The sequence below is a fragment of the Edaphobacter sp. FHG110511_03 genome (assembly GCF_059115365.1).
This window is the reverse complement of record NZ_JBZYWL010000014.1, coordinates 1-53,907: the sequence shown is the minus strand read 5'-3', so window position 1 is coordinate 53,907 and position 53,907 is coordinate 1. Positions and strand designations below refer to the sequence as shown.

General features: G+C 53.6%; 39 protein-coding genes and 1 pseudogene. 20 read left to right on the top strand and 20 right to left on the bottom strand.

What is annotated here, in order from left to right; genetic code table 11:
* The 8 genes from AC5S26_RS28280 to AC5S26_RS28245 form a co-directional block, all read right to left on the bottom strand.
* Positions 1-637, bottom strand: a 637-nt coding sequence (locus AC5S26_RS28280; RefSeq protein ID WP_494188299.1) for an alpha/beta hydrolase, incomplete at its 3' end; no start/stop codon positions are given.
* A 155-nt stretch (positions 638-792) separates the two neighbouring features.
* On the bottom strand, positions 793-1,023 hold the full coding sequence (locus tag AC5S26_RS28275; protein WP_494188298.1) for a hypothetical protein: 231 nt from the start codon (positions 1,021-1,023) through the stop codon (positions 793-795).
* Positions 1,024-1,534: 511 nt separating this feature from the next.
* Complete coding sequence (locus AC5S26_RS28270; RefSeq protein WP_494188297.1) at positions 1,535-1,822, bottom strand: hypothetical protein; 288 nt, start codon at positions 1,820-1,822, stop codon at positions 1,535-1,537.
* Between the two features lie 549 nt (positions 1,823-2,371).
* Positions 2,372-3,760, bottom strand: coding sequence for a PP2C family protein-serine/threonine phosphatase (locus AC5S26_RS28265; protein ID WP_494188296.1), 1,389 nt, complete (start codon positions 3,758-3,760; stop codon positions 2,372-2,374).
* A 317-nt stretch (positions 3,761-4,077) separates the two neighbouring features.
* Positions 4,078-6,414, bottom strand: coding sequence for a hypothetical protein (locus AC5S26_RS28260; RefSeq protein WP_494188295.1), 2,337 nt, complete (start codon positions 6,412-6,414; stop codon positions 4,078-4,080).
* Complete coding sequence (locus AC5S26_RS28255) at positions 6,411-6,764, bottom strand: sulfatase-like hydrolase/transferase (RefSeq protein WP_494188294.1); 354 nt, start codon at positions 6,762-6,764, stop codon at positions 6,411-6,413. The genes AC5S26_RS28260 and AC5S26_RS28255 overlap by 4 nt, the downstream gene beginning before the upstream one ends.
* A gap of 125 nt (positions 6,765-6,889) precedes the next feature.
* Positions 6,890-7,393 (bottom strand): response regulator, encoded by a 504-nt coding sequence (locus AC5S26_RS28250; RefSeq protein WP_494188293.1) that lies wholly within the window; start codon positions 7,391-7,393, stop codon positions 6,890-6,892.
* A gap of 76 nt (positions 7,394-7,469) precedes the next feature.
* Positions 7,470-8,045 carry a DUF4136 domain-containing protein gene (locus tag AC5S26_RS28245; RefSeq protein WP_494188292.1) on the bottom strand — a complete coding sequence of 192 codons (576 nt, stop codon included), beginning with the start codon at positions 8,043-8,045 and terminating at the stop codon, positions 7,470-7,472.
* A gap of 432 nt (positions 8,046-8,477) precedes the next feature.
* On the opposite strand from AC5S26_RS28245, the gene AC5S26_RS28240 reads away from it, so the two are divergent.
* From AC5S26_RS28240 to AC5S26_RS28230, 3 genes are all read left to right on the top strand, one after another.
* Positions 8,478-11,291 carry a histidine kinase gene (locus AC5S26_RS28240; protein ID WP_494188291.1) on the top strand — a complete coding sequence of 938 codons (2,814 nt, stop codon included), beginning with the start codon at positions 8,478-8,480 and terminating at the stop codon, positions 11,289-11,291.
* On the top strand, positions 11,272-11,928 hold the full coding sequence (locus tag AC5S26_RS28235) for a response regulator (protein ID WP_494188290.1): 657 nt from the start codon (positions 11,272-11,274) through the stop codon (positions 11,926-11,928). The genes AC5S26_RS28240 and AC5S26_RS28235 overlap by 20 nt, the downstream gene beginning before the upstream one ends.
* A 1,042-nt stretch (positions 11,929-12,970) precedes the next feature.
* The gene (locus AC5S26_RS28230; RefSeq protein WP_494188289.1) at positions 12,971-14,845 is read left to right on the top strand and encodes a hypothetical protein; all 1,875 of its coding nucleotides are present in this window, start codon (positions 12,971-12,973) and stop codon (positions 14,843-14,845) included.
* Positions 14,846-15,331: 486 nt separating this feature from the next.
* Here the strand turns inward: AC5S26_RS28230 and AC5S26_RS28225 are convergent, their stop codons facing one another.
* From AC5S26_RS28225 to AC5S26_RS28210, 4 genes are all read right to left on the bottom strand, one after another.
* Positions 15,332-15,889 carry a YceI family protein gene (locus AC5S26_RS28225; RefSeq protein WP_494188288.1) on the bottom strand — a complete coding sequence of 186 codons (558 nt, stop codon included), beginning with the start codon at positions 15,887-15,889 and terminating at the stop codon, positions 15,332-15,334.
* Between the two features lie 167 nt (positions 15,890-16,056).
* Positions 16,057-18,501 carry an arylsulfatase gene (locus AC5S26_RS28220; RefSeq protein WP_494188287.1) on the bottom strand — a complete coding sequence of 815 codons (2,445 nt, stop codon included), beginning with the start codon at positions 18,499-18,501 and terminating at the stop codon, positions 16,057-16,059.
* Positions 18,502-18,661: 160 nt separating this feature from the next.
* Positions 18,662-19,579, bottom strand: a complete 918-nt coding sequence (locus tag AC5S26_RS28215; RefSeq protein WP_494188286.1) for a SphA family protein — start codon at positions 19,577-19,579, stop codon at positions 18,662-18,664.
* A gap of 727 nt (positions 19,580-20,306) precedes the next feature.
* Entirely contained in the window at positions 20,307-20,567 is a 261-nt protein-coding gene (locus tag AC5S26_RS28210; RefSeq protein WP_494188285.1) for a DUF4136 domain-containing protein, read from the bottom strand.
* 879 nt (positions 20,568-21,446) lie between these two features.
* Between AC5S26_RS28210 and AC5S26_RS28205 the strand changes: the two genes are divergently transcribed.
* On the top strand, positions 21,447-22,187 hold the full coding sequence (locus AC5S26_RS28205) for a lipid-binding SYLF domain-containing protein (protein ID WP_494188284.1): 741 nt from the start codon (positions 21,447-21,449) through the stop codon (positions 22,185-22,187).
* Between the two features lie 208 nt (positions 22,188-22,395).
* On the opposite strand, the gene AC5S26_RS28200 is transcribed toward AC5S26_RS28205, so the two are convergent.
* Complete coding sequence (locus AC5S26_RS28200; RefSeq protein WP_494188283.1) at positions 22,396-24,090, bottom strand: mechanosensitive ion channel family protein; 1,695 nt, start codon at positions 24,088-24,090, stop codon at positions 22,396-22,398.
* 523 nt (positions 24,091-24,613) lie between these two features.
* On the opposite strand from AC5S26_RS28200, the pseudogene AC5S26_RS28195 reads away from it, so the two are divergent.
* Positions 24,614-24,793, top strand: a pseudogene (locus tag AC5S26_RS28195) (IS110 family transposase); the annotation flags it as partial.
* A gap of 205 nt (positions 24,794-24,998) precedes the next feature.
* Here AC5S26_RS28195 and AC5S26_RS28190 read toward each other — a convergent pair.
* Together AC5S26_RS28190 and AC5S26_RS28185 are read right to left on the bottom strand one after the other, a co-directional pair.
* Positions 24,999-25,895, bottom strand: coding sequence for a YihY/virulence factor BrkB family protein (locus tag AC5S26_RS28190; RefSeq protein ID WP_494188282.1), 897 nt, complete (start codon positions 25,893-25,895; stop codon positions 24,999-25,001).
* Positions 25,896-26,160: 265 nt separating this feature from the next.
* Positions 26,161-26,754 carry a DUF502 domain-containing protein gene (locus AC5S26_RS28185; protein ID WP_494188281.1) on the bottom strand — a complete coding sequence of 198 codons (594 nt, stop codon included), beginning with the start codon at positions 26,752-26,754 and terminating at the stop codon, positions 26,161-26,163.
* Between the two features lie 924 nt (positions 26,755-27,678).
* On the opposite strand from AC5S26_RS28185, the gene AC5S26_RS28180 reads away from it, so the two are divergent.
* From AC5S26_RS28180 to AC5S26_RS28140, 9 genes are all read left to right on the top strand, one after another.
* Complete coding sequence (locus AC5S26_RS28180) at positions 27,679-28,371, top strand: glycine zipper family protein (protein WP_494188280.1); 693 nt, start codon at positions 27,679-27,681, stop codon at positions 28,369-28,371.
* A gap of 143 nt (positions 28,372-28,514) precedes the next feature.
* A complete protein-coding gene (locus AC5S26_RS28175) occupies positions 28,515-29,018 on the top strand; it encodes a hypothetical protein (RefSeq protein WP_494188279.1) in 504 nt (167 codons plus the stop codon).
* A 1,074-nt stretch (positions 29,019-30,092) separates the two neighbouring features.
* Entirely contained in the window at positions 30,093-31,559 is a 1,467-nt protein-coding gene (locus tag AC5S26_RS28170; protein WP_494188278.1) for a porin, read from the top strand.
* 266 nt (positions 31,560-31,825) lie between these two features.
* Positions 31,826-32,398, top strand: coding sequence for a lipid-binding SYLF domain-containing protein (locus AC5S26_RS28165; RefSeq protein ID WP_494188277.1), 573 nt, complete (start codon positions 31,826-31,828; stop codon positions 32,396-32,398).
* Between the two features lie 486 nt (positions 32,399-32,884).
* Positions 32,885-34,009, top strand: a complete 1,125-nt coding sequence (locus tag AC5S26_RS28160) for an MlaE family ABC transporter permease (RefSeq protein WP_494188276.1) — start codon at positions 32,885-32,887, stop codon at positions 34,007-34,009.
* 2 nt (positions 34,010-34,011) lie between these two features.
* Entirely contained in the window at positions 34,012-34,776 is a 765-nt protein-coding gene (locus tag AC5S26_RS28155; RefSeq protein ID WP_494188275.1) for an ABC transporter ATP-binding protein, read from the top strand.
* A gap of 4 nt (positions 34,777-34,780) precedes the next feature.
* Complete coding sequence (locus tag AC5S26_RS28150; RefSeq protein ID WP_494188274.1) at positions 34,781-35,743, top strand: MlaD family protein; 963 nt, start codon at positions 34,781-34,783, stop codon at positions 35,741-35,743.
* Positions 35,744-35,895: 152 nt separating this feature from the next.
* Entirely contained in the window at positions 35,896-36,345 is a 450-nt protein-coding gene (locus tag AC5S26_RS28145) for a hypothetical protein (RefSeq protein ID WP_494188273.1), read from the top strand.
* 219 nt (positions 36,346-36,564) lie between these two features.
* Positions 36,565-37,011, top strand: coding sequence for a DUF1269 domain-containing protein (locus tag AC5S26_RS28140; RefSeq protein ID WP_494188272.1), 447 nt, complete (start codon positions 36,565-36,567; stop codon positions 37,009-37,011).
* Positions 37,012-37,035: 24 nt separating this feature from the next.
* Here AC5S26_RS28140 and AC5S26_RS28135 read toward each other — a convergent pair whose 3' ends face one another.
* Positions 37,036-38,949 (bottom strand): hypothetical protein, encoded by a 1,914-nt coding sequence (locus tag AC5S26_RS28135; protein ID WP_494188271.1) that lies wholly within the window; start codon positions 38,947-38,949, stop codon positions 37,036-37,038.
* 402 nt (positions 38,950-39,351) lie between these two features.
* Here AC5S26_RS28135 and AC5S26_RS28130 point away from each other — a divergent pair, with 402 nt between their 5' ends.
* The 6 genes from AC5S26_RS28130 (at position 39,352) to AC5S26_RS28105 (ending at position 48,278) form a co-directional block, all read left to right on the top strand.
* Entirely contained in the window at positions 39,352-41,208 is a 1,857-nt protein-coding gene (locus AC5S26_RS28130; protein WP_494188270.1) for a patatin-like phospholipase family protein, read from the top strand.
* Between the two features lie 1,089 nt (positions 41,209-42,297).
* Positions 42,298-43,404, top strand: a complete 1,107-nt coding sequence (locus AC5S26_RS28125; protein ID WP_494188269.1) for a hypothetical protein — start codon at positions 42,298-42,300, stop codon at positions 43,402-43,404.
* A gap of 674 nt (positions 43,405-44,078) precedes the next feature.
* Entirely contained in the window at positions 44,079-44,474 is a 396-nt protein-coding gene (locus AC5S26_RS28120; RefSeq protein WP_494188268.1) for a TolB family protein, read from the top strand.
* Between the two features lie 288 nt (positions 44,475-44,762).
* Positions 44,763-45,386, top strand: coding sequence for a recombinase family protein (locus tag AC5S26_RS28115; RefSeq protein ID WP_494188267.1), 624 nt, complete (start codon positions 44,763-44,765; stop codon positions 45,384-45,386).
* Positions 45,387-46,086: 700 nt separating this feature from the next.
* A complete protein-coding gene (locus AC5S26_RS28110) occupies positions 46,087-47,328 on the top strand; it encodes a retropepsin-like aspartic protease (RefSeq protein ID WP_494188266.1) in 1,242 nt (413 codons plus the stop codon).
* Positions 47,329-47,577: 249 nt separating this feature from the next.
* A protein-coding gene (locus AC5S26_RS28105; protein ID WP_494188265.1) for an IS6 family transposase occupies positions 47,578-48,278 on the top strand; the annotation gives its coding sequence in 2 pieces (ribosomal slippage) (positions 47,578-47,668 and positions 47,668-48,278; 702 coding nt in all).
* Positions 48,279-48,381: 103 nt separating this feature from the next.
* On the opposite strand, the gene AC5S26_RS28100 is transcribed toward AC5S26_RS28105, so the two are convergent.
* From AC5S26_RS28100 to AC5S26_RS28085, 4 genes are all read right to left on the bottom strand, one after another.
* Positions 48,382-48,957 carry a hypothetical protein gene (locus tag AC5S26_RS28100; RefSeq protein ID WP_494188264.1) on the bottom strand — a complete coding sequence of 192 codons (576 nt, stop codon included), beginning with the start codon at positions 48,955-48,957 and terminating at the stop codon, positions 48,382-48,384.
* Between the two features lie 698 nt (positions 48,958-49,655).
* Complete coding sequence (locus AC5S26_RS28095; protein ID WP_494188263.1) at positions 49,656-50,066, bottom strand: sigma-70 family RNA polymerase sigma factor; 411 nt, start codon at positions 50,064-50,066, stop codon at positions 49,656-49,658.
* Between the two features lie 1,030 nt (positions 50,067-51,096).
* Complete coding sequence (locus tag AC5S26_RS28090) at positions 51,097-52,731, bottom strand: GMC family oxidoreductase (protein ID WP_494188262.1); 1,635 nt, start codon at positions 52,729-52,731, stop codon at positions 51,097-51,099.
* A 66-nt stretch (positions 52,732-52,797) separates the two neighbouring features.
* Positions 52,798-53,907: AraC family transcriptional regulator (locus tag AC5S26_RS28085; protein WP_494188261.1), on the bottom strand; the 1,110-nt coding region annotated here is incomplete at its 5' end.

Sequence of the window (53,907 nt, the reverse complement as noted above, 5' to 3'; positions counted from 1 at the left end):
ATGAAGACTTAGCAGGAAACGCCCACGCCACCATCAGGGCGAACTCTTCTTTCCAAAACGCGCCGCCGTGCGACCCAGCTCGCTCTTGCATAACGACATCCGCACCTGCATGGTGGAGCGCGCCCGCCCATGTTCTAGCGTTGTCAAGGAAGAACGGTTCCTGCGTACCGGCGACAAGATACGTGCGCGGAAGTGGTGACAGCATAGTAGCGGGCGGCTTGTAGCCGCCGCCGGGAGAAGCGCAAAGTATGGCTCCGTAGACTTGCGGGTGTCGAAGCCCGAGAGCAAGAGCCAGTTCTCCGGCCGCCGATGCACCGAAGATCGCGGTATGTTCCGCAGGCAGTGCCACGCCGAGGCGCGACCTCGTCCATCGGCGTACATCTTCAACGAAGAACGTTTCATGTGCAGCGAACCGCTCGGGGTCAAAGCCCGGCGAGTAGTCATGAAGGCGCAGTCTCTCATCGGTCAGGCTATGGACACCCACGACCATGGTTGACGGCACCGCCGCTTTTTCAAGACAAAGGCCCCACTCGGCGATTCGTTGACCATCACCTGCAAACACGATGGCTTCAGGCGCCGTCAAGGGAATGTACACCGTGACCTTGCGTCCTCCATCAAACTCGAATGTGTCGGTCATGAACTCTCTCCCGAATTTGAGCAAACCAGCTCACATCAGCTGCATAGGTAACGATAAACGAGCTTCTGTTTACCAATCGATCTGACGCGCCCGTAAGTCTCGTTTTCGGCAACTTCGGAATTAGGCGGTAGTGCGTCACCTGAAAAGTGAAATAACTATTTTGCTAAACCATACGGTTCGTTGATTTCGACCCACTCGCTCGGTTTGACCTCAAACTCCCACTCGCCTTGGTGCAGAGCGTCTTCCAAACTCTCGTGCCATGTATCCGTGCCTGTTCCATCAATGATGTGGTGCATCAGGTAGTAGCCGACTGTTCCAGGATAGTGGGCGATCACGAGTTCTTTGAATGGCGCGAATGGACGCTTGCTGTTGCCGTCTACCAACATATGGTTGGTACGTCCCAGACTGAGGTGTTGGTCCCCGAGTATGACCCTACGATTGCGATGAACTGCTCCATGGCAGTCATGCTACCGTAACTGGTCTTGAACAGTCCGATTCTGAGAAGTCGCGTTTTCGGAAACTTCGCACAGTGCGACGATACCCTCCACCCGAAGTGTGGTCGCCACAACAGACGAAGCGAAAAGCAGAAGATTGCCGAAGCGTTCCATGCAACATTCTGCGGGGTCACAGTGCAACCGCGTTCACATTGTCCTCCCAATACCGAGAAGCATCAAACCTCGAATGGAAAGTTTGGCATATGTCTTCAGACAACTACGAGGCAGCTAAGCTTCCTCCCGCAGACGGCGAAAGGTTGTATACGCGGGGAGGCGTTATGCAGCCTTTTGACCTGAGCAAAAAGCGGAGCTGGGAGGTCGTCGTGAGAAGTAATCAAATGATGACGGCGACCTTCTCAGTGCTACGCCGCTGCTATGACTTCGAGTCGAAAAGAACGCTCATTTACGAGGCTTCCGGAGTGGCAGGAGGCTCGGAGGAATGATGACCTTCATTGAAATCGAAGGCACTTTTATAAACGTTCAGCACATAGTTGCAATCCGGCCCATGGAGGTTAATGGACACCCGGGTAGCGTGGTCAGCCTTGACGAAGGCAAAGGGATGAGCGATCCGCGCCCACCGCATGTGATTGCAAGCTTGATCAATAGAGATGATCAGGTCAAGTAGACGTTTATGTGCGGACGCTACTACAGACGCAATGACAAGCAGAAGATTGCCGCGTTGAAGGAGCATCGTCACGCACCCTCCGGGCGCTAGATCGCATCCAATCATTACAGGAGGGTTTGGAAATGCCCTCGGCCCCCTATAGAGACAGCCAAGCTCTCCACCGCCAGACCCCTTGTCGAGCTGCGTGGGTGCCGGGGAGGCTCCCCCAGGCTTCGACATCGCGTACGAAGGCGCAAACTGGGAGGTCGTCGTCAGGGCCAAGTCGTATAGGAAACGGCGACCTACCCCTTCGAGTGACAGCGATTTCAGCAACGTCGTGTCACCGAATTGGTGCGGCACGTTGTGGAGAAGCTGAGAGCAGGAGAGACTGTGGAGTTCCCTAACCGTTACGAGCTTGGAGAAGTGAAAGGACGGTTTGGTGGAAGTTGGAAGGATTGAAACCTAAAAGTCCGCTTTATACGACTCCCTTCTTAATAGCCCTCTTATGCGCCGTTCAACAAGCTTTTGGACGGACGTGTGAGCCTATCCCTCCTGGGAGGGATGACGGCCCGAGGCCATAACTCCCAGAATTTTTGAAGTCCTGGAAGTGGAAGCGTGGCAGAGAGCGTGTTCATCTCATGCAACTTGTCTAATGCGCTTGATCACGACCGCGGTCAGATCGTCCACCTGCTTCGTGCCGTTAGAGAAAATCTTCACCGCTTCATAGAGCTTCTCGATGATCTCATCTGGAGCAAGGTGTCGCGCCTCACGAACTGATTTGGTGAGCCTTGCCTCGCCGAACTGCTCACCCTTCGCGTCCTCCCACTCAAAAAAACCATCGGTGGCCAGGACCACCATATCGCCAGGTTCCATATCAAGGATGACAGGAGCGCTCGAGTTCAACTCCGGTAACAGGCCAAGCGGAATTGCCTGTGCCCCCAACTCTTCAAAAGTATCGCGGGCGGAATAGTACACAAATAGAGGTCCGTGTCCCGCGGAGAGCAACTCCAATCTGCCCTCTTCTCCAGAACATACCGCGGCCACGAAGGTCGCGAAGCTTCCGGCTGGAAGGTCTTCTCCGAAGTACTGGTTGATGCGTTGCATCGCATTCGCAAGATCGTCATGCGTATCGAAACTTGACCTCGCATAAGCGCGGCACACAGAAGCGAGGAGAGCAGGCCCGATACCATGTCCAGTGACGTCCGCAAGAGTGACAACCAGTCGTCCATCTTGCATCTTCTTCCAATCGAAATAATCGCCCCCCGTAGCGTCGGCGGGCAAATTCCATCCGCTGATCTCCATGCCACTAACCTCGGGTTGAGCGGTAGGCAACAGAGATTGTTGGATCGATCGGGCAATCCCAAGGTCATGTTCCACTTCTTTCAGCTGGCGTTGCATCTCAGCTTCGTGCAGCGCTGCCTGTACATGATTTCGAATTTCACGGCTCACCATGCCCGCGATAAAGCCAGCCGCCAGAAGGATCGCCGCGTAGAACAAAATGGTCGTCTGAGCAATAGAGTGCTGACTTAGATTGTCAAGACTAGGACGCCATCCCAAATAGTACGCACTCGCCAAAAAGCCAATGGTCGCTGCGATTCCAGCTATCCTGGAGACCCGAGGATCTAAACGCAGAACAGAAAGGAGGATCATTGGAAAAAGAGCAAGCACCCACGGCGTTGCGAGCGGTCTGTATTCAAAAGCAAGTTGCGAACTTGAAAAACAGGCAATGCCAAGTACTGGAAATGCAATTTCCAAAATGATCGAGAAGGTCCACAAACCTTCCGGGACATCGATCGCTACTTTCAGAGCATTTGAAACAACCGACAACATCCACAATTCATATGTCAAAACAAATAGCAGAGCGACCAAAGCCCATGGGCTTACGGGCGAACTGAAGATGAAAATACGAACCGCGGCCGCAATGACGAAAGCGACAAGAAAAGCCGTCACGCCGTAGATGCGGCGTCGCTCACTCTGAAGAAGTGCTTTGCGGAAGGCTAAGGAATCTATCTGCACGTCGCTCATTGGGATTGCCTAGGGATTAGGATTTTGGCAAACTGCTCTGCCGTGGACCATACCGCTTTGGTGAATGGGAGTAATTCCGTATACCGGCGTGTTTAGAGGCAACTCGCCGAGCTTGACGGATCGCGATGTCAAGGCACCGGCCAATGCATCCAATTTCCTCATCGTATTGAACGACGACATGCTGGACACCTCACGAAACGCAACTAGTATGTACGCTAACGACGGTTGCTGGCTGGTGCGGCTTCAGGCGCTGCAGGAACTTACCGCAAATCGGACTCTGGGTTATGTCGATGGGTCCGTTTCGTCTTTGTTCAGACTCACCTACGCCGGCTGGCGCTCGCACGGGTTGCACTGCGTGACCTTCCACTGCTGCCAGCGGAGCGTTGGTAGTCTGTGGACCGAGCTGACCCTCTTTGACGATTCTGCATTTCAGCGTTGAGACTTTGAGTGGAAGCCGTGTTGGATGATCGTGCCTGATTCATACTTTGGGTGCGTGCCTGCTGAGTGGCAGTCGCGGATGGTTGCTGCGCGGCGGAGCCGCGCTGTGCGTTGGCGTGGCCGTTGGGATTTTGCTGTTGATAGGTTTGCTTTTTTTGTTGTGCTTGCTGCTGGGCCTGCTGTCTATTCTCGGGTGTATCCACGTTGTTCCAGGAGCCCGAGCTATTGTCATATTTATGCCAGCCATCACCCGTGTTCTTGTAGACATTTCCATCCTTTCCGGCATACATATCTCCACCAGACGTCTTTCCGAGAGCCGAGTTTCCGTAGACGCTAGAGGCTCCTATAGCTTTGCCTCCCTCTGAGCCTTGCACGGACCCGACAGTGCCTCTCGCGGTGGAATAGTGTTGCGCGTAACCGGATTTATTTCCATTGGAAACGTAGGATTGTCCCCATTGCGCACTGGGACTGGAACCCTGTCGAGTCGCTGCATATGTTCCTGAGTACGGGTTATAGGCCTGTCCCGCGCTCCTGCTGCCGTATGGTGTCGCGACTGATGCACCCTGCTTGTAGGTACCGGTGTACGGATTATAAGAAGCGGCGCGTGTCGCTGAGCCGTAGGGGCCGTAAGCGGTTGCGTAACGACCGTATGAGCCATTTGCGGTGTTGTAAAAGGAGCCGTAGCCATACGCCGCTGGATGGGGGTGATATATCGGATATCCGTAAGGCGGATGGTACATGTATGGCGGATAGTAGTATCCGGTTCCATTGGCAACAACTGCACCTATCGTGAGACCGATAACGAACGCACCTAGGTATCCGGCTGTGTGACTTGATTCTACGGTTCCGCTGGCGGTGGTCGTCTGGGTCACGTAGGTCACGTTGTAAACGGGCGAACTGGGTGGGATGGTGTAAATCTCTTTTGGAATAGAGCTCGCCGTCGTCCATGGCCCATCGGGTTTTGGAGACAGGAACCACACGCCCTGAAGGCACAGATAGTACACGTCGCCTACTTTGATCACCTTATCGTCTGTGTTGGTGGCGTAGGAAAGCAAGGTCCCCTCGATGGGCGCGAACGTTGGCTTCCCGCTGTAGCTAACCTTGGCCTGCGCCGCAGCCGCCTTGGGATCAACCTCGATGACCGTGGGGATCTGTGCGATCAATACAGCGTCTTTGGCTTCGTCTGTTCCTGGGACGGAGGACAAGATGGCGCTTGCCGGGCTGGAAGCGGGGATGTTCGCAAAATCCTTGGGGAGATCCAGCGAGGCGAAGGTCCATTTGCCGTTCAGATCCTTCGTACGGAACCAACGACCGGCTGCCAAGAAGTAGAAGTCTTTGGTTGGGTTGTAGAGGAAGAAGGCGCTGTCTGTGTTGGTAGCGTAAAGCAGCTCTGTATCAGGAATTTTTGCATAGATCGGTTGTCCGTCGAAGAGGATGACTTCGGCTGGTACAGAGCTATAGAAGACATGTGGGACCGGGGCGGTGGATTGCTGCAGTGGAATTACTGTTTTCAGATCGGCCCATTGCGGATCCTTCGGAAGCTTTTCCATTTCTTTGGGCAGCTTCGTCGCAGCCGACCATGGACCCCGTAGATCGGCTGCGCTAAGCCAGCGTGGACCAGCCAGCATGTAGTACTTCGATTCCCTAGTGTCGAGAAAGACGGCCCACTGCGTATTGACGACGAATTGAAGTTTAGTGTCCTTGATGGCGGTAAGAACGGGTTCCCCATCGACCGACAAAAGTACCGCAGGGCTGTAGTCCACAAATATGGCTGGGGGATCATTCTTGAGGTTGACGGTCTCAACGGTTTGCGGTTTAGGAAGATAGGCAACGACGCGATCAAGCGAGATGTTAACAACTTGCGGAACAAACGTCCTAAACAGCTTTTCCATATTCGCAGAGGTAGTTTGATCCAGTGACGGAAAATAGGTATCCGTTACCTTGATGTCATGAATGAGGACCAGATGCTGATCGCTGTCGACGTTTGTCGTACCAGTGAAGGTAGCGGCTCCGATGACCTGCTTGCCTCCGGCCGGGGTTAGCTGAAATGCCTCGCGCCAGGTGATAATTTTGTGATCCTTCCATTCATCGATCTGCGGTTGATAGACGATTGTTGTGCCGCCAGGTTTATCAAGCTTTCGCGGCCAGCCGGGGTCTTGCGCAATAGCGCTTTCGCCTGCTACGAGGATGGTCAAAATAGTGCTGAGAATCTTCATGCTGAATCTCCTTCTCTGTCAGCCTCAAACGTGCGGGATGGGGTACAACCGGGCTCGACGAGGAACTGCGTCAGCCGCCGGCATTCTCCGGCCAGACGGTCGATACGCGGGGTGGGTATGCCACGCACTTCGCCACTCTTCCGGCAGTGTTGCTGCGTGTAGTAGTCGGTAAACATTGCGCCTTGGTGGGCGACGCGATCGATGTTCGGAGTTTCGTATCTCATCATGCCCTGGCTGTACGCACTGATATTCCAGTGGCCGATGTCATCGCCGAAGAGAACGAGGATGTTGGGTTGTGTTGTTGGGCACTTCCGGGAACCACGCCCAGAAGGATATGGAAAGGACCGCAAGCATCCGCAAAAACAAATCGAGATTTCATTTCATTCACCTTGGTCGTGCGCTGGCTGTTACGGTAGTGGTGGTTGAAGTATCCAGGGGTGCCTCTTATCGGACAACTAGGAAAACTTCTAGGCTGTCATCGGGATAAAGGTGGCGAAATAAATCGATGCCCCGCCAGCGCTTCAACAATGGCAGGAAGCAAATCTACCTGAAGCCTGGACTTGACGACGTAGCCGAGTGCACCTTCTGCCAGACAGGCGTTTACAAACTCAACCCGTTCATGGACCGTGAGGAAGACGATTTTGGCTGCCGATCCGTACTCCTTCAGTTCGTGTGCCGCCTCGATACCTGTCTGCCCGGACATAGATATATCGAGCACAATCAAATCGGGGCTCAGCGTCTTTGCTTGCTTTACGAGATCAACGCCATTAGTCACTGCGCAAACAATGTCATAGTCTCGTTCGAGAAGCTCTCGAACCCGTTCCTGTATGGGCGGATGATCGTCGGCGATGAGAATGCGAGGTCTATTCAACACATGTCCTCCTACTGCGATAACGATGTCGAGAGAACGAACGTACGCAGCAGCACTGGAGTTCCAGACGAAGACATTGCAGGAAAGGGTGTGGCCATGTGAAAACATGGCCCTCATTTTCAAGCTCGATCTGCACAGATTGCCCGACGAAGTTGCTGGCAATCAACTCGGATCGAACTATCTCCTATGATTTCTTTTTTGGTGGATAGTTCTTCAATAGCTTCGCGACCGCTTTCGCAAGGTTCTTCTGTTGTTTATCCGGCTTCGCCTTGGGATCGATTACTTTGGATACCAATCCCTCCCAAACGAGCTGTTTCTTGGCGGCGTCGTACATGTCCACATCAAGGCCGCCGATGTGAATTGTTTCGGTTTGACCCGTAGTGATGCCTGATCCTCCGTAGCCGCGCCAGCCCGGGCCATAGCCCCATCCACTGTTGTAAGACGTGTACTGCTTCTCCTGATGAATTGCTGCCTGATAGGTGATGTATAGGTTGGCTTCATCCGATTCGACTTTGGTTAGTCCTTTTTTCGCAAGCTCGCTATCTAGCGCGGCCCTGAATTGCCTATCGACGAGATCCGATAGTTTCTCTGAGCTTGGGTGATCCACCCATTTGTACGTTTTGAACTTGTCAAAGTCGGCACTCTTGTCGAAGTTATATCGGACATCCTGCGCCATCGTTGAGTGAGCAAACACCATCACCAACATGGCAGCAAAGCCGATGATGGACAACGACTTGCGCTTGATTTGTATTTTGATCATTGCATCCCTCCCGAATAGCGATTTAGCGCCCTAGAAATTGGCGATTTCGGATCGGCGGTTTCTTCCACTCCCGACTGTTTGGCTCGTACCATCAGGCCCGCAGCTCCGAAAACAGGTGTTCACTGCGACTTCATCTATAACTAGCCGTTATCCAACGCGGCCCAGTCATGAACGGATAATGCGCGCCCCCGACGCGAAAGGTCTACTAGGAATTTTCCTAGGTCTAATGAATAGAACAAGAATTGCCAAGCACGCCTCGGTGCGCTACTCTGAAGGCCCCAAAGATGCTTCTATGGTTTCGGCCAATCGCTTGAAGTGTTTCACGGGGCAATCTGGAGATTCACCCGGCCCTAGTAATTCTCAAATTGATTTTGTCTCCTCGGCCTGCGATACCGCGGTTTATGTGCGATTGCTCATGAATTGCAATCAGAGGTGAAAGAAGTGGCAAGTTTGCTTCTTGGCGACCGAAGGCACGGATTCTCCCGGCGGCAATCTTTGCTCGCAGCCATCGCAGGCCTATCGCTTTTCGGTGCGGGCATGGCGCACACACAATTGAAACCAATTAAAAGAGTGCTTGTGATCAGCGAGCTTGGGCTCTCGGCCCCCGCCATCGTGATGATGTTGCAAGAGATTAGATCATCTCTTGAAAGAGAATCCGCCTATCACGTTGAGATCTACAGCGAATATCTCGAAACATCATTGTTCCCAGAGTCAACTTTACAGCAGCACTTCCAGGATGGATATCTTCGCAAGTACAAAGATCGCAAACCAGATGTTGTCGTTGCCGTCGGGCCCACACCCATCACTTTCCTCATGAAGTTCGGTGACCAGTTTGTTCCTGATGTACCCATTGTCTTCTGCGGCAGCAGCAGAGAGCAAGCCGGTACACCTGTCCTTGGCCGTCAGTTCACCGGCGCCTGGCTGAGATTCAAGCCTGAGAAGACCCTCGACGCGGCGCTCAGACTCTTGCCAGAGACCAAACGGGTGTTCGTAGTCGGCGGCGCATCTCCATTCGATCGAGGTATTGAGGAGCTAACACGGCGCGCTTTGAAAGCTTATGAGTCCCGCGTGGAAATCGAGTACCTCACCGACATAGAAATGCCAACTCTGCTCAATTACGTTGGCCACCTTCCCAAGGAAAGCTTCGTCTTCTGGACATCTGTAATGACCGATTCGGCCGGACGGCACTTCATCAATGCAAAGGAGTCAGCACCGATGGTCGCAGCCGCATCCAATGCTCCCGTTTTCGGAATGGCGGATATGCTTGTAGGAAGTGGCATAGTTGGGGGATATGTAAGCAGCTATGCAGCCCAAGCAAGAGTCGCCGCTCAAATGATCGAAAGGATTCTCGAGGGGGCTAGGCCGGAGGTTATCCCCATCATAGACGGAACAAGTGTCTATATGTTCGACTCGAATGCTCTGCGAAGATGGGGCCTCAAAGAGAAGAGTCTTCCAGCGGGCAGCACAGTGCTTTTTCGAAAACCTACAATCTGGAACGCGTATCCGAAACAGCTGACAGCTATCGCAATCGCTCTGCTGATATTGACATGCCTCAGCATCTATCTTTTGTCCGAGCAGAGGCGTCGACGAGTAGCAGAACAATCATTGCAGGCCAATCTTTTGTTCGAGAGACTTATATCTGAGTTGACAAGTCACTTCGTGAATCTTCCGGCCGATACGATTGATACAGGAATCAAGCGGGGCTTGGAAAACCTGCGTTCCTTTTTTAAAGTCGACCGTATTAGCGTATTGGAATTCTCTGTCGATGGACGAGAATTACTCCGGACTCACACGAGTTGGGAAATGCCACGTACGCCGGCGATATATCGGTTTCAACTGGAAGATTATCCGTGGTTTACATCGGCACTTCTCCGTCGAGAGAAGCTGCTAATAGATGATCTTGAAATAGTGGCCGACCTCACGGCCTTCGAAAAAGGCTACTTTAGCTCCAGCGATATTCGCTCCATAGCGTCTGTTCCGTTAGTATCTGGTTCCACTCTTTTGGGCGCACTAGTCCTGATCATGGTGCAAGACAAGGTCGTGTGGCCGAAGACTCTTCTCGACCAATTGACTACGGTGGGTCAAATATTTGCGAACGCGTTGACTAGAAAGCAAGCAGATGACGCATTGGTGAGCAGTGAGATGTTGAAGGGAGCCATTCTCAGCGCACTGAGTAGCAACGTAACCGTTCTTAGCGAATCCGGTGAAGTGATCTTAACCAATTCTCACGGCGCAAAATCGGCTGACCCGCTTGTCCAGGACGGATGTCTACAGAGCGGAACGAACTACCTTGAGATCTGTAGGCATGCCGGCGACAACGGCGACAAAGCGGCTCGATTAGCCAGTTTAGGTATGGACTCAATTCGCGCTGGAGTGCAGGAGCGATTTGAATTCGAATGGCCTTATGACAGTTCGGCCGTTAGCAAGTGCTCCTTGATGACGGTAACGCGCTTGAGCAATCATGCGAACGGGCTCGTAGTCAGCTTCATAGACATCACTGCGCGCAAAGAAGCTGAAGAGGAGAGGCTCGAGCTGAGCGGACGACTGATCCGAGCACAAGAAGACGAACGCAGCCGACTCGCCCGGGAACTTCATGATGACTTCAATCAACGACTTGCCGTTCTTGCTATCGATCTTGAACGAACAGCGGCCGTTGTTCAAGACCGCCCTGAAGAAGCGGCCCACCGGATGCATAGCCTTTGGAAGAGGGTCAGTGAGATTGGCACCGATCTTCATTCTTTGTCGCACCGTCTTCACTCTTCTACACTCGAAAGCCTAGGTCTAGTGTTGGGCCTCAGTTCACTTTGTACAGACTTCACAGCGCAGCAAGATATTCAGGTCGATTTCGCGCACAAGGATGTTCCTAAAAACATTCCTCCGGACGTAGGATTGTGCATATTCAGGGTTGTTCAAGAGGGACTTCGCAATGTCAAAAGACATAGTGGCGCAAAACGCGCTGAAGTGCGCCTTGAAGGAACCTCTGAAGAACTTCATTTGACACTAATGGATGAAGGTTTTGGCTTCGATACCCTGGCACCGCAGCCAAAGGCAGGCCTTGGGCTCCGCAGCATGCGGGAGCGACTTCGGTTACTGGATGGACATGTTGAGATTCGCTCTCATCCTGCGCAAGGCACAATAATTGAAGTTGTGGTACCCCTCGAGATCCCCGTTGCAACTCGCGATGTTGATGTATCAGTCGACGCTCAATTGTTAGAGGTGAAACGAAATGGTATCAGCCACAGATAAACGGCCACGGTGGCCTCGTGTTCTGCTAGCGGACGATCACGTGATGGTACTCGACGGTCTTCGGTCACTTCTCGAAGACAGTTACGAAGTGGTGGGTGCGGTCACCGATGGCCGAGCTCTTGTTATTGAGGCACCAAAACTCAATCCAGATATCATCGTCGTCGATGTGAGTATGCCTTCACTGAATGGCTTGGATGCAGCACTACAACTAATGGCAATACGTCCATGCTCTAAATTCGTGTTCTTAACGATGCAGAATGATCGAAATCTCGCCGCTGCCGTTTCGAATTTGGGATCGGTAGGCTTTGTCCTTAAGCACTCCGCTGCCTCTGAGCTAAATCTCGCGTTATCGGAGGTATTAGGCGGGCGCCCTTATATTACACCTACGCTGCGACCGGAAGACTGGGCTATGCGTGAAACCCGCGCGGAGCAATATTCGAAGCAACTAACTTCTCGCCAGCGCGAAGTCTTGCAGTTGCTCGCTGAAGGTCGTGCGATGAAGGAAATCGCCGCAATGCTTGAAGTGAGTGAGAAAACTGTGTCGTTTCACAAATATCACATCATGGAGCAATTCAATCTAAAGAACAATGCGGATGTGGTGCTTTTCGCTCTCAGGGAGCGCCTCATCCCCGCGTGATGGCGTTCAGGTATTTATGAGGAGTCGGAACCGAAATAAATGCACATTCCTTCGCTCAAAACACAAGAAACAACGCGGCTCGGAAGTGTCACAGTATTTGGTCCGCACACCTGATATTGCGTGGGAATCTTATGGCGCGCTGAGCGCAGTTTCGACATAGTGCCTAGTTGTTCGGTTGTTGCCAGGGAAGGCATACTCAGAAGCGAGTGTCCGGCGTGCTGAAAACCTTTCCATGCGAATTCACACCGGAGCCTAGTTGCAGTCGCAATGATTGCAGTTGCGCGAGATTTCGTTCGTGCCGACGTCACCCAATGGGCCTCCGCTAATGCTCTTCAAAGTGACAACCCATGATGATTGATCCAGGCCAAATACGGTTTATTTGAGAAATGGCTTAGCTGACGGCACAACATACACATACGGAAACACATCAAGGTCGATGTCAGCTACGAACATCAGAACGATACGGGCGGCTGCAAATCGTCAGCGAAACGTATTGTCATTGGTTCTGAAACGTAAGTTTTAAGCCTTGCATTCATTAGAAGATTGAAGCCGATGTCGCCTATCCGGTCGGCGCATATTTCACTCGCAGACCTTCCGTGAGCAGAGCCAACAGTATCGCGATCCTTTGCACGTGTGAAATCGAGTCAGGTGCCCAACACGAATAATGAAACTCGTGAAACGGTACGGCCTGAAGACCTAGGAATTTTCCTAGTTGTTGCTGGGAAGCGGGGAAGAGAAACTGCATCATGCCCCGCCAGTTCAAAGGCGAACCTCTTTGGTGATGGACAGGTGATGAGATGCGCCCCTCTATTGATCACATGACCAGCTGCAGCTGAAGGTCTAACCGTGCTCCGAAAGCGGATCTTGACCGCGCTGTGATTTGCAAAAATTGATTGCTACTAAACCTAAGGCGGGAGGTCACTTTCCTGGATCGATTCCTAATTGTCTTGCTTTTAGTCACCTCCTGCAGCCGGGATTCATCCTCCGGCTCAGCAAAAGGGGTCAATACATGCTAGGCCAATGTGGCGTGGATGCTGAAGTTATGGCTAATCCTGAAATCCTGCGCATCTACGTGACGGCAGTGAGAATGTCTCTTGAAATTACCCGGCTTGAAAATGTGATGCCTCATATGCGAAAGGACCATGGCGACATAGCAATGAAATGGCAGACATTACATTTTCGAGCCGGAAGGCTCGTTCTCGGAGTAACGGTCTCATGTTTTCTGTGCTTCCCTTGTTTTGCCCAGGTTGCAAATGAGATACGGGGCTTCGTCAGTTTGGAAGATGATTGGCACCTTTCGGGTGGAAAAATCACTCGACCGCCACTCCTTGAGCATGAATCTGACGCCCTCCCTGAGGCACCTCAACCTGGCAAATTGGCACCAGCTGTATTCGACACTTTACGGCTTCAGAAGTCTTTTGATACAGCTGAAGAGTTCGAATCAGCTCCTACTATGAACCAGGCAGGGATACCTCTGAATGCTGCACTCGGAGTCGCCCTTCAAAGTACCCAAAAGGTCCTTTCTCGTAAGAGTTCAGAGGAACGATTTGTTGGTCGAAGCGTTGGTGACGAACCGTGGAGAAATGAACGGTTTCACTGGCGCGGCCTCTTAGCTCAATCACTATTCTTCAATGCAATTGAAAGCAGTTTCCGTATCGCATCGGATGATCAGATTCGGCACCTACTCGCACACAAGCCATTTTGGCATGATTATCTTGCGTCTATTCGGAACTTTGATATGAGCCGATGGGATGATGGCGACGAGGCTTTAGTCAATTACGTTGGACACCCAATGCAAGGAGCGGTTAGCGCCTTTATAGAAATTCAAAACGACCCTATCGGACGACAACAGGTAATCGGTCTCAACCACGATTATTGGGTGAGTCGTTTCAAGGGGTTCCTCTGGGCCACCGTATTTAGCGTGCACTCTGAGATCAGCCCTCTCGGGGAGGCGGGAATCGGAAATGAAGGGGGGTGGACGTACCCGGTCGCAAACTGCCATCGCCCGTGTTCTATTTGGAATCCTCAAACGATGCATCACACTAATAACACCGGCTGGGTAGACTTCGTCGTTACGCCTACCGTGGGCTCACTCTGGATGCTCGCTGAGGACGCGATTGACCACTACGTAAGTGATCCGCTGCAAGGCGAAAGCCGCAACGCGCTGTTTCCAAATATTGTACGTGGGGCTCTCAATCCCAGCCGCACGATGGCAAATGCGATGCGCTTCAAGAGCCCCTGGTATCGAGATATTCAGCATGGTGTGTCAACGGATCACCGCGGAATTCACATGCTTGCTTCGGATGATCGAATAGCCAATACGGAAAGCGTGCGTCGCTTCGCTTTGGCAGCACACTATCGTACACCGCCCTTCTACGGTCAGCGGAAGTCGCCGATACCAAACGGAGGCTTCGGCTTCGAGGTTGATTACCGCATCACACCTTGGATCTCGGCCAGCATTTTGATTGACAAACAACACGCGCAGTCAATCGCGAGACAGTCTGCTATTCCCAATGTCGACTCTTTCAGCGTTCCTAGATCCGCCACCGTTGTCGGCGTCGGTGTGCGTTTGACCCATGATCTACCGCACAACACCTTTTCGCTTGCGCTGAGACCAGGGATCATCACGGGGCGAATAAACGTGCCGGCGGGGAGCCCCGCCGTTCGCAGTAATGTTCGGACGGGAGAAGCTGAAAGAACTCATACTGGCGCTACAATCATGCTCTCCAACGACTACAAGATCAATCGACGACTCGCAATTCGTTCATCGTTTGGCGCCTTGATTGTTCGCTACCGCACAGCAATTAAGGATCCAGAGGGCATCGGGACCGCCCCCTACATCTCGTTTCTATCTCACGATAATGTCACCAATCACACCATATGGATGTGGCAAGGCGGACCGGTAGTTCACTTTTGAATATTGTTTGGATATTTGGGGATCTCAAATTGAGAGTCTAAAAGTTTGCCGTTATCTCTCGATCGATACGATCATTCCGAAGTAAAGTTAGCCGCAGTGAGGGAAGACATCATCGCCGGGTTTATGGCGTCACGGCAACTCCGAGACAGGGCGCGAAAGATCAGGGTGAGCATTGGGATTAGAGAACGTCTGGGGCAATACAAGCGCAAGTCGCGGCTCCCGATCAGCCTGAGACTGCCGATCTGACTATGATGATCCCGGCTCTTCCCAGGAATTCTCGACGGAGTTGATAGCAGAAGATCGCAACCGACCTAGCCATCAGGTTAATTATTAATTTGCTCGTTAGCTCAAGATGTAGGCAACACCGTAACTTGCGCTCTGGAAGAGCATATATACCGGTCGTCATAATCTCTTTTGAGGTATGGCTACTGTTGAAACACTACCGCGGGCCCGCTGACTTTTTCGCCTTTGAGTTTTACATTGACCTCAACTCGGTTTAGCGATCTTAATGAAGGGAATGCCGCTGTTCATGCCATAGTCCTTCCGATCGAAGGCCATCGTCCCTACGATCGTGCCTTGGCCGGTTCCCTTGCCGGATAGTGTCAGCAACAGTTTTTCGGGCTTCGTGACTCCGCGTATCGTAAAGTCACCGTCCACTTCAAAAGTATTTGCACTCGTTTGAGCGATCTTTGTTGACTTGAAGGTGATTAGGGGATCTTTATCAGCAGCGAAGAAGTCGTCCCCCTTTAATTTGCTGTTCTTCATACCACTTCCGGTATCCACACTCGCCGCCTGAATTTTGATGTCCAGAACGGCCGATGTGGCTTCAGGAGTCCTAAAGAGCAGGGTGGCGTCCCATTTGTCGAAGGTGCCTCCGATTGACACAGACGCATCTACGCTGAACTTGATCTTGCTTTCGATAGGCGTGATCTTGAAAACAGGAACTCCGCCCGGAGACTGGGCGGCGATTGTTGCGGCGGCTGTCACGAACAGTAGCGGAACGAGCATCGCGAAGAAACGTTGAGAGTTGCGGAACGCTTGCATTTTAGTCTCCTTGGCTCGTGCGGCTCAGTTAGAAAATGGTAGGAGCTTGGGGATCACTGAATCTGCCTCCAAAGCTCGAGAATGTTAGAACGTCTGGTTACTGCAAGTAGGCCTAAACTCGTTCGCCGCTACCTACGTAGATTAGCTGTCGATGTTCAACGTCGAGGTCACTCTAAGTCTGGAGCCACCTCGCCCCGTTTCTTTTCGGCCTCTTGAATTGAAGCATCCGACGCATTCGCCTTCTTCAGCTCGACGGTCACTTTCTTGATCGTTCCGGTGAACTGGTTGTCTCCTTTTGCGTAATCGGTCGTCACGGTCGAGTAGAGGTCCGTGCCTACGTCCGCAGTTTCTGTTCCATAGATCAATGGAATAGTGCGTTCGATTCTGCCCGTTGCGACCTTTTTGCCATTGATTGAGATCGTTCCTGTGCCACCCGCCCCGAGCTTACCCCCGTCATAGACAAAATCGTAGACGACAGTGACATTGCCAGCTGGTATGCGCTCCCTAGACGCAATGGTCGTCACGTTGCCTAAAAAGTTGTAGGCAAACGCAGGCTTGCTGTCTTTGACGTAGAGGCTCCAGCCAGAGTGCGCGCCCCCCTGTGCGAGGATGACCCCCGAAGCACTGCCCCGTGGCATCTCGAGGTCAGCGGTAATCGAAGAGCTCTGATTCTTCACATTGATGAAGGCGTTCTCTTTCATCCCAACCATGCCGGGAAAGACCGTTAATGATGTCCGACCTGCCATGAGATCGGGACGACCGGCGATCGAGGCCACGAATCGCTCCTGGATGCGGTCGTCGAGCGGCAGCACGTTGTTCTTCACCGCCTCTGTAAGAAACAGCGCCTGCATCTCTTTGACCTTATCGGGATACTTAGCAACAAGGTTATTAGAGCAACTGAAATCCTCCGCGGTGTTGTACAACTCCCACTTATCGTCGGCGAAGGTTCCCCGAGGCTTCTTTTCCCAAGCTACTTTATGGAGAGTAGTCGCGTACCATCCGTCTTTGTAGATGCCGCGATTGCCGCCGAACTCGTAGTACTGAACGGTGTGATCGGATTTTGCTTGAGGGTTGGTAAACGAGTTGAGCATGCTCACACCATCCATAGGCTTTTGCGACACACCATTAACCGTCTTGGGTTGCGGTAGTCCCGCAGCTGCGAGAACGGTAGGAGCCACGTCTATCAAGTGGTAGTACTGGTTGCGTATCTCACCTTTTGCCTTGATCACCTTCGGCCAGAACACAACCATGCCGTTGGTTGTACCACCATATTGAGTATGAAACTGCGAATATGCGAAAGGCGTGTTGTCTGCGATCGACCACCCTGCCGGTGGCGTCATCGCTGAGTGTGGTCCGCCAACCTCATTCAGGTGCGCCAGCTGGTATTGGAAGGTCTCAGGAGCCATGTTGAAAGAGCTTAACGTGTTGAAGGTGCCGAGCCGGCCACCGTTCGGGCTTGCACCGTTGTCTCCCGCAATGAAGATGATTAGAGTGTTGTCCATTGCTCCGATATCATCGACGGCCTGCACTACTCTGCCGATCTCGTAATCGGTCAACTCGGCGAAGGCGGCGAAGACCTCCTGATATCGAACCGCGACCTTTTTCTCATCGGGTGTCAATTTGTCCCAATCTTCCATGATGTCGGGCTTGGGTGTCAGATGAGTGTTAGCAGGAACGATGCCGAGCTTCTTCTGGCGCGCAAGAATCTCCTCCCGGTATTTATCCCATCCCTCGTCGAACTTGCCTTTGTACTTGTCACGCCAAGCCTCAGGCAACTGCACAGGGTCGTGCATGCCTTGCGCTCCGTAATACACAAAGAAAGGCTTGTCCGGATTGAGAGTCTTCTGTGACTTGATCCAGGAGATGGCATGGTCCGCGATATCGGTCTGGTAGTAGTAGTTCGGGTCTTTCGAAGCAGGAACCAGCGTCGTGTTGTCGTGAACCGACGGCGAGAACTGGTCGGACTCGCCGATCACGTTACCGTAAAACCTTTCGAATCCCAAACCCGTAGGCCACTGGTCGAACGGTCCCGTAAGGCCGCTCTCCCACGGCACGTACTCGTGTGACTTGCCGAACATGGCGGTACTATAGCCGTTGAACCTCATGATCTTTGCGAGGGGTGTCACGCTATTCGGAAGCACGGAACTCTGGCCAGGAAAGCCGGTCGCCATCTCCGAAATCGAACCCATGTTCGCGCTATGCGAATTATGCCCCGTCAAGAGGGCTACCCGGCTCGGCGAGCAGATGGGATTCACATGGAAGTTGTTGTAGACCAATCCGTTTTTCGCGAGGCGATCAAGCGTCGGCAGATTCATCACGCCGCCGAACGTCTTGGAGCCTGCATACCCAAAGTTGTCGAGCAGGATCACGATCACATTGGGAGCGCCTTGCGGAGCCTTGACCTCAAATATCGGGGGAGCTTTCGCATTGCGAGCGTCAAGCTCAGTGATCGCCGGGTAGGTAGGCTCCGCGATTGGCAGTGTAGTCCGGTCTACAGTAGCGGCAGTGGCTGGCACGGCGGTTGGCTCTTTTATTGGCTTTTTGCAAGCCCACATTGTAATCAGCAGCGTGGCTGAAACCAGAGTGACGAGGCAATATGCAAAGCGTCGCATGCTTTCTCCTGTAGATACGAAGATTTGTTCTCGTTCGTCAACAAATCCATGACAAGACTTCCGCATTACCGTCTGAGCTATGAATATGGGTGGAAGGAACCTGCATGCACAACTGGGAATATTCCTAGGTAAAGTACAAGGGCGTGCGTTTGGAATCAGGTTATGGAGCACGCTTAGGTTTAGGAATGAGGAACGTGAAGGAGCCGCCAAAGACGATCGTTCTCCCTTCGGGACGAGCGGTCGCACTATACTCGTTCTCGTATTTAAAGAAGAAGTTCAAAGCCTTGGGCGGCAGAAGATAGTTGACTTGAAAACCGGCCGCATGAACTGCGTAATGCGGGGTCCTATTGGCGGGTACACCGGGTTGAAGGAAACCTCCGTTATCAGTGACCTGCCATTGGTCATAGCCGATCAACCCAGGTTGCAACAACATGCTGAAATCTTTCTTAAGGGGAAGAATCTGTCCAAATCCCCATTCCATTGTGAAAGCCTGGCCAGGAGTTACTGTGGTTCCATTGCCAGTATCCTTGCTCCCGTGAATTTCCCAGTTTGTGAATAGATTCGCAGTCGTTGCTCTATTTTTCGAGAGGTAAAGCGTCGTTCCCGTCCCGACGTCGTTTCCCCAATAGCCGGAGCCAATGTTGTCCGACGCGCCGGGTGAATATCTCCCGGATGGCGCTGTAAATGCGTAGTACGCGCTCACATCCGCTCGTTTCAAGCTCCAGCCCAGCGAGAGTGGTTGCACAAAAAGATCGGCGAGCCCTTCTACACCTCCGCTGACTGCGACATTGGGTAAGTTCAAAGAGCCTAGCGTCAAAGAGCCATTCGCCGGCGTCAGCACCACCATTGCAGCGGGCTTCGCGCCCAAGAACCGAAAACTCGGAACGTAAAAGACAATATTCTCGTCAGCCCAGATGTCATACGATCCTGCCAGCGGGACTGAATCGCCATTTCCATTCTTCAAGGTGTCGGCTGAATAATTGATCGCCATGTTCATGTAGGAGATCCCGGGATCTGGCAAAATGCCGGAATTCAGTCCAAACTGTCCCGGAATGTACTGGCCTTTCTGTTGTGCCAAGGCAGGGTTTGACACAAGAGATACAAATAGAAGTGCAATAACCCGGAATCTATTTGACACCATACCTCCAATGCATTTAGACAGCAATATGAACCTCTGGCCTTGTAATGGCATTCCCCATAACGCGGTGGGTCCATGCATCACAGGGGCTGGATTGCTACCAAGAATTCAACGAGCAAACTATCGGCCCAGTCGCAATGCCACAGGTCGCTTAGCTTCGGCCGAACCCATATGCAATACAACTCGCTGCCCCAACATCTTGGGGCTTGTGTGAGTTTCCGTTGCTTCAGAGATAGGAACAACTAGGAAAACTCCTAGGAGTTGCGAGGCAGCCTGCACGCGCACGTTTGATCCGTCGATCCACTCGGTTCCCAAGCTGAAGAAGAGAATCGAGAGAGGCTCGCAGGCAAGATCTCGTCATCCGCAGAACTTTTAGGAGCCTTTGGTCGCCTGGTATCCACGGAACCTCCCGGGTCTATGGCTTCGCATCAAAAACGACGGTTTGCGAATCCTTCTAAATCGCTCCATCAGCCATGTCACAAACAAATTGATTAAGACGAGATTTGTGATCTTCTCCGCTTGACTAGTGGATATGTTCGCGTTTGACTAACGGCCAGACAGCGCGGGCAATCGCCGAGGTAAAGAAAACCACTTGCTTCTCCTGTTGAGTGGGTCTCGGCGGACGGTACAGTTGGTATAGGGCGAAGTTGTCTTTCGCCCCTCGCACCTATTTACCGGGATGAGGCGGATAGTTCTTGAAAAGCTTGACCATCGCTTTTTGCAGGTTCCCGTAGTTTTTATTCGGATCTTTCTTGAGGTTGACGGTCTTGCTAGCGTCTCCACGCCAAGTCAGTTGCATTCTCGTTGGGTCATACAGTCCCACTACCAGCGTCCCAATGGGAATGGTAGAAGTCTGGCCCTGAACTGAGCTAAAGCCGCCCTCCCATGGACCTCCGCCCGACCAGCCATAGCCTCCCGAGCCCAACATTTTATGCTCTTTTCCTGGACGTTGGCCTGGTAGCCCACTAGAAGGTTCCCACCTTTGTCCACCTTGGTCAGACCTTTCTCTGCTAGCTGTGCATCGACTGCACGTCTAATGTCCTGGTCGATATCGACCGAGAAGCACCCGTCTAAACTTGCTTGGGCATTTTTGTGCCTCGCACTCAACCTCTGTCACGTGAGCCAGGTCGAACGGACCGGTAAGTACCAGACTGCCGTGGTTTCCTGCTCGGTAGGCTCGGACAGTAACATTCAGTCTCCGGTCTCCGAAATCAATTGGACCCCTGAACCGGATCGTCCCCTGCGCGAAGAGATTGTGCTCTCGGAGGAAAAGGGAGTCAAGCGAGGAGCGTAGTCAGAGCGGTACATCAACGACCATCTCGTTGCCGCTCACAAGCTCCCGATCCATGGGTTGCTCTTTGTCGGTATAAGGCGCTATATTCTTGTCCGAAACTCGGCCGTGATTCATTGGCAACAGGTTGTGATAAGCAGATAAGTCCAGCACCACCGGACTCCCGGCTTTTGTACAAAGATCGGTTGCAAAATTGATCTTTTACGAGAGAGGAGGTGCTCCATGATCATTTGTTGTGGCCAGGCCAGCTCACTCCGAAACTCTCCCAAGCCGATTCTGTCCTCGCAGAAGCCGCCCTGCTCAGAGCAAGCACCGACACAACCGCCATGGCGCATGCTACACCGCGTCGATTACCTCAGCTGTGGAATATCTGCAGTTTCATCCCGAACAACTGGTGGAAGAAGGATTCAGTATCTCTATACCGGCAGCATAACTAACTGCCACGTGCAATTCTCTAACGGCAACTGAAGAATGATTCCGCTGGAGAGTACAACCGGATCAAAAAAGGAGACTGCAATGAATCAGGTTACCAAGCACTTCCGACCGATCAACACATGGTGGATGGTGGCCGTCACCATCCTTGTCTCTCTCCTCACACCCGCGCTCGCACGAGGCGCCGATGACAAGGACGAACAAGAGCGGCTCAAGGAGTCCGGTGATGTCGTCAAAGAGTTGATCAACGGAAACCCGGGCATTCCGCAAAATGTCCTCGACAAATCAGAGTGCGTCATCGTTCTGCCCTCCGTCAAGAAGGCCGGCTTCATTGTCGGCGCACAATATGGTCGCGGAGCCATGACTTGCCGCAGTGGTGCCAACTTCGACGGCCCTTGGTCCGCCCCAATCATGATGCAGTCCAGCGGTGGCAGCCTCGGCCTCCAGGCTGGCGGCCAGGCTACTGACTTCGTCGTTCTCGTCATGAACGACAAGGGTGCGAAGACAGTTTTGCACGGCAAAGCCAAGCTCGGTGGCGATGCCAGCATCGCTGCCGGTCCGGTTGGCCGCACCGCCGAGGCATCTACCAGCGGAAACATGAGCGCCGAAATGCTCTCCTACTCTCGTGCAAAAGGGGTATTTGGCGGAGTTTCGCTATCAGGAACCTCGCTCGGCCCGGACGACGGTGCAAACGAGAAGATCTACGGAAAGAAAATTACCGGCGAGGAGATTTTCAGCGGCAGCGTGCAGCCTCCTGCATCGGCGGAGGTGTTACTGACCACTTTGAACTCGAAGTCACCTAAGAACTCGAAGGAAAAGTCTTAGTCGCTCACGTACAAGGGTCCTACCTATGTAGTAGATGGGCCCCTGCCTTGCTCGTCGCGGCAGTGACTTCGGTTGCAGCTAGGCGAAATGGAGAGATATCGAAGGGACGTAAACCGTGAAGCTTCCGTTTTCCATCTCGGGTCGTCGTACGTGGAAGCGCACTGAAAGAACGTGATGTCAAAGCACACTAGCTCTTTGCACTCATCTGTTAACTCGAAGATGCCTGCGAGAGGCTTTGTATTGGTGCATCAGTGTTCGTAACGATGTCTGCGCGGGGAAGACGCGCAGGAGCCGCGTACCACTGATCCCGTGGGACAATCTTCGGTTGATCGGGATCGCCCTCGTACCCTGGCACCATGATTTGCACTCCGTACTCGTTGAACATGTCGAGAATGTTTCCGTGGAGGTCCGTGTAGATCAATCCCATTCTCTGGGGAGCATCGCAATACACGTTGATTTCGTAGGTGACGGCGGCTTCCTTGAACTCCTTCTTCAGTACATATGGCGAGGGTTCCCGTAGCACTCCTGAAGTACGGGCCGCCGCTTCGAGCAACATGGCATCAACCTGCCTCCAAGGTACGTCGTATCTAATGTCAACCGTGGTGTGCAGGATGAGACCCCGTTCGCGGGCTAACGAACTGTAGTTGATGATTTCGCTCGTTAGTATGTTGGAATTCGGCACGACGATTTCCTCGTTCTTAACAGTGCGGAGATGAGTGACAAGCAGGCGGACCATCTCAACGTCACCCATTTGCTCCCCGATTTTCACGCGGTCTCCTATTTTGAACGCACGCCGATACGTCATGCTATAGCCGGCGATGACGTTTCCGATGAGAGAAGAGGAACCGAGCGAGAAGAGAACGCCGGCGAACAGCGATATACCTTTGAACGCTCCGGACTGTGAGCCGGGGATATGCGGGTAAGCGATCACGGCGCCGAACGCGATGACGATGATACGAACGAGCCGGTAGGTGGGTAGCGCCCACTCCTGCTCGAAGCCCTTCAGAGTAATGCTTCCGGCAGCAATACCATCGAAGAAGAGACGGATGATTTTCAGGGCATACCGTATGAAGAGCGCAAAGATCGCGAGAAAGACGAGATTGGGAATAATGCTGACGAACCCCGAGCCAATGGTTTGGAGAGGGTTAATCGCAATTGACAAGAGACGCTTGGCGAAACCTCGCGTCCAAGGAAACAAGCCGAGAACGTAGTTGAGATAGCAGTAGAGGACTACGATAATTCCCACAACCCAGGCGGCGTTCAGTAAGCCCATCAACAAAGACCAGACTTGTTCCACTTTAACGATCTGATGCGTCTTGCCTGCCAGGCCTTCGATCCGCTCGTGGTAGCGGCGCTCAAAGGTTCTCCGGAGGCGAGGGACGATCCGGACGCCTGCCCACCCAACGAAAAACAGGACAACCGTGGCGCCGAGCGCGTAGAGTGCATCCAGCCACAAGGATCCCACGCGACGGTAGTGCCGATATTCTTCGATGGCTCGGCTGATACGAAGCCTGTACACTTCGGCCAACGGCCCGCGAGCGACCTCTTCTACTGCTGCATCGTCATCGGTGACAGCCATGACGCGCTGTTTGCCAGACATGATCCAGGTCGCTCCAGGGTGCTCTTCGAGAGCAAGCGCGTCGGGAGTGATGGTCGAATTGTCGGCTATGACCTGGATCCTGTCCGCAATCTGCGAGGCGCGCAACTCCGCTGGGTGCGCCGTGACCCCGCGAACGGAGAATAGCAGCTCACCATCGACAACGACGGGTGCGAGGCGGATCTCTTTATCCGCTCCGCGGGTTTCGCGAGGAGTGTCGGCTGTCTCCTGGCTAAAGGCAGGCAGAACTGCACTTAGGATCAGCAATGCGGCCAATTGCGGAATTTTTGATAAAAAGTCGCACATGATTTCAAACTCCTTAAGGCGCGCGGGAGCCTCGTGCTGTTAGGAATAGGTAATCATTTTGACTCCTTTGCGTTTTTCTGCAGTCAGTGCCTGGTGTTTATGGAATGGAAGATCGACGGTGATGGGCCTATCGTTCGGAGAGTGGCTCCAGCGGGCAATTCTTGAGATCAATAAAGGTTCCGGCGAAATCCGGTGCAAATACGAAATCCGGTGCAAATATATAAGCGCATTTTTGTCGCGTGGTTTTGTCACGTCGTCCTTTACCAAGATCCAATCCAGCTCGGTTATGTAGGTCGGGGCTAACTCCCAAGCTTTGGCGTTGATTCGAGTCCGTGAGTGTCCCGGCAGGTTCATTGACGGTGTGATCTTCAACACCTCAAAAACCGATCGCCCGCTTATCGGCGAGGCAATATTTTACCATTTTTTAGAAGAAAACGGCTTCGACGTATCCCTGGCTTTCGCATAACGCGGTCTGGTGTGGCGTGAAGGATCTTGTAGGCGGGGTTTAAGGAGGATCATCGACATGCAGATTCGTTCAGTAGGGATTGATCTCGGAAAGACGACCTTTAACCTGGTTGCCCTTCGTGATAACGGCAAGGTTCTCCTAAAGAAGAAGTTCACACAGAAGCAACTCGTTACGTTTACGTCGAACATGCAGACGTGCCTGATTGGTATGGAAGCATTTTCTGTTTGCTCAAGCGCCTTGACTACTTTGTCTTTGGGCCTCCCCAGTTCCATTTCTCCGTGGGCGGGCGATAGACCTCTTCAAAATGAAGGATTGTCATCCGTTCGGTCTGGCTCTTTGTTGTCTTCTCGACCAAACTTCCCTTGCAGTCCAGAGGCGGACCATCATTTACGATAACTACGGAATAACTTCCGGTATGCCGGTAATTGGTCTGCGACGCGATCTAAGGACCTTGATCGTTTCTCGACGAGCGCTCGATTTCCGCGTTGATCACTGCTCCGATAAGCAACGCGAGCCCGGTCGCATAGAGCCAGACCAAAAGAATCATCAATGCGCCCAATGACCCGTATGAGACGCTGTAATTATTAAAAAAGTGCAGGTAGATACGGAATCCAAACGAGGCCGCGAGCCAGATAAACCCACCAAATGCCGCTCCAGGCGTAAACCAGTGCCAGCGACGGCGCTCTTTCAGATCGGGACCGTAGCGATAAATCAACGAACACGATAGGGCAACGAAGAAGATAGCAGTCGGCCACTGAAAAGCTTTGCAGACGAGGACGACTAACGGATTCAATCGAAGCCCTGCCCCTAACCAACCCACAAAGTGGTTACCTGCAAGCGCTATAAACAAGGCCGTAAGAAGCAGAATTGAGGCTACTAGACTCAATACGAACGCTATTGCGCGAGCTTTGAACCAGGGACGAGTCTCGCGGACATGAAACGCCGCATTCAGGAAGCAAATCATTGAACTTACGCAACTGGAGATACACCATAGGGCTGAAACTACGCCAAAAGTGAGTTTTTCTTCACTAGAGTGTGCCGCTATCTCGGTGGTTACTCCTCTCAAAAGTTGGAACGCAGTTGGTGGAAGAAAATCTGCGAAATAAGAAAGGAATTCGTTTTGAAGTTCAACACTGTGTGAGGCGAATACGCCGAATAACGTCATCATCAAAAATATCAGCGGGAAAAGTGCGAATAAGAAATAGAAGGCGAGTTCGGCTGCCCGTCCAAAGACGTTATTTGCGTTGATTTCCTCGAAAACGGCTTGACCCAGTTGCCCCGGAGTCAGACCCCCGAGCTTCCAAAAAGACCTGGCGGCAACAGAGGGCGGGCTTGGCATTGCTTGCACCGAACACCATTATCATGCGAACTAGAACCCATCTCATGAATGCCTCAGTAGAATCAGAGACGAGGCAAGTTGGAGCAGCCCGAGAAAGTTTTCGGCGTGACGTTCATATCTAACGAGGTCGCCCTCGGCCATCTCGGGATTAGCGGGTCAAGGGTCTGCCACTGTTCATCCGTCAGGTCACGTGTATGGTGCATTCTTGTGTTGATGCCGTTGCTGGCACTTCGCGTAGCACCCCGCATTTTCTTCTGACCCTGAGTCAGACTCTTTCTCTCTGTTCCATTGCAGCCACCAGCTTTTGGCAACCCGAACCCCATTTGGTGATTGTCATGACCGCCTGTGTAAACGGAACATCCAGGCGATGCACGCGATCCGGAGTAAGAACGTAGACCGCTCCAGCCATCGGCGTAGGCACCGAAGGGACAAAGACCGTGAAACGTCCGTCGACAAGCTCTTCAATGATGAATCCGGGAACAAGCGCATCCTCAATCTCAATCAGCGCCGCATTCCAAGCTTGCTCCTGCGTCTCTCCCGCCAGTTGTTGCGTAAGACTTCGCAAGAGCGAGTAACCAGGAATCTTCTGAAAGAAAGACATGTCTAAGCGATTTTTGATCGCCCGTCCCATTCGTGTGCGAACCGCGAGCCCAACAAAGAAGCAAATGACCAACAGGAGGATGAGTGCAACGAGATTTTCAGCGGAGACTGATTTGGGAAGCACCTTTGCCACAGGCGCCATCAGGCCCAAGATTGTCTTCATTGCTTTGAGCAGTAGCAGACAGGCGAGGTAGACCGGTGCGAGGACAAGAAAGCCGGCGACTATCCGCCCCATGGAAAAGGTAAGAAGATTTTTCACGCGACGACTCCAGTGTGGGATTCGAGAGACAGTTCCCGCTCATTGCCGGAGAGTGGAAACTAAATGCAGTTTCTCGCGTGCATCCTGAAGGCCGTGATAGCGAAAAGATTATACCACGACGCGAATGGGATTTGATTCGTCCAGAATTGTTACTTGAAACCAGGGCTCATCGTAGAATCAGCAGCTTGCGGCGAACGGTGCCCCATAAGGCCCGAGATAGTTCCTGCTCATCGGAAGGTGGGTATAGGGATTCAGAGGAAAACCCCCGCACGTCCTGCTACAGACGCATTTCGAGACAAGCTCCTGAAGTATGGGATGACCTCGGTGCTTGGAAGCCGTACTCCGAGCGGGAAGCAGTGTCGACCGGGATATAACGAAGATCCGTAAGGTCTTCCGGAGTGGAATTGATGTTTTTGAGATTTGACAGATTCTCGATTGAAGTTGTGAGAAGGGAGCGACCGGGGGCAACTGGCCCTAATCACTTGTCCTCTTTGTTGTTAGCGAAGGTGTCCACCGGAAGTTATACAAAGCAGGGATTTGACTACGAACCGAGACCCGATGAGGAAGCGATGGACTGTCATCACAGGTTGCAGCCCTACTAACTCGGGAATGGAGAACATCGATTACGGATCGATGGCCCGTGGAGTCAACAAAATTACTGCGCAGAACTCACATTTGCAACTGTCAAAATGGACAGACTAGCGTTGGCCCCGATGCGCAAGTGATCCGAGTCACATTCAGAGTCGCGAGAACTACTTCCTGCGCTGATTCTCAGACTGACCGTTGACAGTAGCGAGTGAAGAACGCTCAGCCGTATAATATTCGGTCGAGGTTCCCAACCCGTGAAGCTTCGCGCGGGGGAAAACACTGCGCTTCGGTCCAGGCAAGCTCGGGGAATGCAATACCCCAGGAAAGGACGTCGATATGCCTGCCACTTCGATCGTTAACGTTTTTCGTGTAACAACCCTCTTCTGCGTTGCAACTTTGTCTTTGTGTTCCGTTGGCTGCGGAAAGAAATCGCAGCCCAATACAGAGACCCCGACGGGTGCCCCAGCCCAACCATCTTCTACCTCAGCTCAACCGGCCGCACCCGCTGCACCGACAGGACCTGTACCTTCCTTCTCAGCCGCAAACAAAGTGGGCCTTTACGCCTATCCGGGAAAGGGCCAAAGTCATGATCAGCAGCTAATCGATGAGTCCAACTGCTATAACTCCGCTCAGCAGCAGACAGGCGTCAACGCGGACACGCCGGCTCCACAGCCGCCGTCTTCTGCTGATGTCCAGGCAGCTCAAGCTCAGGCCGCTGACGCTGCGCCGCAACAAAAAGGTGGACGAGCCAAGGGTGCGGCTCGTGGCGCAGTTGGCGGTGCGGTGATTGGTGGAATTGCCGGAGATGCAGGAACAGGTGCAGCGGTAGGCGCTACTGTAGGTACCGTGCGGGGAGGCAGACAGCAGCGCAAAGCGAATGCTGCTGCCAAAGATCAAGCTTCGGCGCAGGGTGGGGCGCAGGTGCAACAGCAGTACCAAAGCCGGAAAGCTGCGTATGACCAACAGATGAATACCTTCAAGCGGGCGTTTTCAGCCTGCATGGATGCGCGAGGCTATTCGGTCAAATAGGTGTCGGAACATCGCAAGTTCGATTGTGTTTTGACGGGCCCCTGAGGTTTGCTGTATCCCGGCCTCCAGAAAATTCGTACCCGATCGATCGGGTTCGCGATCGGCTTCTAAGCGTCAACTCGGAAGTTATAAGGAGGAGTTCTGTGATTAGAGAATATTTTCTATCGATGAGCATGGCGGCAATGGTGATTTTGACGAACGTCTCGGTGGATCACGCTCAGGCGCAAGCAACTTCGGCTCAGAGCAGCGTGGATCAGGATATCGCCCTGCTGCGGAAGGATATCCGCTCGGTTAAGAAGGAGATCATCGCTGCCAATATGCAGCTGACTGATGCCGAGGCACCGAAGTTCTGGCCCGTATACGACCAATACGCAGCAGAGCTCGCCAAGATCAACGATGCGAAGGTTGCGACTATTAAGGACTATGCGTCCAACTATTCGACTCTCACCGACGATAAGGCGTTGGCATTGACCCGGCAGATCATTGGGATTGAGGAATCGGTGGGGCAGTTGCGCCTGAAGTATGTGCCGATATTCAGCAAAGTGATCTCCGGTAAGAAAACTGCCTTGTTCTTCCAGTTGGACCGGCGGCTTACGGTGTTGGTTGATCTGCAGGTGGCGTCGGAGGTTCCTCTGGTTGAACAATAGTGTCACGCGGCACTCAAATCCCGGAATATGGGCTGAAGAGCTGTTTGGTAGCACTTAAATCCCGGAATTCGAGACGTTCGTCCGTCTCGATTGCGCGAGCGAGGCTAATACATCGCCTGGGCGAGATCCTACGGATTCCCCCTTGCTGTTAGGTACTACTTCACATCCGAGATGCGTTGGCGAGTGCGAGGGCTGTTCGCGTTACTCATTGCTTCGCATAGACAGGTAGTCGCTGAACGTTCGCAGCAGCTATGTTAGCCCGCGACTTCATGGCGGAGATTCACCGCCGCGACCAGACTGGATCCTCCGCCGATACCTTGCGAATCGTATCTATCTTCACTTCAAGCAGTCGGCTAAGGCGAAAACCCCGACCAACGAATCACCAAAGACATCCGCTTATTCACGGCCACCCTCTCTTTCGCGCTTATGTTCATGAACGGCGCGCTCGCCGTCTTGTCGTTCTCTGGCGCGCTCTGGACAATCAGCCCATGGCCAGAGCTGCTCGTTGCGCCCCACTGGCACTCGTTCTTACGAGATGGCGGAGTCGCTCTCCGCCGCATTCGTGGGTGACAATAAAAATGACTAATTTCTTCTGATAAAAATACATATCCATATATAAAAATGATATTTATTCTGATTAAGTGATTTGTCCGCAATATACTCTGAAGTTCAACACAGCTCCGAACTTACTGAAATAGCTCCCTGAGGAAACATTGAGCGCCTGCATGAAACAGACTGAACTTCTTCGCTTACGTCTTCCTGTTCCGGTGAGACTGTTAGTTTGCCAGTGGACAAGCAGGTAGTCCCCGCCTTACCATTCCCCGCGTAAAGGCTCCGAACCCTAGGTTTCTACTGGAAGGCCTTTCGGTCTTACATGGTTGAGCGGAAAAAGTAGGTGCGGACACGGGCCCCTGGATTCCCCTAAGTTTCATCCGCGGGAAGGCGTGAGTGTCTCCCTTGCAGACATATATCTCCTCCCCAAACATAGCTCAAGCATGCAAACGGTTGGCCTCCTTTCTGTAAAGTCGCAGGTCGGGTCAGATATGACGGCTCAGGCGCGTGAAAGGAGGGAACATGAAACTAAGAAGATGCTTCGTGTCTGCAGCCATGGGCCTGGAGTGGGCTGCAGTTCTAAATGCTCAACAGAGCTTTGTGGAGGCGTCGGTTTCGTCTATCGTAAGCTGCGTATCCAAAGGCAAAGAACGACAACAATGCTCGGCTGACACGCGTGCGGGTATCGTGATGCTGCGACCAACGGGTGAGGCCGCCTGCCTCCTGGGCAGAAACTGGGGCTATGACGACCAAGGGGTTTGGGTGTCGGAAGGTTGCGGAGGCGAGTTTGCGACTGGAAGTACTTCCCGCGCCGCCGCACCGGCGCCCAGCCCTACACCAGCGCCCACCGCTGCGACCCTGGTTCAGTCCGAAGACAAAAAATCCCAGATGGCCACCACCACAACGGGGATCAACCCGACGGTGGACTACACAGGCGGTTTCCAGCCCTATGGGAGTCTTCGCACCATCATCTCTATTCCAGCCAACGGACCAGCGGAAGTACAAGACGATGCCACCCGCGTCGGCATTAATTTCGCAACGTTTGGACCAGTTAAGGTAATTGGCACCACGGAATGGGGGGTGAACCTCGTTCAGAGCGAAACCTCGCTCAATGTCGGCGCAACCACGGCGTCTGGCTTCGGCGAAGTGCAGCAAGTGACTCAACCTGTCTTCGGTGCTCGCCTTGGTTTTATCGGTGTCGATTTCGGCAAGTATGGACGTCTCTCTTATGGCAAGCAGCTTTCCACCCACTACGACATAGCGAGTTACACGACGGATCGCTTTAACGTCTTCGGCGGTCAGTCTACCGCGACTTATGTTGCCGGCACTGACGGGGGTCAATCAGGTACCGCCCGTGCCGACCAGACGGTTCTTTACCATCTCAACTTCGCCAAGATCTTCGACTTCGGAGCGCAGGGGCAGTTGCGCACCGCGGACACCCCGCAAGCCTTCAACGGCTTCGGCTTTTCTTTCCAAGCCAAAGTGCTTCCGGGACTGCAGATCGGCGGCGCCTACAACAAGACCTATTTCGATCACGTTCTTACAACGACGGTACTCCATGGAGGCACGGATTACTGGGCCTTTGGAGGCAAAGGCACCTGGCGGCGCCTTGAATGGGGAGCAGACTGGGTCCGGCAGGTCAGAGGCGACTTGGCGTTCGTTCCCGACCCCACAGGTGGACCGAACCAATTAGCGGCCGGATTTTCAGCAAACGGAATTGAGCTGTATTCCAGGTTGAACTTCGGAAAGTTTTCAGCAGTACTTGGCTTTGATGACTACATTCCCTTCGACGTGAATCCCCTCATTAGCCCGGACTTCAAGACCAGATTTGCAGTCGTCGGCGCCGAATGGCACATCTCGCCATCTGGCTACGCGTTTTTTGAATCGAGGCTGGGAGACACCACCGATGCACTGGGGAAGGGAGGTTACAACGCAGCGGCTCTCGGTTTCCGTTACGACTTCACCTGGAAGACGCTGCACCTGCCGTAAGCTCCACTGGCGCTGTGCACTGCGAAAAGAATCGAACTCACGTGAGACTCTATCGCAATGCACGCGTTGTCATTTGAGACGTCCTGATCTGCAGTTAGCCCCGCTCGCGCCCTTGAGCTGAGCGCGGCACACGTCGTGCGCAAACCACTGGCAATTCTGCCAGTGAGAAAACGCATTCCAACGTGTTCTGCTATTCGGAATGGTTACAGGCAGACCTGACGTTGTGACGTGCTCTGCAATCAACTCCAGAAGGATAAGGAGCATTTATGAGATTCCGAATGATCGCTTCAACCCTTGCAGTGATCCTGTTGGCTACCGGTTTGGCAAGGGCCGGTGACTCACCCGATCAAAAACGAGAAAAGACTCGCAAGATGGCTGATCAAACTCTGCAGGAATTGTACAAACTGCAACCCACAGCGCAGGCCTCTATCCAAAAGGCTGCCGGATATGCCGTTTTCAATAACATGGGGACGAACCTCCTGCTCGTGAGCACGGCACGTGGCTCGGGAATTGCGGTCAACTCCAATAGTAAGCAGGAAACCTTCATGAAGATGGTTTCGGCAGGCGGCGGTCTAGGTGTGGGAGTGAAGGACTATCGGGTGATCTTCGTGTTCGAAAACGATAAGGCGTTGTCCAAATTCCTGGATTCTGGCTGGTCGGGTTCCGCGCAAGCGGACGCCGCGGCCAAGGCAGGCGACAAGGGCGGAGCTTACTCGGGAGCGGTCGAGGTCGCACCGGGCGTCTGGGTCTACGAGATTACCAAGAATGGTCTCGCCCTCCAGTTGACGCTCCAGGGTACGAAGTACTACAAGGACGATGACCTCAACAAAAAATCATAGACCTTGATTGCGAAGCCACAATTTCATGTGGTGCATGTGTGACGCGGGAGACCGCGGAGGCCCCATACATCGTCGAGCGTTAGGAAATTAAGGGGGTGCGTAACATCCACACCCCCTTCGGTATCTGGAGTACAGGCGGAACATGGGTCTTGAATATTGCGAGATCCTTGCTGGTTTGGCCAATTTTGCAGTATGATACGCACCCGATAGTGTCAAGATTGGATACACGGTCTTAATCTTTTGCGAGCAATATTTTGAAAGCCGTATCAGGCATTTCCGAATCTTTAGGTGGTCCTAAGTTACACGTCGTCCAAAAACGAAGGCGAGGCAGGACAAAACGGTTGGGTATTGCTGCGCTACCCGAGTAGGCTGTTGCTCGAAAGATCCGGCGTTTCGCGTCTAAATATAACTCGAAGTACTGCATGCTCTCTGGTTTCGGGCTCTGGAAGCTTTACCCTGGCCAACTGAACTCGGGAGATCTGCGCAATGAGTGTTGCCCTTCGAGCTGACCGGGAAGGAGACCACGCGACTCTAGTACCTACCGGTTCGTTTGACTTGGCCCATGTGACCGCAGTGACGCAGGCAGTCAAGAGCGCTGAGGCCGACCTGAATGGATGTTGCTCCGTCGACGTCGACCTTGCGCAGCTCGATCGAATCGACGGCACAGGCGCGGTCTTGCTGGCACGGCTTCTCGATCGGCTGGACGCGGATGGGGGGCACGCATCGGTCGTTAAAGGCCATAAACCCGAAGCGGCACGGTTAATCGCGCTTTATCGCGAACGCCGGGTTGTCCTGCCAGCGCCTCAGACGCGAACGATGAACCCGCTGACGCTGATCGGCGCATTTGGGGCTCGGCTGCCTGGAAAGACAACCGATGCACTTGATTTCATCGGTCGCTGTGCCGTTGCAGTTCCGAGAGCAGCCGCCACACCGAGCTCGGTCGATTGGCGTTCGTTGCCGAGGCTGTTTCAAGAGATCGGAGCAGACGCACTGCCGGTCACGAGCGCCGCCAACCTGCTGGTCGGCATCATCATCGGCCTTCTCGGCATCTCGCAACTTGGGCGCTTCGGTGCGGTTACCTATGTCCCCGAACTTGTAGTGGTCGCCCATTTCCGAGAGCTCGGACCACTGGTCACCGCAATCGTCGTGGCCGGGCGATCAGGCGCTGGACTCGCGTCGGAGATCGCCACGATGAAGGTGTCGGAGGAGATCGACGCTTTGCGGTCCATGGGCTTCGACCCGGTGAGATGGTTGGTCCTGCCCCGCTGTCTCGCGCTCGCCGTCACCGTGCCGCTCTTGACCTGGGTTGGCGATGTGCTGGCCCTTGTCGGAGGCCTGGTGGCCACCATCGTTATGACGAACATGACGCCCCACGCTTATATTCAGGCGACTGCGAAGGCGATCACCGCCAGCCACCTGCTCACGGGTCTCATCAAAGTTCCGTTTTTAGCGCTCGCGATCGGGTCGATCGCGTGCGGCCAAGGGCTGCTCACGAGAGGAGGCGCCGCCGCAGTCGGCGCCCGGACGACGACCGCCGTGGTGCTGGCCATCTTCGGCGTGATTGTGATCAGCGCAGTTTTTACATTATTCTTCGCACTCATGGGAATCTGAACATGCCGCTACCAAGGCCGCACATCACCGTCGACGATCTGCGCATCGGTTGGGGGACACATGTGCTCATGGAGCACACCACGTTCCAGGTGGAGCGCGGAACGATCTTCGCTATCCTCGGCGGATCAGGGTGCGGCAAGAGCTCGCTGCTGCGACATCTGATCGGGCTTGAGCAGCCCCAGGCCGGACGAATCGATATCGACGGCGCCGGAGAGCCGAGCCGCTACGAGGGCGTGCCCCCATTCGGAGTGCTCTTTCAGTCGGGCGCGCTGTTCAGCTCTATGACGCTCGCGGAGAACCTCGCGCTCCCCTTGACCACATGGACCCCGATACGCGGCGCGACAGCGCGTGAGCTCGTCCACGCGAAGCTCGACCTCGTCGGGCTTGGTGCGTTCGCCGAACATCTTCCCGGCGAGATCTCGGGTGGCATGAAAAAACGCGCCGGCATTGCCCGCGCCCTGATGCTCGAAGCCGATCTGCTGTTCTTCGACGAGCCGTCCGCCGGACTCGACCCGATCTCGGCGGTCGAGCTCGATCAACTCATCCTTACGCTTAGCCGCGATCTGGGGATCACGGTCATCATGGTGACCCACGAGCTGGCGAGCATCTTTCTCGTGGCTGACAACTGTATCGTGCTGGACAAGGCCGCGAAAGGGATTGTGGCACGGGGAGACCCGCGCAAGCTGCGGGATGAATCGGAGATTCCGTTAGTCCATGATTTCTTCACGCGGTCGTCGTCTGGTGTGTTCGCAAATCGGGGAGGGTAACCGAATGGCCGTCGAGAAAAGTTATGCGCGACTGGGCTTCTTCATCGTTGTCTCAGTGGTTGTCGTCTTGGCCACGGCTGTGCTCTTCATTCAACGGCTGAGGAGCCGTGACGTGATCGGCATGGTCACCTACACAACCGAGAACGTCAGTGGCCTGGATGTCTCCAGCCCGGTACTGTTCAGGGGCGTGCCCATGGGCCAGATCACAGATTTACGTGTGGACCCACGCGGGACCATCGTCGAAATCAACTTCGAGGTGTTTCTCGATCGCCTCAATACTGTTGGCCTGGATGTCAACCGGATCCGGCGGTTTACCGATATTGGAGGCACCTTTCCCCGCCTTCGGGCCCGGATCGTGGGCAACCCGGTGACAGGGGAGGCGTACCTGCTGCTCGATGTTCCTCAGAATCCCCCCAAACCGATAGACCTTGGGTTCACACCGAATCGGCCGTACGTGCCGTCGATGCCCTCGGTGGTTGCGTCTGTACAGGATCGGCTGCCTGCGCTTTTGGATCGTACGGAAGCGACCCTACAAACTCTCAGGGAGATTGTTATCAGGGTTCCCGATAGCCTCGACCGAAGCGACCGGTTCTTCACCAACGTCGAGCGCATTGTGCAGGAAAGCAACCTACCAGCGCTGAGCGCCGACTCGCGGCAATTCTTTGCAACGACAACTACGCAGATCGAACAGATGAGGTCCGAGTTGGATGGAGTAATCGGCACCCAGGGGGCTTTGGTCAAGTTCTCTGAAGAGGCTCGCGCTGCGATTAAGGCAGCAGACTTTCCGGCCGTCAACCAGGCCGCGCGCGACGCGTCGGAGAATTCCAGGCTTGCGGCGGACGATCTCCGACGTTCTATGCCTGCCATCCGGGATTCGCTCGAAGAGATGCGCGAACTTGCGCGGCTGCTCCAGGAGGAACCCGAGTCGGTGGTTTATGGTTTACGGCCAACTAAGGTGACACGCTGATGATTCGGGTGCCCCGACTAGGGTGCTGTCTCCTGCTCACGGTTGTCTGCCTGGGCGCAGTCGCCTGTCACCTTCGGCGCCCCGAAACGACACCGAGTCGCATGATAGAGCCGCAACTGCTCGAGCCGCAACCGCCGGAGCCAGCGAGGCAAGTGAGCAAAGAGCCCAATGCCGCTGCTGTCCGGCTGCTCGATACCCAGGCACGCGGACACATTGGCCGCCGTGTACTGCATCAGCAACCGAATGGTGAGATAACCGAGGACTCTGTCTGGCGATGGTCGTCTGCTCCTGACAGGTATCTGGATACGGCATTGCGCATCGAAGTGGCGTCCAGTCCGGACATGCGCCTTGTCGATGCCGGCCGCGCTCCCGCGCTGGCCGCGACACTCTTAGTGTGGGATCTAGAGTCCGCGGGGGGGACGCGACTCGTCGGGGCTGTGGAGTTTCAGATCACTGGTACCGACCGCGTAATCCATACACAGGTTGTGCGAGCTAGCGAGTCCGTGTCCGCCGAGCTACCTGGGGACTTGGCTGCCAGTGCTGGCCGCCTTTTGCGACGCCTCGCGTCCGAGGGCCTCAAGAGCGTCGCAAACGAACAATGAGGAAGCGCGGGCCACATCTGCCAGAACGCAGTAGATCTCGCCCTCTCGCTTGTCTCAAAAAGCCGAAAGTCGCAATCCTGGCGGCGGTCGAAACGGTAACTTCGAAAATGCCGGCCACGGTCAATGCAGCGGCCCTGCGCAAGCGAAGATCGAACACACGTGGTTCGTGCCCCTGCCGTTGGTAGGGCAGACGCTTGGTTCGCTTCGGCATCTTAGCCAATGCCCTGTCGGCGACGCCTCCAGTTTGGCCGTCTGGCGATGAATCTCCTCATCCGTTTCCCGGACCAACTGCTGATAGTAGGGTTGTGCGGCGCCGCGGCGGGAGCCGCGATGGGTGGTTCAGTGGGCGCCGTGTCCGGCGCGTCCGGCGAGGTCGCCCTCGACGACCCGCGGTTGGACGACTTTGCGGCTTCGCTCGCCAAGGATACCTCGGCGTTGATTCTGGTCGGCGAGAGAGCCTCGATCCTCGACTTTCACCTCGGCGGTCGAGCCCTTCGGAGGAAAGGTCATCGAGACCAACCTGGACGAGAAAGACATCAAGGCCCTGAGGACTTCTCTCAAGAATTAGGAATCGTCGAAGCCGATACCCGGCGAGAGCGGTTGGCGCGTCTGCCCTATGGCGGACCCCCTTTTTCGACGAAGGCTTCGGTCAGCTCGAGGCACTAGGTTCCGGACAGCGCACGATTCTATTCATGGGAGCTCCACAGCCCAGGCAACAACCTTCCAACCCACTCCTTCTTTGTTCCACAACAATAGAAGAGTGGGTGATTCTTCCTCGCCATAATTCAATTGACTGGCGGACAAGTAATAAACTCCGTATTTGGCATCAGCAGGCTTCAAGTCCGGAGCATCTTCGTGCGCCTGACGATGTTGACACAGAAAGCTATTGACCAGCTGGTTCGGCACAGCCATGATCGCGAAAGCCTTGGAGTTCTCCTGCTGGACTGGGGGCAGCAGGTCATTGCGGGGCTGCAGGCTCGACATCGTGTCTGAAAGATTCGCGCCGGATGGAATTCTCCGGAGCGGCTGTTGAAGCCCAGATTGGATTCTGGCGATGGGCGTCATTTTCTGCTGGTCTTTGGAGGGTGCCGGCAGACACTGGTAGGAGCGCTGTGAGACAAAGGCGGAAGCCCGGATAACATCCCGTTTCATGATCCAAGTCTGGTAGAAATCCAGGATGGATTTTACGGCACCCGGATCACCGGCAATGGTCTGCGGTTCTTCCACTGACGGTTCGGCCTGAGCCGCAGCTTTCTTGGGGACGATGCCTGCGTCGCTACCATCTTCGAGGCGGATGGCGGTGATCTTCCAATAATCGCCCTCCCGCGCCCAAAGCAGGGTCATAACCTTGTTCCGGCTATCCCCCTGCTTTCCGCGAAACGCGGCGGCAAAAAACTTCTCCTTGGAGCGATTACCTTGATCATCGCTCAGTGGGGCAACGCATTTCTCGTCCGGTTCCATGTCCGGCGGCACGCTCACTAGCAGGAATTCCGACGCATACTCATTCTTTGCCTCATTCAAAGCTTGCGACGATTTGTCGGCAGGGGTGAACACGTCGGCAACGGAATTTGCCTTGCCAATGCTATCGCTGAATTTCTGCATTGCGATCAGTGTGCGCAGCCGAATCATGCCTTGCGGCGCGGACTTGCTGGTCTTCTGCACAGTCGCCTCCAGACACGGATAGCTTTGGCGCGAAAAATAAGCAACCGACTTGTTGGGTTGCTTCTCTACGATCCAGCTTTGCAGGAAATCGTGCGCGCTCTTATCGACGCCTTGATCGGCTTTCACCCCGGGATTTAAGGGAATATTGCCAACGCTCGCGGTGGAGTTTTCCGCCGGTGGCTTCCCTCCAGTTCCAAGCTGTCCAAAGACGTTCCTCCACCAGCCATTAAGACCTGACCAGCGACCGTCATGGCGGTCCAGGTTATTTCCCGCGCGGACATCCGAGTTGGCAGCGGACAAGTGTCCATTGACCAGACCCTTAGGAAAGCCCGAAGCGCGATAGTCGACATCGATGTCAGATAATTTATGGTCCCGCGAAATGGAGAACTGAATCGATGGAGGTCCGTTTTTCAGCCGGTAACAAATGGGAAAACCCCCGTGATAAACAGTGTTGTCCTTATCGTGAAAGAACTCCTGGCTGCGGCTGAGAATGTCAACCGCATTGGGCTTCAGGTACACATACAGGCGGAACTGGCGGTCGCCGCCTACGCCGGATTCCTCTCCAAGCACTTCGTCAACGGCTTCGACCAGATCAATTGCTCGCCCCAGGCTCTTGCCAGTTGCATCCGTCATCTTGGCGTTCAGCAGCGCATGGGTCACGGCGTCAAACGTGGTCCGGACGGACAGTCGGCCGTTGTTGTAGGCCTCTTGGGGCACAAGGTTGCTTCCGGTGGTGGCGTTGTAACGGCGAATGAAGTCGTCTGCCAGTTGCTTTTGCTCAGGGCGCAACGAGGCATAGGATTTGCCAAGCTCCGGGGTTTCGCCTTTTGTCTTTTTGGGAGAATCCGCCTTGTTCTGAGTCGATTGCGCTTGAGCAATTACCGACTCGAACGGGAAGAGCAAGAAAACGATGAGAATGATCAGTCGGGCCATTTGCTTCATCGTGACCCTCCATGGGAGTTGCCGGAGTGAATATAGCCATCTCTTCAGCTTGATGGTACGAGCGGCGCCTAGGCGAGGCAACTAGAAGTTTACCCAGTGGCAAACAGGCTTGGGGGATCATAGGCAGAGACCGCTTCTCGACAGATTTCCTAGACGCTAACTTCAAGATTGGTTGCGGACTAACGCCCTTTAGGCAATGTGATTGCCATCTTCGGAATCTCTAGGCTTGTTCTACATGTGTGATCTGGGGCCTAGTGTCCCGCCCAAGAATTCCGAGGATAATGGTTATCGAGTTTAATGGGAGGGATTTGTCGAATGAGCCCTGGCGGTGGAATACCACCCGCGACTCACATTCCGACAAGCCTTTCGCCGGGCTAGGTTGGACCACTCAAGGAGAACGAGATGGATAACAGCGGCGAAAAACCAGCTTCTCCAACAACCGAGCGACTTCATATCGAGCTTTGTCGGCTCGAATGGGCAAAATTACTCAACGAGGACACGCTGACGGCGATAACGGATGCCGCTGATTGGACCGCGTTTCACGCCGAAGAAGTGGTCATTGAGGCCGAATCAGAGATTACCCACGTGTACTTCCTCATCACGGGCCGGATGCAGGCAACGCTCTATGATTTTTTAGGCAAAGAGATGCAGCAAGATACTTTCGCTAGAGGAGCTGTCATTGGGCTATTTTCCCTCGGTTTATCGGATCGCTCTTATTTGCACGTCCAAGCTACTGAACCTTCGACAGCAATACGACTGACACTCTCGAACTTGCTCCAACTGACAGCGAAGCATGCAGACTTTCAACTCGCTATGTTTCGATTGGCAGCCAGCGTATTCAAACGATTCGTGATGGTAGAACGTTCGCTTCCGAAGCCAGCCGTCGTCGGTGTTGTGCATCACACGGAGGCGAGCCGTCCACTCATTGGTCGATTGGCACGTCGCCTTCGAGACCTGGGCGAGTCTCCATGTATTCTCGGCGACGACGAGCAATGGAAACCCGACCAGGATATCCCCTTTAAATTGCTTGTTGGAGATGTCGAGGAGCGACAAGACATTATCAAGGAATGGGCCCCGCATAGGCGACTTCTGTTTGATATTCGTGCGGATCATTCAGAAGAGGTAATGAAGCGATTTATAAGTTACGTCGACATAGTGCTGTGGTGTGTTCGGCCGCAGGATGCACGTGCAGCGGTACAGCTGCTCCAAGCGCTGGTGAAGAGCGTACCCAGATGGCGAGAGAAGCTCCGGATTGTGTGGCTTCTCGACAGCAACACCTCAATGCCTCCCTATGTACCGGAGTTGTATGAACTCGCCGAACGAGACTTCAAGCTTTCCATGGACGCTCCTGGGGCAAATCAAGGCAGTTTACTGCGGCACGGATTCGAGCGCATCATTCATCATTTGCGAGGCGTCCAACTCGGTTTGGCACTGGGAGGCGGCGCAGCTCGCGGTATGGCTCATCTTGGAGTTCTCAAAGCGCTTGAGCAGCATGGCATCTATGTGGACATGCTGGCGGGTACGAGTGCCGGGGCGATGACCGGCACCATCTACGCGGCTGGCTTAGAGCCCGAGTATGCTGCTCAGGTCTTCAAGGCCGATTTGATGCCCTCGTGGTTGTTTCGACAGCTGCCCGGTGGCGGCTACTGGTATTTGCTCTTCAAGTACAGACGAAATCAGTTCGAGTCCATGCTGCGGAGATACATAGGGCGAACCAGGATGGAACAATTGAATCTTCCGATGTTTACGGTCGCCGTTGATCTCTTCGAAGGAGAACCGGTGGTGCGCGAGGTTGGCGACGCGACGATGAGTATTCTGGAAAGCATCAATCTCCCTCCCCTTTCGCTTCCTATCTTTCAATCAGATCGAGCGCTGGTGGACGGCGGGTTGCTCAACAATATCCCTGCCAACGTGCTAGTGGCGAAGGGATGCAACTTTGTTATCGCATCGAGCGTGACGGCAAAGCTAGAGAGAGACTTTCTAGGAATCCGCTCAAACAGGGATTCTCGCACCAACCGTTTCTTCTCAACAATTCAAGTAATTATGCGACAGAACATGATTCAAGGCTTCAACATGAATTCTGTTGGGGTGCAGCCCGCAGACTTTGTGGTCGCTCCCGACGTGACCTCCTTTGATATATCAGAGTTCACTCGGGCTGATGAGATGGCAGTGATCGGGGAAAGGACAACCAATGAAAGCATTGCAAAGCTGCGCAAGATGCTCAGCAAGCTTGATCCACAACTCTTCGAGAGTTCATGAATGTGATCATGTCAACGTCCGCTGCGCAAAGCTATCTTCCCAGTCCGATTCGGTCTTCCTTCTACCTATCGCTCTGTAGATAAAGGTGCGCTTTGCGACCAGGCGCTATGTAGTACTTCGTACCCTGCAGAGTCAACTGGAGGGCGAGACCATTCTTAGTGATCACCTGGTAGACGCAAAACACCTGGGGAGACCTCTACCGCTCCCGAGTACGCTGCGCCCAACTTGTCCGCCGCGGCATCCGTTTGCGCGGCACCCGACCACCAGAATCCAGGAATGGGCCAACGCTTTATCGTTTCGAACACGAAGATCACCCGATAGTTCTTCACTCCCACACCCAGGCCGGGTGAGCGCTATGGGAACCACATCTTGCCCGGTGCTACGTAATAGAGCAGGGTTGTGAGATGAAAGAGACATAACGGAAGCGTGGACGAAGTGGCATAAGGTTGATCGTATCCGTCCGGCCCAAACACATAGTTTTACTGTGATGTTCGCTGCGGATAAGTTACTTCAACCTGCGGGGCGTACGCGGCTGGGGTGAGATGGCCGAGGCTTTAGATGGATCGGTTTGCGAGCCCGGGCAGCACTGCGGTGAGGTATTCGCGGATTGGAGTTCTCGGCGTTTGTGGTTGCTTTTCTTGAATTGGCTGTGGCTGCGACTATTCATGCGCAAAATGCTGCTCCTGTCTCTGTTTCTCCCCCGTCCCCGGATGGTCGCGAGTTAATGCATATTTACCATGGGAGGGAATGCGCTCTTAGCATTTTCTGTCGTCACTATGGGCAGTTGAGGATTTGTACTTGACAGCCGCATTTAGCGTGTGAGATAAACGCCGCCCCGAACTCTTCAGGTCACCAACACACCTGATGAGGGAGCACTAGGACCCGGCCCGCGTTTCGCGAGGATATCGTAGTCGCTTTCTTTATAGGGATGTCAGCAAGGAAGCCAAGACCAAGGATCGGTAGGGCGTTCTAAGACGCTCTGCGAAAGAAAGGGCTCCCCGATGCCTCAGAAGATCGAGTACCTCTTCGTGGCAGCTATCGTCAACCTGTAGCAGGGTTCCATGCTTCTGGTGACAAAGGAGAAGTTCTATGCGACGTCATGTTCTGCAAGTCCTCTCTACTCTGTGCGTGTCCGCCGTCCTGGCTGTAACAGTTCAGGCTCAACCGAATCCTCCAGACGCGCCTTCGGCACAAACGGGGCAAGAAAACGTCCATATGGTCGAAGGGGTTGTGGTTTCTACGACTCCCGATACCCTCGTCATTCGATCGGACGATAACCAGTATCATCTGTTCACCTATCACGGCAACGCCCCCAGCGATATCAAGGTAAATGACCGGGTTCGCGTTCGCGGTGGTGAGGCGGGCGTCGATGGCACGCGAACAGCCGATAACGTCAATGTGCTGCACATCATCGAAGGCACGGTGGTTTCCACGACGCCGGAGACGCTGGTCGTTCGATCAGACCAAAACCGATATCATCTGTTTACCTACAGCCCCAACATCGTCTCCAACGAATCGGTCAAGCCAGATGTTAGGGTTCGCGTCGAGGGTAGTGTTCCGGGCCCGAATGGCACGCGGGTAGCCGACCGTGTCACTGTGGTCCAACCCGGCGAGGCTAGTGTCGCAGGCACTACCCAGACCGCCGCACCCACCTCTAGCACGCACCCACCCAGCTCCACCACCGAGGTGCACGTCTCCGCTACCGAGGCTCACGGTGGATCGGGAGCTCAAGGTACGCCCGCTGGCCCGGTGAATGCAACATCACTGAAAGTTGAAGAGAAAGCCCGCAAATTGCACATTGGCGGACGCGTTGGTTTTGGTCTTGATCCCGAACTGTTTATGTTCGGCCCTGAAGCGCGGTTCGGTCCCTTCTTCAGTAAGCGCCTGATGTTCCAGCCAAACCTGGAATTTGGTTTCGGAGAATTGACGGACATGTATGCGGTGAACGGTGATGCGGCCTTCCACTTCAATAAGGCGCACAATGATTGGATTCCATACATCGGCATGGGGCCATCGTTCAACTTCGTCCATCGGGCGGCCAGCATCGGTGAAACCGATTTCAGCGATTTCCACTTTAATACCGGTCTTAACGTCTTTGCGGGCGCACAAAGAAACAAAATGTTCGTTGAAATGAAGACGAACCTGTGGGCCAGCGAAACTCCCTCGTTTCGAGTGTACGTCGGCTACACCTTCTAGGCTTGTCGACACCATCGGAGCCGCTTCGACATGACAGCAACTAGGCGAGGGCGAGACAGTCAACACTGAATAAGTAATAATACCCGGGCGGACAGCAATCCCTAATGCTGCTTCCGCCATGAACACATAATCACGGAACCAATCCAACCTGTACACACGGCCAACAACAACACACCACTGTTGTTAACATCGCAAATTCGTCGCCTCTTCTTCTCCCATGTCATCCACGACGTCATAATGACGAAATTTTGTCTTCCTGGTTGCTTAGAATCGCGTCCGACAATATCGTGCCGGTTCAAACGCTGCTCGAGAGGATCAATATTTCACGTAATTCTCTTGACTTGACGGGGTTTCTTTTTGGGGGTGTCCGGTGACTCCGGTTCAGCCTCAATGGGCTTTCAGCAGTGTAGAGCAGGGTGCGGCAGAGTACTGGAACCAGGTCCCAGCAGGAACCGACGTGCTTGTCACCCATGGGCCGCCGTTCGGAACTCTCGACAAGGATGACATCCTTTCCTCTCACATGGGATGCAAGCAGTTATCTCTCCTGATGGACGCTATGCGGTGGCTGAACTCATTGCAAACTACGCGCATGCCGAGACGGTGTGGACGGAGATGAAGGGTGGGAGCAAGGACGTACCGCAGTGGAATCCGATAGATGCTCGGGAAACGAGGGGATGCTGCCGAGCTTTTCTCCGGATGGGAGATGGCTGGCGTTCTCTTCAGATCCGACGGGAAGGCACGAGATTTACGTGATGGACTTTCCCAGTGGGTCGCAACGAGTACGGGTTTCGAAAAGTGGAGGATTCAAGCCAAGGTGGCGACGCGATGGTAAGGAGTTGTTCTACGTTGCCGCTGACGGCAGCATGATGGCGGCCAAGATCGCTGTCGTCGATGGGCGGCTGACTGCGGAATCGCAGAGGCTCTTCGATGCGAATCTGAAGCTGTTCACGAACTACGATGCGAACTATGCTGTGAGCAGTGATGGGCAGCGCTTTCTCGGGATTGCGAAAGAGAGTCCGTCGAGAGATGTTGATATTCAGATGGTGCTCAACTGGCCTAGCCTGTTGTAGTAAGAAGTTTTTTCCATAGATTTCTGGACCTCAACTTCGGCGGCAAACGATCAAATGGGTTTCGGCAACTAAAAGACTACGATTCTTATACCCGAGTCGACGCCCTCCCAAGCTTGGTGGTCGTAACTCGCCAATGAGCTTATCGAGCTCATTTGAGGACCTCAGAATCGACGGTTTGTGGAACGTTTGCGAGTCGTCTTCTGACGCGAGTTCTGAATCCACTTAAACCATACCATAACTCACGTCACAAACAATTAGATTATGACGCTATTTGTGATATCTTTTTGCATGGTTATTGGATACGCTCGCGTTTCGACGGACGACCAGACGAACGCGGCCCAGCTCGCGGAGCTAAAGAAAGCCGGTTGCAAAAGGATCTACGAAGAGAAGATCAGTGGCCGGAATGTCGATCGGCCTGAGCTGACCCGGTGCCTTGACCGGCTGGATGAGGGAGACACGCTCGTGGTGTGGCGCCTTGACCGGCTGGGGAGATCGTTAGCCGATTTGCTGGAGATTGTGAATACTCTTCAGGGGCGCAAGGTCGCTTTCGTCTCTCTGAAAGAGAAGTTCGATACGAGCCATGCCGCAGGACGTTTGATCTTTCACGTCTTCGCATCGCTAGCTGAGTTTGAGAGGGAACTGATCCGAGAGCGGACTATGGCCGGGTTGTCCGCCGCTAAAGCTCGCGGGCGGCTGGGTGGACGGAAGCCAAAGCTGGCAAAGGACCAGATGAATAAGATCCGCTCGCTGTGGGACGGTAATCAGTATTCGAAACACGAACTCGGAGCAATGTTTAATGTGTCGAAGTCCACCATTGACCGCATCGTTAGGCCGGGACCGGTGAAGCTAAAGGTTACCGCCAAAGTGAGGAAGTCGAAAAGAACATCAATCAGGGCCAGGGGAGGGAAGTGATGCGAGTAATTTGCACTGGGGGTGGGTTCGACGTTGAGGGAGAAGTTATCGGCGGGGAAGACTACGACCCGATCACTGGGACCTGCGATCTTGATTCAACTTTCACTGTGCGCTGCGATGATGGAGCATTGTTCCAGGTCCACGGTTGGATGGTTGAGGTTGAGTCAGTGGAATCCCGACGTACTTGGGTCATGTAAACGATGAAGAAGCCTATTCAACGCGCAATCTGTTGTCCCTGTGGGTGCGAGAAGATTCTCGCGTTGGGACTCTGCGCGACTTGCTACACCCTGAAGAGGCAAGACGAGGAATACTTCGGCGGCCATCGCGAGACCGTCCTTGCGCGAGATGGCCACCTTTGCAGAATTCCCGGTTGTACAAGCCTGAAGCGCGGTAAACGGTCATTGGCCGTACATCATCGCGTACCGGGAAACAATAACCCCGATCTGATGATTACGCTCTGCGTGGGGCATCATGCTATGGTGACCCGAACGCAAATGTTGCGTAAGGAATGGCCGGAGCTGCTTCGAGTTCTGTGGCGTGAACAGCATCCAGAAGCGCACGAACAAACAAACCTGAATTTTGCAGTAAAGCCGGTTTCAATGAAGCTCGTTCCTCTCTTTCCAGAGGATCGAATGGCGACTATCTCGCAGAAAAACGAGGTCGTAAAGATATCAAATCTAAGCGCTGCAAGGGGTATTTGATGGGTGAACTGGCTTTTAGGCGTTGGATTCTACTTTCAGCGATTGCTTTCCTCACAAACGTAGGGTTCAGCCAAACTACGTCCGAGGAATTGAAGAAGCTCTATGACGCCCATTCCTGTTTCCTGATGCGCGAGAAGGTCAGCGCACCAGGAACGCCGCTGTTTTATCGTGCTGTGGCAGCCTGCAACTTTCGTGAAGGCAAGCTATGCCGTAAAGGGCTACGGCAAGTGCAGCGACAGGCACCTTCATCGGATGACGCATGGGAAGCAACATCGTTTCTTGCCCAGGACGCGCTCGCGGAAGGGCGATACAGCGAGGCGCTGGCGCAAGTGAACACGCTGCTGCGCCTGCGACCTGGGGACAAGGATGCGCAGAACGCGCACGCCTTCTTTGGGGGTCTAGCCGCATATGGCGATCAGAAACTCGTACGGCGCAAAATGGGAAGCGTGCCTGTAGTGCAGTTCGATGGAAATATAGGGGCAAACCTGACGATCAATGGCCACGCTACTGCATTCATATTCGACACAGGCGCGAATGTTTCCGTGATGAGCGAAGGCCAGGCGGTGCTGCTTGGACTTACCGTACACAAGGTGAACGCAAAGATGAACGTGGCGACCGGAGCCCAGATCAGCTTCCGTATTGCTGACGCAGAAACCCTGAATCTAGGCGATGTGGAACTGAAAAATGTCGCCTTCTTGGTCGTAGCCGATGATGCAGAGCCTTTTGTCGAAATGCCTAAAGGACAACGTGGAATCGTAGGTCTTCCGGTTCTGCTGGCAGTACAAACGCTGCGTATGCATGACGGCAAGTTTGATCTTGCCTACAAACCCGCCAAATACAGACGCGAATCAGCAAATATGTGCGGATACGGCCCCACATTTAGCGTGCAGCTAACACATGACGCCAAGCCCATGAACTTCGCCTTGGATACTGGCGCTGTCCACACAGATCTTTACACCCAGTTTGCAACCACCTTTCCGTCTCTGATAGCAAGCGGACACAAAGACACATTCACCCAAAAAGGTATCGGCAGCAGCGAAGACTTCCCGATCATCACTCTGCCTTCTGTGACCTTCGACCTGGCCAACTACCCTGTGACCCTATCACCAGCGCGTGTTCTCATGAAACCAAGTGTTGTGGGCAATAGTGAAACGTTTTTTGGCAATCTTGGAATGGATGTGTTGGGGCAAGGCAAGGAGTTAGCGTTCGACTTTCGGGCAATGCAACTATCGTTGCGCTAAGCGGACATGCACCCGAATCCTCAAACAATACTCAGCTTCTTGCTTTCCACGGCTGCGGAACCCTTATCGTGCTTTATTGTCCGTTTTCTGACGGGACCCCCTATAGAGCATTCACCTCCGCATAAAGCTTGCGAAGATGATCGTCAGACATGTCGAGAATCGGTTCGTACATAAACGAATTGAGATGGATATTTTCGGTTCTGGTGCAAACTCTGAGATGGTTGGAATGGACGGTGATAATGGTCCAGGATGAGAGTATTGGATTTGTTCAAGGGACGGCATTTTGACCGGGAAATTATTATCCTTTGCGTGCGCTGGTATCTCACATACAAACTGAGTCTCGCGACTTGGTACAAATGATGGCGGAGCGAGGAATTGAGGTGACGCACACGACGATTCTGCGTTGGGTGCAACGCTTTGTTCCTGAGTTTGAGAAGCGCTGGAGTCAGTACTCTCGGCCAGTGGGTAGGTCATGGCGTTGTGATGAGACCTATATTAAGGTGAAGGGCCGGTGGACCTATCTGTATCGAGCAGTAGACAAGCTGGGTCGAACGGTAGACTTTCTGTTGAGCGAACGCCGGGATGTTGCGGCAGCGAAGCGCTTCTTCAGCGAGGCTATGAAGAAGCACGGCACACCGCGAGTCATTACACTCGATGCATACGCGGCTTCGCATCGAGCCATCACGGAATTGCAATCAGTGGGAACGATAACGCACCGCGTAGGGATACGATCTTGCAGATATCTGAACAATGTGGTGGAGCAGGATCATCGCCGCATCAAACAGCGGGTTCGACCGATGCTCGGGTTCAAGCGATTCGACACAGCGACAATAACGATAAGCGGCATCGAACTTGCAGAGAAAATTCGGAAACATCAATTCAAGATCGGGACCTTGCCGGGCAGACCCGTAGCCGCTCCTGACATTTGGGCTGCTGTTCTTGCTGCATAACCCTGCAAATATTTCCTCCCTAACCATACCGTCACTCATTCTGAGAAAGTTTGCACCAGAACCCTGATAATCGTTCTTTGGTTGAAAGGTCAAACACTGAAATTCACAATTGGCTGATAAGCGCATCCACCGACGCCAATGCGATGAAATGCATATTGTCCATGATCTTCAGTAAGCTGATCGCGATTGACTGTTCGCAGCTAGCCCCGGCCCACATGGGCTGTGCGAGTGAACCTCGTGGCCCGTTTTTTTGATCCGTCTCGCATTGCCAAATATTGATCTGACGCAAAGCTTGCTCGGCATGCTCAACCCTCTTCTTCATGAGTGCCACAACGCATAATCGCATAGCAGAATTCACGCGCAGCCCCATTGTTACGAGATCTGTCGATGGTTTGTATGCGCCGCATGCTGGAAACTCGGCCGCACGCAAAGCCACGTCATAAGCATGTTGACATGTGAAGTACAACGCCATGGCTATTTTGCGCACGGACTCCTTAACGGCCAACTTCGTGCCATCAGGTTTCTGTGCCTCGCGGCACTTCGACGTTGAAATTAGTAGCTTATGGCTGAGGTAGTCCAACCTGTCGCTTCCTGAGCGAGCATGCTGTGCATACTCATAGCGTCCCGACTCGTAAGCCTTCATCGCATAGTCCACCGCCCGCTGCGAGATTCGCAGCATCTCGATTAGTTCAATGCGCAAATGTAGGATGGAGAGTTCAGCCGCTACTTCCTCAACCTTATCGGTGAACGGGGAGACAATCGATATCTGGCCTGGCGGACACTGAGAGTCTGCCGGACAACATGATGTCGAGACTTGAGTTATCTGCGGCGCCGTTTCTTGAGTTCTGATAGATCGGGACCTATTTCGCGAAGGTCCTAAGGGGAGCGTCTCGACTTTCGGATCGTGATGGGGGGGCAAAGCGAACCTCACTTCGAATGTCCTTCGCCACAGCGGGCGAGCCGGCTCGATTTAGTACCATGCATCTGTATACAAAACACTCTGTAGGCTTACTTATTCCTGATTTAGGCAAGGTGCAAACAGGACCCGCATCAACTCCCCTTCTTGTGCGGGCTAGTAGAACCTTGAAAACCCTCGCCGCACCAAGCGTGCGATGGCTTTGGACAGAAACACAATTGATAGCGGATTGCTTTTTTCTTATGCCAGGAACGCGACGGATTGTCCCATCGTAACGATGGACTTCGCGGTTGTATTGCTCGCGACTTATCGTTTGCTAATTGTGGGAGTCTTACAACTCAAGGTCCACTCAGGATCTTGGTCGACGTAGAGCTCTCCATCATAGCTAGCTACGGCAACATTCACTTGAACGCCGCACAATCTCGTGGATTGCATCAGGGTCTCGAAAGGACTGTACGGAGTCATGTACGTGCTCTTGCCAAACGCGACATTACCGTCCCTGCGGGACAGGCCAGAACTCTCGCTATTTCCAGATAAGTTAGCTCTTCATATTCCCGGAGCAAATGATCTCTCGTAATTCTAAAGGCAGTTTTTCGATCGCAGCCCGCACGTGTTTGGTCTCTATCTTCCTCATGTAGTCCCGGCCTGAGCCTTTGCTTTCTCAACTGGTTTAGCCAGATATTTCTCAGGATGGTGCAGAGCCAACTCTTTAGGTTGCTGTCCGCCCGCAACGAACCAATTGCCTGTAGGGCGCGAAGATATGTCTCCTGTGCCAGGTCCTCAGCTTCGGCCGGATTGTGGGTCAAAACCAGAGCGTAGCTGTATAGCCCCTCGGTATTTGCAATGCTGTCTGGATCGTGGTTACAAGGCATTTAGTCCAAACCTGAAATCGTGAAGAGCACCCAGAGTGAGCTGAAGAGTAACTCAACCCCGGGGTCGGTAAATCGTTGATCTAATATGTGAAACTTCCGTCTTGCCGGTAATCAGACAAGGCCGATAGCCAGAGCGAGATTTGCTCATCTGCCGCGTAACCTTCCTTTACTTGCTCTATCCCGGCCCAGATGATCTAGCTTCGCCATGCCTGTAGCTTGAGGAATTATTTGTCGTAGCGATATTTGTCGCTCGGCACTAGGTGCCTGAGCGAGACCAGCATTGCCCCGGGGCTTCGATCTACTTGTAGACGATTGCTTTGGTCCGCTCTCAACAGTGCTCCGGTCCGCCGTGTTGCGCAGCCTGTACGACAAATATCGCCTCAAAATCTACGACAAATAATTCCACAAACCACACTAGTAGGGATCTAGCTATCTGGTTCCCAAGAGCGATAAATGAAAATTGCATTTCTAGGAGTTCGCGTACCGGGGCATCTTAATCCAACAACCACGCTTGCCCGCTGTCGTTTTTAGCAAATGAGTAGAATTTGTAGTTAATCGATAGAGATTGCTGGTGGCATCAATCTTTTCGGTGTGGTTGCGGATATCCGTCGCACTTTCCGGTTCATTTCCCGGGCCGGCCGGATTCTGCTGCCTGTGTTTCTTTGCCACGAAATTACTCTACCGATCGAACCAATCTACCTATTAGTTGAAAACGACAGTCGATCTAAGAGGCTCTTCGAGAAAGCGATGCTTCGTGGGAAAGACGAAACGCTCCGCGCTCCGACTCCTGAAAACCTACATCGCACGCGAGCTATCTCGCACGCTCCTCGCACTCCTCCACTCCCAGCACCTTTCCTTTCTGCTTGACACCGATATACCAGGTTCAACTTAATGCTAGATGTTGAGGAGAAAGCAGAAGGTAGGTACTGCTCATTGAGGAAAGCTACGGAATAACTGCCCATCCTAACGTTCCTACCTTCCCTTCCTCCTAAACCGAGTAATGCAACAGTGCCCTTGCGACTCTAGCGCCTCATATTCCATGTGCCTTTTTCATGGCCTCCGCGGCTCGTTCGCCGATGACGACGCAAGGGATCATGGTATTGCCGGTCGTCACTCGTGGCATGATGGAGCCGTCAGCAATGCGAAGGTTTTCTATTCCGTAGACCTTGAGATTGCTGTCCACGACCGACATCGCATCGCGTCCCATCTTGGCGGTGCAGGTCTGGTGCCAACTGGTCATTCCCGCGTCGCGAATGAAATCTTCCAGCTCGCCCTCATTGACATTTCCGGGCATAACCTCACGCTTGGCATAGGACTTCAGTGCGGACGAGTTGCCTATTTCGCGACAGAGCTCTACGCAGGCTATGGCAGCCTTCCTGTCGTCGGGATGGGAGAGCATGTTGGTGTTTATCAGGATGGGATCATCGGGATTTGGTCCGGTCAACTGCAGGTTGCCCACACTCTTCGGACGCACGAGCACGCCGAAGAGTGTCCAGCTATTCATAGGAGGGTTATATTTGGCGGCGGTCGTCGCATTGGCTATCGGAACTTCCGCTAAATGTATCTGAATGTTGCTTTCAGCGCTTAGACCACTCGTCGAGAAGAGTACAGCTCCATTGCCGGTATCCGTTGGAACCGACGCCTGTTCAGATTCCCAGATGCAACTTAACCCTACGTGATCTTGGAAATTTTGACCTACTCCAGGGAGATGCTGCACAAGTGAAATTCCGATACGCTTCAATTCAACTTGGTCGCCAATACCGGATTGCATCAACACCTTCGGCGTATTGATTGCACCCAGGGACAGTACAACCTCGTTTTCAGCATTAATCCGATGAGTTTTTTCATTGTGCGAAATCTCGACGCCGGTCGCTCGCTTGCCCTCGATGACGAGCCGCAGGACAGTTGCGTGGGTCAACACGGTGAGATTTGGGCGGTCCATGTACGGAAAGGTGTAGGAACGGAAGACAGATTGACGCTTGCCATCGCGAGCCCGTATGTCCTGAATAGCCGCTCCACTGGGCACCTCTAACATGCGTCCGTTGGGATGTTCAAAGGTAGGAATTCCGGCCTCGCGAGCCCCCTCGAGCATGGCGCGGAAGATTGGGTTGGGGTTCGGCGCTGGTTGCACGTAGAGGGGACCACCGATCCCGCGATACTTCGGGTCCGGTGCGCCATGCCAATCTTCGAGGCGCAGATACATATTCAGCACCGACTCATAATTCCAGGCCGAGTCTTCGGCTTCCGATGCAAAAAAATCCCAATCAGCTTTGTGCCCGCGAGAATATGCCATCACGTTGATGCTTGAGCCGCCACCGAGAACTTTTCCCATACTAAGTGGGATGGCGCGGCCATTGAGGTGCGGATTCGGAAGGGCAAAAAAATTCCAATCGCGTTCGCTGCCGAGATTCGTGGGCCATTGGAGCGATTCTGTGACATTGGGCACGTCGTCTGTGCCGCCCGCTTCAAGCAGCAATACGCTGACATCGGTATTCTCAGCCAACCGACGCGCCACCACCGAACCGGAGGAGCCCGATCCACATACGATGAAGTCATAATGCGGTTTTAGCTCAGCTGTGAGCTTTTGCTGATTGAGCCGCACCCGGTCCGCGAAGTCCGTTTGATATTGATTTTCTAGATGTAAATCAACTTTAGTGTTTGTCATGCGCCAAGCTTAGTGAGCATGGCGTGGAGCATTTTGCTAATCGAACCCCGGTTTTGTCATAAAGCACTACAAAGTGTCACGACGGTACTGCCGTGGTGTTACCCCGATAACTCGCCTAAATACATGCGAAAACTGTGACTGGCTCGTAAAGCCACAAGATTCTGCGATATCGATAATTCTAAGCGATCGATCTTTCATCAACGATTGGGCTCTCTCGATGCGCAGTCGCAGAAAATATTGATGAGGTGTACACTCTGTGGCCGCCCGAAACATACGCAGGAAGTGATTTCTGCTGTACCCGCTCTCGGTTGCTATCGTCTTGAGGTCGAGATCGGTATCCAAATCAGCGTTCATCCGCTCGATGACGCGCCGCAGCTTGTGAGCTGGTAACGCCCCTTGGGGTATGTTTGTATATTGCTTGTCTTGTCCGAGAGACAGCAGACGCAAGGTGAACGAGTAGATCAAGTGATCGACATAAAGATTGTTAGACGGTTCCCAGTGCTTCGCCGCATTTTCCAAAAGCCTCATAAGGTAACCTAACGATTCATCGCGGATATCTATCTGCACTCGGAGTTGCGCGACTGGGTTCGAATCAAGTTCCTCTGAAACTTCCTCGACAAAGTCTGGGTCCAATCCACACACGATCAAGTCTGTCTGGGTAAATGAGCGTAGTTTTGGTCGTATTCTACCCGGGAACAAATTGCACGTCCCTGGATACTTCGTGAATGGTCGTAGATGTCCCTTCCAATCAGGGCGTTCCCCAAGGGACACATGCTGCTGAGACATAAGCTCAACAATATGATGAGCAGCCGGAAGGTCTGGCAATTCGGTTGGCGGCGCTTGATAGCGTTCGACGACCAAGCCCTTCCATCCAAATCCGGCGCTTGACAACAAAGGTGTGTATGGCATTTGGTATATCGAACCTAGTTTGTTCACGATTTGGTTTTCACTCATAACGACAATCACGGCATGAGGTGAACTCACCTCCGTGGCCGTTGGACCGGGTTGGACATTATTGACGGTAATGGCACGCGGAGCAAGATCGATCGCGGTGCCTCGAACGAATCCGGTAAGCGCGGACTTCGTCATACTGTAAGCGCTCGTACCTGAAAATGCTGTGCGGAGAGCAGTATTGCTTCCAAATAGGGTCCAATCGTCCCCGCAGTTCCAGGTTCT

What these genes read in the sequence shown, in the direction of transcription:
- AC5S26_RS28125 (WP_494188269.1), top strand. Translation starts at nt 42,298, where the DNA reads ATGCGACGTCATGTTCTGCAAGTCCTCTCTACTCTGTGCGTGTCCGCC.
- AC5S26_RS28205 (WP_494188284.1), top strand. Translation starts at nt 21,447, where the DNA reads ATGAATCAGGTTACCAAGCACTTCCGACCGATCAACACATGGTGGATG.
- AC5S26_RS28155 (WP_494188275.1), top strand. Translation starts at nt 34,012, where the DNA reads ATGCCGCTACCAAGGCCGCACATCACCGTCGACGATCTGCGCATCGGT.
- AC5S26_RS28200 (WP_494188283.1), bottom strand. Translation starts at nt 24,090, where the DNA reads ATGTGCGACTTTTTATCAAAAATTCCGCAATTGGCCGCATTGCTGATC.
- AC5S26_RS28160 (WP_494188276.1), top strand. Translation starts at nt 32,885, where the DNA reads ATGAGTGTTGCCCTTCGAGCTGACCGGGAAGGAGACCACGCGACTCTA.
- AC5S26_RS28220 (WP_494188287.1), bottom strand. Translation starts at nt 18,501, where the DNA reads ATGCGACGCTTTGCATATTGCCTCGTCACTCTGGTTTCAGCCACGCTG.
- AC5S26_RS28225 (WP_494188288.1), bottom strand. Translation starts at nt 15,889, where the DNA reads ATGCAAGCGTTCCGCAACTCTCAACGTTTCTTCGCGATGCTCGTTCCG.
- AC5S26_RS28090 (WP_494188262.1), bottom strand. Translation starts at nt 52,731, where the DNA reads ATGACAAACACTAAAGTTGATTTACATCTAGAAAATCAATATCAAACG.
- AC5S26_RS28265 (WP_494188296.1), bottom strand. Translation starts at nt 3,760, where the DNA reads ATGAGCGACGTGCAGATAGATTCCTTAGCCTTCCGCAAAGCACTTCTT.
- AC5S26_RS28135 (WP_494188271.1), bottom strand. Translation starts at nt 38,949, where the DNA reads ATGAAGCAAATGGCCCGACTGATCATTCTCATCGTTTTCTTGCTCTTC.
- AC5S26_RS28165 (WP_494188277.1), top strand. Translation starts at nt 31,826, where the DNA reads ATGAGATTCCGAATGATCGCTTCAACCCTTGCAGTGATCCTGTTGGCT.
- AC5S26_RS28150 (WP_494188274.1), top strand. Translation starts at nt 34,781, where the DNA reads ATGGCCGTCGAGAAAAGTTATGCGCGACTGGGCTTCTTCATCGTTGTC.
- AC5S26_RS28270 (WP_494188297.1), bottom strand. Translation starts at nt 1,822, where the DNA reads ATGCTCCTTCAACGCGGCAATCTTCTGCTTGTCATTGCGTCTGTAGTA.
- AC5S26_RS28180 (WP_494188280.1), top strand. Translation starts at nt 27,679, where the DNA reads ATGCCTGCCACTTCGATCGTTAACGTTTTTCGTGTAACAACCCTCTTC.
- AC5S26_RS28230 (WP_494188289.1), top strand. Translation starts at nt 12,971, where the DNA reads ATGGCTAATCCTGAAATCCTGCGCATCTACGTGACGGCAGTGAGAATG.
- AC5S26_RS28115 (WP_494188267.1), top strand. Translation starts at nt 44,763, where the DNA reads ATGGTTATTGGATACGCTCGCGTTTCGACGGACGACCAGACGAACGCG.
- AC5S26_RS28245 (WP_494188292.1), bottom strand. Translation starts at nt 8,045, where the DNA reads ATGATCAAAATACAAATCAAGCGCAAGTCGTTGTCCATCATCGGCTTT.
- AC5S26_RS28170 (WP_494188278.1), top strand. Translation starts at nt 30,093, where the DNA reads ATGAAACTAAGAAGATGCTTCGTGTCTGCAGCCATGGGCCTGGAGTGG.
- AC5S26_RS28110 (WP_494188266.1), top strand. Translation starts at nt 46,087, where the DNA reads ATGGGTGAACTGGCTTTTAGGCGTTGGATTCTACTTTCAGCGATTGCT.
- AC5S26_RS28260 (WP_494188295.1), bottom strand. Translation starts at nt 6,414, where the DNA reads ATGAAGATTCTCAGCACTATTTTGACCATCCTCGTAGCAGGCGAAAGC.
- AC5S26_RS28235 (WP_494188290.1), top strand. Translation starts at nt 11,272, where the DNA reads ATGGTATCAGCCACAGATAAACGGCCACGGTGGCCTCGTGTTCTGCTA.
- AC5S26_RS28095 (WP_494188263.1), bottom strand. Translation starts at nt 50,066, where the DNA reads ATGCCTTGTAACCACGATCCAGACAGCATTGCAAATACCGAGGGGCTA.
- AC5S26_RS28130 (WP_494188270.1), top strand. Translation starts at nt 39,352, where the DNA reads ATGGATAACAGCGGCGAAAAACCAGCTTCTCCAACAACCGAGCGACTT.
- AC5S26_RS28275 (WP_494188298.1), bottom strand. Translation starts at nt 1,023, where the DNA reads ATGTTGGTAGACGGCAACAGCAAGCGTCCATTCGCGCCATTCAAAGAA.
- AC5S26_RS28140 (WP_494188272.1), top strand. Translation starts at nt 36,565, where the DNA reads ATGCCCTGTCGGCGACGCCTCCAGTTTGGCCGTCTGGCGATGAATCTC.
- AC5S26_RS28120 (WP_494188268.1), top strand. Translation starts at nt 44,079, where the DNA reads ATGCTGCCGAGCTTTTCTCCGGATGGGAGATGGCTGGCGTTCTCTTCA.
- AC5S26_RS28190 (WP_494188282.1), bottom strand. Translation starts at nt 25,895, where the DNA reads ATGCCAAGCCCGCCCTCTGTTGCCGCCAGGTCTTTTTGGAAGCTCGGG.
- AC5S26_RS28250 (WP_494188293.1), bottom strand. Translation starts at nt 7,393, where the DNA reads ATGTTTTCACATGGCCACACCCTTTCCTGCAATGTCTTCGTCTGGAAC.
- AC5S26_RS28210 (WP_494188285.1), bottom strand. Translation starts at nt 20,567, where the DNA reads ATGTTGGGCTCGGGAGGCTATGGCTGGTCGGGCGGAGGTCCATGGGAG.
- AC5S26_RS28100 (WP_494188264.1), bottom strand. Translation starts at nt 48,957, where the DNA reads ATGCTGCGAATCTCGCAGCGGGCGGTGGACTATGCGATGAAGGCTTAC.